Genomic DNA, 57671 nt, shown 5'->3' with positions numbered 1-57671 from the left:
GTGTCGATCACCCTGGATCCCGGTCGGATCGTCTCGGTCATCGGCCCCAATGGCGCGGGCAAGACGACGCTGCTGGCGGCTGCGATGGGCCTGCTGCCTTCACGCGGGGTCTTGCGTTTCGAGGGCGAGGACTTGCGGGGGCTGGACGTCGAGGCCCGCGTGGAGCGCGGCCTGTGCCTGGTGCCCGAGACGCGCGAGTTGTTTGGCGAACTGTCGGTGCTGGACAATCTGCGCCTGGGTGCGTATTCGCGCCGACTGCGGCCGCAGGCGCTGCGCGACCGCCTGGATTCGGTATATGCGCGTTTTCCGCGGCTGGCCGAACGCCGTGCCCAGCGCGCGGATACCTTGTCCGGGGGCGAGCGCCAGATGCTGGCCGTGGGGCGCGCGCTGATGTCTGCCCCGCGCCTGCTGATGCTCGACGAACCGAGTCTGGGACTGGCACCGCTGATCGTGCGCGAGATCCTGGCTATCGTCCGTGCGCTGCGCGAAGACGGCGTCTCGATCCTGCTGATCGAGCAGAATGCCCGTGCCGCGCTGGAAAGTTCCGATTTTGGCTATGTCCTCGAGACGGGGGAGATCGCCCTGTCGGGTGATTCGGCTGCGCTCGCCGAGGATGCGCGAGTGCGAGCGACCTATCTGGGAGGAGGCGCCGATGAGACCCAATGAAGAACTGCCGCCCGAACACCGGACGGTCCCGCAGATGCTGTTGCGGCAGGCGGCGCTGTTCGCCGATCGTCCGGCCTTGAAACTGGGCGAAACGCGCTGGGCGCATGCGGATGCCGCACCCATCGCGGCGCGTCGGGCAGGGGCTTTGCGCGCGGCAGGCGTGAGCCGGGGAGAGCGCGTGGCGATCATGAGCTCGAACCGGGCCGAAGTCCTGGAGACGTTCCTGGGTTGCGGTTGGGCGGGGTCGGTTTCCGTGCCGATCAACACGGCCTCCCGGGGGCCGCAGATCGAATATTTCCTGAGCAACAGCCAGGCGCAACTGCTGGTGATCGAGGCGCAGTATCTGGAGCGGCTGGCCACGGCGGATCTGGACAAGACTTCTTTGCGGCAGATCTGGGTGCTGGACGGCAGTGACGCGGCGAGTGCCGTCGGCTCGATTCCGGCCGTGCCGTGGCCGTCCGAAGGGCCTGCCCTGGAACCCGAGAACGTCGGACCGGGCGACACCCTGGCGATCCTTTACACGTCCGGCACCACGGGGCCGTCCAAGGGTGTGCTGTGCCCGCACGCACACTATTACTGGTGGGGGCTGAACACGCTGCGTGTCCTGGGCGTGCAGCGGGACGACGTGCTGTGCACGACGCTGCCCCTGTTCCACATCAATGCGCTCAATACCTATGCCCAGGCCGCGCTGGCCGGCTGCGAGGTGGTGTTCGAGCAGAAATTCTCGGCCTCGGGCTTCTGGGCCTCGATGAGTGCCTGCGGCGCGACCGTGGTCTATCTGCTGGGCGCCATGGTGCCGATCCTGCTGGCTCAACCTGAAGGGCCGGCCGAGCGGGGGCATCGCGTGCGTATCGGCCTCGGGCCCGGGGTGCCTGCGCTGTCCAACGAAGCGTTCTGGGAGCGCACCGGCGTGCGGCTGCTCGAAGGCTTTGGTTCGACGGAGACGAATTTCGTGATCGGGACGGCGCTGGATTCGCCCCGACGCGGTGTGATGGGCTGGGTGCTGCCGGGTTTCGAGGCGCGCGTGGCCGATGAGAACGACGTGGAAGTGCCCCTCGGCCAGGCCGGCGAACTGCTGCTGCGCGCGCAGGAGCCCTATGCCTTTGCCACGGGCTATTTCAACATGCCCGAGAAGACGGTCGAAGCGTGGCGCAATCTGTGGTTCCATACCGGCGACCGGGTGCTGCAGGAAGCCGATGGTGCGTTCCGCTTCGTGGACCGGATCAAGGACGCGATCCGCCGGCGGGGCGAGAACATCTCGTCCTTCGAGGTCGAGCAGGTGCTGTCCAGTCACCCTGCCGTGGCTTCGGTGGCGGTCTATCCGGTGGGTTCGGAACTGGCCGAGGACGAGGTCATGGCGGCGCTGGTCGTGCGGCCTGGACAGGCCCTGGATCTGCCCGGGCTGATTGCCTGGTGCGAGGACCGCATGCCGCATTTCGCCGTGCCGCGCTATGTCGATGTGCTGGAGGATCTGCCGCGCACCGAGAACGGCAAGATTCAGAAGTACAAGCTGCGCGAACGCGGCGTCACCGCGACGACCTGGGAAAACCTACAGGCGAGCCGCAAGCGCAGGGTCTGAGGGGCCGCCGGGCGGCGTGCGCCCGGATCGGAGCCGGGCCGCTCGCCCGATTCGGGATAGTCCCTATTGATGGGTTGCGTGCCGCTCAATAGTATTACAACTAAATATATGATTTTGAATTTATTTAGAAGAATAGAAAGGGAAGCATAGAAAGAAGACTAGAAACGCCGTCAGCGTCACCCCACGGTCTTTCAACGTTTTTTTTGGGTATTTAGTTCGCAATTCAATTGAAAATCGAAGTAATTGAGTCGCGCGGACCCGTGAAACGGTCCCGCCGTCATCCCACGAAGCAAAACCGATTGATGGAGACAACACGATGACTGACATGACTTCTTTGCCTGTAAGCGTCCGTCCGCAGCAGGCCGCGCTAGAGGAACTTTTGCGAGACGTCCATGCGCGCCGCCGGGAATTCGAGACACTGGGCTACCTTCCCCAGGAGATCATCGACCGCTTCAAAGCCCTGGGCGTCTACCGCTCTCTGGTCGCCAAGCGCTTCGGAGGGGACGAGTGCGCGCCCGCCGAGTTCTGCCGCCTGATCGAACTGCTTTCCGAGGCCGACGGCTCCGCAGGCTGGGTCGCCAGCTTCGGCATCGGCGCCGTCTACCTGTCGGCCTTGCCGGTTGCCACCCTGGAAAAGCTGTATGCGAGCGGCGGCGTGGATCAGGTCTTCGCCGGCGGGATCTTTCCGCCGCAGCCGGCCCAGGCGGTCGAAGGGGGGCACAAGGTGTCCGGTCGCTGGCAGTTCTCCAGCGGCAGCATGGGGGCGGACGTGCTCGGGGTCGGCATCATTCCGGCCGTCAAGGATCAGGCGCCCTTGCCGCGCATGGCCGTCATGCTTCGGAACCAGGCCCGCATCGAATCGAACTGGGACGTCATGGGGCTGAAGGCAACAGGCAGCAACGATCTCGTGGTCGATGGCGCCGTGGTGCCTGATGACTGGACTTTCGTGCGCGGCGGCGCCTCGTCCCTGGACACGCCGCTGTACCGTTATCCGGCCCTGGCGTTCGCTGCGCAGGTGCTGGCTGTGGTGGGGTTGGGCATCGGACGCGGGGCCATCAACGAAGTCCTGCGCATGGCCGGAAACCGCAAGTCCGTGACGGGCGCCCCCAATCTGGGGGATCGCGTCTACGTGCAGCTCGAAGTCGCGAAGATCGAGGCAGAACTGCGCGCTGCGCGCAGCTGGTTCTACGAGGCGATCGACGATGTCTGGCAGGTGCTCATGGCAGGCGGCAAGCCCGAAGACCATCTGATCAGCATGTTGCGCCTGTCGACGACGCACGCTTCGCGGGTCGGGGCCGACGTGGCGCGTCGTGCCCAGATGCTCAGCGGCATGACGGGGGTGTACGAGTCCAGCCCGCTGGCGCAGCAAGTGCGCGACGCCCAGATGGTGACGCAGCACGCCTTCATGGGCGATATTACGTATCAGAACGCGGGCGCCATGCTCTTTGGTCTGTCGCCTTTGCCCGGTTATCTCTGATCCACATCCACTTCAATCCCTCCCCAGGAGAATGTCATGGAAAACAAAAAATCGCTGCGCGTGCTGTTCTGCATCGGCGTCAATCAGAATTTCATGGACGGCAGCGCGCAGGACATGAAAGACGTGTGGGTGGCCTTTCTGGCCATGATGCGTGGCATCCGGGACCTGCCCGGCGTGCGCGTGCTGGGCAATCTGGACGATGACCAGATCATGGTCGGCCCTTCGGTCCAGTTTCCCTGGACCACCTATGTGCTGGCGGACGTGCCGGATTACGATACCGTGACTGCGGCCTGCAATCTGTTCCGCGTCACGCCCGTGGGCGACGGCGCGCACAAGCTTTGGAAGTACATGCGTGTCGAGGCCCGCATCGGCCGGGAACTGGTCATCGATTGATACCGGGCTCCGAGCCCACAGGAGAGACATCATGGATCAGATCGCCCTCGTGACCGGCGCCGCCCAGGGGTTGGGGCTGGCCATCGCGCACGCGTTGCACGCGGCCGGGTACAAGGTGGTCATCACCGACCATCGGCTGGACCTGGCAGAGCAGGCGGCGGCGCACATCGACGCCGGAGGCGAACGGGTGCTGCCCCTGCCGCTCGACGTCACCCGCAAGCCGGACTTCGAGGCGGCGCTGGCCGCCACCCTGGACCGCTGGGGCCAGTTGCACGTCCTGGTCAACAATGCCGCCATGACCAAGGCCACGCCGGTGATGGACATCAGCCCCGAGGAGTTCGATGCGGTGCTGGCCACCAATCTGCGCGGCACGCTGTTCGGCTGTCAGGTCGTGGGGGCACACATGGCTCGGGCGGGCTATGGGCGCCTGATCAATATGGGCTCCCTGGCCGGTCAGAACGGTGGCACGGCCACCGGGGCGCATTATGCATGCTCGAAGGGGGCGATCGTCACTCTCACCAAGATTTTCGCGCGGGAGCTGGGGCCTCGCGGCGTCACCGCCAACGCGATTTCGCCCGGCCCCATGGATCTGCCTTCGGTGCATGCGCTCGTCCCGCCCGAAAAGCTGGAACAGATCGTGCAGGGCATCCCCGTGCGGCGCCTGGGAGATCCGCGCTTCGTGGCCGATCTGGTCGTCCGGCTCGCCGCCCGGGATGCCGGTTTCGTCAACGGTGCCACCTGGGACGTCAACGGCGGCCTTTTCATGCGCTAGCCGCCCTCAGGTCGCCCCCAAGGAGAACGCCGTGGCAGACGTCAACGCCTTTCGCAACGCAATGGCCATGCTGGCTGGCGCGGTCAACATCATCACCACCGACGGCCCCTGCGGCCTGGCTGGCTTCACCGCGACCGCAGTATGCAGCGTGACGGACCAGCCGCCCACGCTGCTGGTGTGCATGAACCGTTCGTCTTTTGCGCACCGGTTCTTCGAGGGTAACGAGGTCTTGTGCGTCAACGTTCTCGGTGCAGGCAACAAGGATGCGCCGGCTCTGTTCGCGAACCGTGAATTCTCGATGAGCGAGCGCTTCGACCGCGTGCAGTGGGGACGGCTTGCCACGGGCAGTCCGCTGCTTGACTGCGCCCTCGTCAGCTTTGATTGCAGCATCACGAACACCAGCACGGTCGGCTCGCACAGCATCTTTCTCTGCGAGGTCCAGGGCGTCCAGCGCGGTGCGGGGCGAGGAGGCCTGGTGTATTTCAACCGCGATTACCACCAGGTGGGTTTCGGCGAATCGCCGGTTCCTCCGACCAAGGACTGAGGCGCTGCGCGCATGTTTATTCCGAATGATGGATTGACAGGCAATTGCTTTATAAGTAAATTAAATAGAAATAAACAATAATCCTAGAGTTTCGGCCGAACCGGCAGAGGTGCCGGCGTCTGGAATTCTTTCTACGACAGCAGGAGAGACGAGATGAAGATCGTTTGCATCGGTGGTGGGCCCGCGGGCCTGTATCTGGCCTTGCTCATGAAGAAATTGAACGCGGGGCACGACGTCACCGTCGTCGAGCGCAATCGCCCGTATGACACGTTTGGCTGGGGGGTCGTGTTCTCCGACGCGACCATGGACAATATGCGCCAGTGGGACCGTGAGACGGCCGACGAGATCCAGGAAGCCTTCAACCACTGGGACGACATCGATCTGCTCTTTAAGGGTCGCACCATTCGCTCGGGCGGCCACGGTTTCGTGGGCATTGGCCGCAAAAAGCTGCTGAACATCCTGCAGGCGCGCTGTGAGCAACTGGGGGTCAAGCTGGTCTTCGAGACCGAGGTGGACTCCGACGAGGACTATCCGGACGCAGACCTGATCATCGCCAGCGACGGCATCTTCTCCAAGATGCGCGACAAGTACGCCGAGGTCTTTCAGCCGGACATCGTCGTCCGCCCGAACCGCTACATCTGGCTGGGCACGAACAAGCTCTACGACGCCTTCACCTTCGACTTCCGCAAGACCGAGCACGGCTGGTTCCAGGCGCACATTTACAAGTTCGACGAAAACACCACCACCTTCATCGTCGAATGCCCCGAGCACGTCTGGAAAGCCCACGGTCTGGACAAGGCCGATCAGCCGCAGTCGATCGCTTTCTGCGAGCAGTTGTTCAACGAGGGCAATCTGGAAGGCGCCAAACTGATGACCAACGCGCGTCACCAGCGCGGCGCGGCGTGGCTGAACTTCCAGCGCGTGGTGTGCGAGCATTGGTGGTTGAAGAACAAGCACGGCAGCCACGTCGTGCTGATGGGCGACGCGGTGCACACGGCGCACTTCGCGATCGGCTCGGGCACCAAGCTGGCGATCGAGGACGCGATCGAACTCACGCGCCAGTTCCAGCTTCTGGGCGACGATGCCGCGCACATCCCCGAAGTGCTGACGGCCTACCAGGAAGCCCGACGCATCGAGACCCTGCGCCTGCAGAACGCGGCCTGGAACGCAATGGAGTGGTTCGAGGTCTGCGGCGAACGCTATTGCGACCAGTTCGAGCCCGAGCAATTCATGTATTCCATGCTGACGCGCAGCCAGCGCATCAGTCATGAAAACCTGCGGCTGCGCGACAAGGAATGGCTGGAAGGCTACGAACGCTGGTTTGCCGAGCACGCCAACGTGCCCGCAGTCGCCGGTCATGTCCCGCCGCCGATGTTCACGCCCTGGACGGTGCGCGGCCTGACGCTGAAGAACCGCGTCGTGGTCTCGCCGATGGCGCAGTATTCGGCCGAGGACGGCACGGTGGGCGATTACCACCTGGTGCACCTGGGCGCACGCGCCCAGGGCGGCGCGGGCCTGGTGTTCGCCGAGATGACCTGCGTCAGCCCCGAGGGCCGCATCACCCCGGGCTGCCCGGGTCTGTACAAGCCGGAACACACGGCGGCGTTCAAGCGGATCGCCGATTGGATCCACGACAATACCGATGCCAAGTTCGGCATCCAGATCGGTCACGCGGGCGCCAAGGCTTCGACGCGTCTGGCCTGGGAAGGCATTGACCAGCCCCTGACCGAGGGCAACTGGCCTCTGATCTCGGCCTCGCCGCAGCAATATCTGGAGGGTGTCAGCCAGGTCTCGCGGGCCATGACGCCGGCCGAACTGGCGACGGTCAAGGCGCAGTTCGTGGATTCGGCGCGTGCCGCCGACGAGGCCGGCGCAGACTGGCTGGAACTGCACTGCGCCCACGGCTACCTGCTGTCGGCCTTCATCTCGCCGCTGACCAACCAGCGCACGGACGAGTACGGCGGTTCGCTGGCCAACCGGCTGCGCTATCCGCTGGAAGTCTTCGAGGCGGTGCGTGCGGTCTGGCCCCAGGACAAGCCGATGTCGGTGCGTATTTCCGCGCATGACTGGGTCGAGGGCGGCATCACGCCCGCAGACGCCGTGGAGATCGCGCGCGCCTTCAAGCAGGCCGGTGCCGACATGATCGACGTGTCCTCCGGTCAGGTGAGCAAGCGGGAAAAGCCCACCTACGGGCGCATGTTCCAGACGCCGTTTGCGGACCGGATTCGACAGGAAGTCGGCATTGCCACGATCGCGGTGGGCGCGATCAGCGAGGCCGATCACGTCAACAGCATCCTGGCCGCAGGCCGGGCCGATCTGTGCGCGGTGGCGCGTCCGCACCTGGCCAATCCGGCCTGGACGCTGACCGAAGCGGCCAAGATCGGCTATGCCGGCGTGGCGTGGCCGAAGCAATACCGTACGGCCAAGGTCCAGATGGAAAGCAATTTCGCACGGGAGAAGGCGATCCAGGCGGCTGCAGGCTCGGCCTGATCCGGATCGGTAGAGGAGCGTGCAATGAAGATTGCGATACTGGGTGGCGGCAATGGCTGTTACGCCGCAGCGGCCGACCTGGCCGAAGCGGGGCACGAGGTCCGCTTGTGGCGGCGCGATGCGCAGGCGCTGGCGGAAGCGGCGCAGGGTCTGCTGTTGAAAGACCAGGCCGGACTGCGCGAAGTGCGGCTGGCCCAGGTGTCGGCCGATATCGCTCCGGTGGTGCGCGGTGCCGAGCTCATCGTGGCGCCGGTGCCGGCCACGGCGCAGGCGGACATCGCCCGCGCCATGGCGCCGCATTTGTCGGACGGCCAGGTGGTTTTTCTGCCGCCAGGCACGTTCGGCAGCTACGTGATGGCGGGGCTCGTGCGCGAGGCGGGCTGCCGGGCGGACGTGGCCTGGGCTGAAACCGGCACGCTGCCTTATCTGGCCCGCAAGCAGGGGCCCCGGGAGGTCCGCATCACCATGCGCGCCGTGCGCCTGCCGACCGGGGTCTATCCGCAACGTCGGGAGGCGCATGCGATCGAGGTGATCCGCCGGGCTTATCCTGCGGTGCATGCCTGTGGCGATGCGCTGTCCGGCGCCCTGATGAATGCCGGCCCCGTGATCCATCCGCCGCTGATGGTCATGAACGCGGCGCCGTTGCAGCACTTCGAGCGCTGGGACATTCACAACGAAGGCACGCAGCGGGCCGTGCGCGCTGTCACGGATCGGCTGGATCAGGAGCGGATCGCGGTGCGGGAAGCCCTGGACTATGCGGGTCCGCACTACCCCTTGTCCGATCACTATCTCAATGACCGCTGGATGTACGGGGATTCGCACCGGCAACTGGTCGAATCGGGTGATTGGCGCGAGCACATCGATTTGTACAGCCACCGCTACATCACCGAGGATACGGAGACGGGCTTGTGCTTCCTGGCCTCGGCGGCGCGCTACGCGGGGGTGGATGCGCCCGTCGCGCACGGTTTGCTGGCGCTGGTGGGCGCCTTCCTGGGGCGCGACTTGCGCAGCGGGCCTCGCAGCCTGGAAGGTCTGGGCATGGCCACGCTTTCGCGCGAGGCACTGAAGCAGAGGTTGCAGGATGGCTGACCCGTCGATGCAAGCGCCGCGCGGCCTTTCCCAGGATGTCGCGGGCGGCCCGCCCGCTGCGCGCTTCGAACGTGATTACCGGATCCGGTTCTCGCATTGCGATCCGGCCGGCATCGTGTTCTTTCCCCAATACCTCGTGCTGTTCAATCAACTGGTCGAGGACTGGTTCACCGAAGGGCTGGGTATTTCCTATGCGGACATGCTGGGGCCGCGCCGCATCGGCCTGCCCATCGTGCGTCTGGAATGCGATTTTCGCGCCATCGCCCGGATGGGGGAGACCCTGACGTTCAGCGTGGCCGTCGAACGGATCGGTGGCAAGTCGCTGACGCTGGCGCTGGAGGCCCGTGGAGACGGGGTTCTGCGGGTCGCTTCGCGTCAGGTTCTGGTGTTTACGGATCTGGACGCGCACCGCGCCATCGCCTTGCCCGAGGACGTGCGTGCCGCACTGGCGGCGTCCACCCCGGCGGTCTGAGGCAGCGCCCAGGGGCCATTTTTCCCACTTTCCCGCTTTAGGCTGTAGTTTCGTTTCGTTGTTTCGATAAGGAGAATTCTCATGCAAATCCTGCTTCCTCCCGGCTGGCCGCGTCCCAAGGGTTATTCCAATGGCGTGGCCGTGCGCGGCCGCATGGTGTTCGTGGCGGGCATGATCGGCTGGGACGCTCACAGCGTGTTCCATACGGACGACATGGCCGGACAGGTGCGCCAGGCGCTGCAGAATATCGTCGAAGTGCTGCACGAGGCCGGCGCCAAGCCCGAACACATCGTCCGCATGACCTGGTACGTGACCGACAAGAATGAATACGTCGCGGCCTATCCGGAGATCGGCAAGGCGTTTCGCGAGCTCATCGGCAGCTTCAACGCCGCCATGACCGCCGTCGAAGTCGCCGCACTGATCGAGGACCGCGCCAAGGTCGAGATCGAAGTCACCGCCGTCATTCCCGACTGAGGCCGAGTATGTCCGATCCGATGATTCCGGATGAAATGGATGACGCGCGGCGCGCCGGGCTGGCCCACGCGGCGTTCGCCGAGGGCGAAGTGGCCCGGGTGCCGGAGGCTGAGGCGGCCGTGCCTCGCGCCATCCGGGCCATCGGCGTGGTCGGCGGCGGCACCATGGGTGCGGGCATCGCCGTGGCGGCCCTGCGAGCCGGCTATCAGGTCACCCAGGTGGAGCGCGACGCCGCCGGGGTCCAGCGGGGTCGCGCCAACGTCGAAGCGATCCTGGACGGGCTGGTGGCGCGCAAGCGCCTGCCGGCCGAAGACCGCGACGCCGCGCTGGCGCGCTTCGACGGCTCGGCGGACTATGCCGCGCTGCGGGACGTCGATCTGGTGATCGAAGCCGCCTTCGAGGACATGGCGGTCAAGCAGGCGGTGTTTGCTGAACTGGACCGTGTTTGCCGGCCGGGCGCCATTCTGGCCACCAATACGTCCTACCTGGACGTGGACGTCATCGCGGCCGGCACCTCGCGGCCCGCCGACGTCATCGGCCTGCATTTCTTTTCGCCCGCCCACGTGATGAAACTGCTGGAGATCGTCGTGCCCGCGAAGGTCGCCGCCGACGTGGTCGCCAGCGCCTTTGACCTGGCCAAGCGGCTGGGCAAGATTCCGGTGCGCGCCGGGATCTGCGACGGCTTTATCGGCAACCGGATGTTGGCTGCTTACCGCCAGGCGGCCAACGTCATGATGGAGGACGGCGCCTCGCCCTACGCCATCGACGCCGCCGTGCGCGGCCTGGGCTTTCCCATGGGGCCGTTCCAGGTCTATGACCTGGCCGGCGGCGACATCAATTGGGCCATGCGCAAGCGCCAGGCGGCGACGCGTGATCCGCGTGCGCGCTACGTGCAGATCGCCGACCGCCTGTGCGAACGAGGCTGGTTCGGGCAGAAGACCGGGCGCGGCTGGTACCTCTATGAACCGGGTGCGCGCGTCGGGACCGAAGATCCCGAGGTCCTGGCCATCGTCGAGGCCGAGCGTGCCCGTGCGGGCGCGACGCCGCGCGCCTTCGACGAACAGGAAATCGTGCGCCGCTACATGGCTGCGATGGTGAATGAGGGCGCCAACGTCGTGCATGAAGGCATCGCGCTGCGCCCGCTGGACGTCGATGCCGTGCTGTTGCATGGCTACGGTTTTCCGCGGCATCTGGGCGGGCCGATGCACTACGGCGATACCGTGGGGCTGGCGGCGATCCTGGCCGACATCCGGTCGTACGCCCAGGACGACCCGCTGTTCTGGCAGCCCTCGCCCTTGTTGCTGCAACTGGTCGAGCAGAACCGCGATTTTGCCAGTCTGAACCGGATCTGAAGGAAGTCTCCATGCGTGAAGCCGTCATCGTTGCCACCGCGCGTACGCCGCTCACCAAGTCGCATCGGGGTGAATTCAATCTGACGCCGGGGCCGGCGCTGGCCGCCTTCGCCGTGCGGGCGGCCGTGGATCGCGCCGGGATCGATCCGGGACGGATCGAGGATGTGATCCTGGGTACCGGTTATCCCGAAGGCGCCACGGGCCGCAACCTGGGCCGCCAAGCCGCCATCCGGGCCGGATTGCCCGTCTCGGTGGCGGGGCAGACCGTGAGCCGGTTCTGCGCCTCGGGCCTGCAGGCGATTGCCGCAGCGGCGGGGGCCATCGCCGGCGGCACCCAGGCGGTCGTCGCCGGCGGTGCCGAAAGCATCTCGCTGCTGCGCCGGCCCGCGCAGGGCGCGCCGGACCCGACACTGGACCCCTGGATCGAAGCGCATTACCCGGCGTTGTACATGAGCATGCTGGAAACCGCCGACATCGTGGCGGCGCGTTACGGCATCGGCCGCGAGGACCAGGACCGCTTTTCCGTCGAAAGCCAGCGCCGTGCCCACGAGGCTCAGCAGGCGGGCCGGTATGCCGAGGAAATCGTGCCGTGTGCGACGACCATGGCCGTCGTCGACAAGGCGACCGGGGTGGTCAGCCACCGTGAGGTCACGGTGGCGGCCGATACCTGCAACCGGCCCGGCACGACCTACGAGGCTCTGGCGGCGCTGGCTCCGGTCCGAGGGCCGGATCAATTCGTCACGGCCGGCAATGCGTCTCAGCTTTCGGACGGAGCTTCGGCCTGCGTGCTGATGGAGGCCCGGGAAGCCGAGCGTCTGGGCCTGTCGCCTCTGGGGGCCTTCCGGGGCTTCGCCATTGCGGGCTGCGAGGCGGATGAAATGGGGATCGGCCCGGTCTTCGCCGTGCCGCGTCTGCTGGAGCGGCACGGGCTGAAGATCGAGGACATCGACCTGTGGGAACTCAACGAGGCCTTCGCGTCCCAGTCGCTCTATTGTCAGCGGCGTCTGGGCATTCCCTCGGAACGGCTGAACGTCAATGGCGGGGCCATTGCCCTCGGTCATCCCTTCGGCATGACGGGCGCCCGGCTGGCGGGTCACGTGCTGCTGGAAGGCCGGCGCCGCAAGGCACGGTACGCCGTCGTGACGATGTGCATTGCCGGGGGCATGGGGGCGGCTGCGCTGTTCGAGGTTTTCTAGGGGCCTGGCCTGGTGTCCGGCGAGTTACACTGCATGCCAACCTGTCCTGGACGATCGAGCCGCCATGCCCATTCATGAAATCCGCCATCCCCTGATCCGTCACAAGCTGGGCCTGATGCGGCGGGCGGACCTCAGCACCAAGAATTTCCGCGAAATGGCTCAGGAGATTGGTGCGCTGCTGACCTACGAGGCCACGAAGGACCTGCCGCTGGAGCCCGCGCGCATCAACGGCTGGGCGGGCGAGATCGACGTCGAGAAGCTGGCCGGGAAAAAAGTCACCGTGGTGCCCATCCTGCGCGCCGGTATCGGCATGCTGGACGGCGTGCTGACGCTGATTCCGGGCGCCAAGGTCAGCGCGGTGGGCATCGCGCGCAACGAGGAAACTCTGCAGGCCCAGCCCTACCTGGAAAAGCTCGTCGGCCAGTTGGACCAGCGTCTGGCGCTGATCGTCGATCCCATGCTTGCCACGGGCGGGTCCATGGTGGCCACCATCAACATGCTCAAGCAGGCCGGCGCCCGCACCGTGCGTGCCCTGGTGCTGGTGGCTGCGCCCGAAGGCATCGCGGCCGTCGAGCGCGCCCATCCCGACGTGCACATCTACACCGCCTCCATCGACGATCACTTGAACGAGCACGGCTATATCATCCCCGGTCTGGGCGATGCCGGGGACCGCATCTTCGGTACGCGCCAGAAGACGGATTGATGGGGTTGCGGTCTTGATCTGCCGCATGCGTCTCATGTTTTGATACATCGGGTTTTCCCGGATCATGTAGGATGAAGGTTCCTTATTCCGTTTGACAGGAGTTGTCCATGGCCACTCGCAAGCAAATCGCCACTCAATCCGCGGGAGACGCGTTGATTGAAGACCTGAAGTCCAGTCTGGATCAGGCCGAAAAACTCTTGCGCGAGGCGGCCGATGCCACGGGGGACAAGGCCGCCGACCTGCGCGCCCGGGCGCTGACGGCGCTGGATAAGGGGCGCGAGGCCCTGTCCGAAACCCAGGCCAGCCTGATGGAGCAGGGGCGCAAGGTCGCTCATGACACCGACGAATACGTCCAGGCCAATCCCTGGAAGGCTGTCGGGATCGCCGGCGTGGCCGGTCTGCTGCTGGGCGCGCTGCTGTCCCGCCGCTGATTCTGATCCTCATGGGACCGATCAGCCGCGCGTTCTCCGACCTGGCCGCCCAGTTGGCCGCCTTGGCCGGCACGCGCCTGGAACTTTTCGGGCTGGAGGCCCGGGACGCCGGCGACCGCCTGTTGTTACGCCTGGCGGCGCTGCTGGCGGCGGCCGTTTTTCTGCTGCTGGCGCTGCTGGTGGCCACGCTGGCCCTGGCGCTGTATTTCTGGCCGACCGAATCCCGTTTTCTGGCCCTGGGCCTGCTGGCGCTGTTGTATGCAGTGCTGGGCGGGGGGCTGGCCGGCTGGCTGATCCATCGCTTGAAACACGATCCGGACCCGTTCTCCGTGACGGTCGAGGTGCTGCGCGAGGATGAGGCGGGACTCAGGGCCGTCCTTGCGGACGGCCCTGTGCCAGACGAATCGGAGCGGCATGCAGGCCGCGACGTGGACGCAGGCCGCACGGGGGATTTATGAGCACACGTCTCGGAGATCGCCCAGGCCGCCCCAAGCGAGAATCCGCTGCGGATCGCCGCATGCGCATCGAGCTGCTGCGCATGCGTGCCGGTTACGAACGCCTGGCCGTCCGGCGCGGTGCCTGCCGGCTGGCCGGCGAATTGCGGCCGGAGGCCCTGGCGGCCCAGGTGCGCGACCGCCTGGGATCGTTCGGCCTGGGCTGGCTGGGCGGCGGACTGCAGGCCCTGCGCCGCTATCCCGTGCTGCTGTCCCTGCTGACCTCGGTGGTGACCAACCGCCAGCGGCGCGGCATCGCCCTGAAGACGGCCCTGATCGCCGGCCTGGTGTGGCTGGGCAAGCGCCGGAGCCGCGATCCGGATGCCTGAGCTACAGACCTAGGCTGTCCCACATTTCGTCCACGCGCTGCTTGACCTCGGGCGCCATCTGGATCGGGCGGCCCCATTCCCGGTCCGTCTCGCCCGGCCATTTATTGGTTGCATCCAGCCCCATCTTGCCGCCCAGGCCGGAGACGGGCGAGGCGAAGTCCAGGTAGTCGATCGGCGTGTTGTCCACCAGCAGGGTGTCGCGCACCGGATCCATGCGCGTGGTCATGGCCCAGATGACCTCGGACCATTGCCGGGGATCGATGTCCTCGTCCACGACCACGATGAACTTGGTGTACATGAACTGGCGCAGCACGCTCCACAGGCCGAACAGGATGCGCTTGGCGTGGCCTGGATACTGCTTGCGGATCGAGACCACGGCCAGACGGTAGCTGCAGCCTTCGGGCGGCAGGTGGAAGTCCACGATTTCAGGGAACTGGCGCTTGAGCAGCGGCACGAAGACCTCGTTCAGGGCCACGCCCAGGACGGCGGGTTCGTCGGGCGGTTTGCCGGTATACGTGCTGTGATAGATGGGATTGCGTCGATGGGTGATGCGCTCGACCGTGAAGACCGGGAACCAGTCCTGTTCGTTGTAGTAGCCGGTGTGATCGCCGTACGGGCCTTCCAGGGCCATCTCGTAGCCGGTGTCCGGCGGCGGGGCGACCCCTTCGGGCACGTCGGGGCGCCGCGCGCGCGGGTCCGAGGCCGGCAGGATGTGGCCTTCGAGGATGATTTCGGCGTGGGCCGGCACCGACAGGCCGCTGCCCAGCGCGGGCGCCAGTTCGGTGCGGGAACCGCGCAACAGGCCGGCGAACTGATATTCAGACAGGCTGTCGGGAATGGGGGTGACGGCCGCCAGCGTGGTGGCGGGGTCGGCGCCCAGCGCGACTGCGATCGGGAAGGGCTCGCCGGGGTGGGCCAGAGCGTGGTCGCGGAAATCCAGCGCGCCGCCGCGATGCGACAGCCAGCGCATGATGAGCTTGTTGCGGCCGATCAGTTGCTGGCGGTAGATGCCCAGATTCTGGCGGCGCGCGCGCGGGCCGCGCGTGATCACCAGACCCCAGGTCAGCAGCGGGGCCACGTCTCCCGGCCAGCAGCTTTGCAGAGGCAGGGCGTTCAGGTCCACGTCCTGGGCCTCGATGACGACTTCCTGGCAGGGCGGGGCGCGCAACTGCCGGGGGTTCATGTCCCACAGGGCCGCCTTCAGCATGGAGACCTTGGACAGGGCATCGCGCATGCCCTGGGGCGGCGTGGGCTCGCGCAGCGAGGCCAGCAGCTCGCCGGTCTCGCGCAGGGCGGAGACGTCTTCGGCGCCCATGCCCCAGGCGACGCGCTGGGGCGTGCCGAACAGATTGGTCAGCACCGGGGTGCCGCAGGCCTGGCCGGCGTGCGTCGGGTGTTCGAACAGCAGGGCAGGACCAGCGGCCCGCAGGACCCGGTCGCTGATTTCGGTCATTTCCAGGGCGGTGGAAACGGGGTGCGCGATGCGTTTGAGCTGGCCCTGGCGTTCGAGTTGGGAGATGAAGTCCCGGAGGTCGCGGTATTTCACGGCAGTGTCGTTGATCGGTTACAGTGGCGTCGTGCCCAAGATTACCATTCCCCCCGCCCGGGCGGTTTCCGGAGGTGCTCATGCGCTCCGTGCCTGAACAGCTGTGGCACGGCGTGCATGCCGTGCTGCGGCCCGTCGGAGAATTCGTTCACGTCAGCGCCATTTACCTGGGGCTGGCCGTGCTCACCACGCTGGGCCTGAGCCTGGTGCTGCCATCCATGCGCCAGCAGTCGCAGCAGTTGCACGAGGTCGTGCTGGCGATGTTCCAGGCCGATGGTGCCGGCGATACCGCCTACGACGAGGGCGAGGTGTCGGATTGGGCGCTGCCGCCGACGGCCCGGGCGCCGGACGCGGCCGCTGTGCCGGCCCCTAACACTGACACTGCTGCTGGCACCGAGGCGAAGCCGGCGGATCAATCCGGACAGCCTGGTCAGACGGCCCAGGCCAACCCGGCGGCTGTGGCCGAGACCGGGCGCATGACCTTCGCCGGCGCCCTGGCGGCCAGCCTGCGCGATCAGCCGATCCAGGGCGTGACCCAATCTCAGTTGCATGCGCTGCGCAGCTATCTGGCGCGCAAATATCGCATTGCCAATAGCGTGGCGGGCGCCCTGATCCGAACCGCTTTCGAGGTGGGGCGCGAGCAGAAGCTGGACCCGCAGTTGCTGCTGGCCGTGATCGCCATCGAGTCGCGCTACAACCCTTTCGTCGAGAGCGCCGTGGGCGCCCAGGGCCTGATGCAGGTCATGACCAGAGTGCACCGGGAAAAGCTGCGGCCCAGTGGCGGGTCGGCGGCGGCGTTCGATCCGGTGGTCAACATCCGCGTCGGGGCGCAGATCCTGGCCGATTGCGTCCGCCGGCGGGGCGGCATCGAGGGCGGCCTGGCCTGCTATGTCGGCGCGACCGGGCCCAGTGATGGCGGCTATGGCGCCCGGGTGCTGGCGGAACGCCGCCGCATCGCCCTGGCCTCGGGGCTTCCGCCCAAGGACTGAGTGCCGGGCGGGCTTGGGCCGAGGGGCTAGCGGTTCCCCAGGAACGTCGCCATCCGGTCGATGGCCTCATGCAGGCGGTCCAGGCCGGTGGCGTAGGAAAATCGCACGGTATGCCGGGCATGGGCCTGGCCGAAGTCCAGCCCCGGCACGGCGGCGACCCCGGCTTCGTGCAGCAGGCGCCGGCAGAATTCCGTGCTGTCCATGTCCAGTTCGCGGATGTCGGAAAAAATGTAGAAAGCACCGTCCGGGGCGGCAGGCACGCGCAGGCCCAGGCGTTCGAAGGCGGGCAGCAGAAAGTCGCGCCGTTCCTTGAAGGACAGGCGCCGGTGCTCGTAGATCTGCATGACCTCGGGTTCGAAGCAACTGAGCGCCGCATGCTGGGCCAGCGCCGGAGCGCAGATCGCCAGGCTGGCGCCCAGACGCTCCAGGGCGGGCATCATGGATTCGGGCGCGATCAGCCAGCCCAGCCGCCAGCCCGTCATGTGGAAGTATTTCGAGAAGCTGTTGATGACCAGCAGGTCATCGTCCAGCGTCAGGCCGCTGTGCGGCGGCTCGTCGTAATACAGGCCCAGGTAGATCTCGTCCAGGATGACGAAGCCGTCCCGCGCACGGACGGCGGCGATCAGGTCGCGCAGGGCCTCGCGCGGCATCGAGGTGCCGGTGGGGTTGCTGGGCGAGGCGATCAGCACGCCGCGCGTGGTCGGCCCCCAGTGGGTGTCGATGTCCTCCGGGCTCAATTGATACCGGTGTTCCGCCGTGGTCGGCACCAGGCGCGTGATCCCGCCGGCGGCCGTGATGAAATTGCGGTTGGCGGGGTAGGACGGGTCGGGCATCAGGACTTCATCGCCCGGATCGATCAGGGCCATTGCCGCCAGCATCAAGGCGCCTGAGGCGCCCGATGTGATCAGGACGCGGGCCGGGTCCACGGATGCGCCGAAATGCGTGCCGTAGTAGTGGGCAATGGCTTCTCGCAGCGCCGGGATGCCGGCGGGCGCGGTGTAGCCGCTCAGGCCGGCGTCGGCCGCCCGATTCAGGGTTTCCAGGACGCGCGCGGGGGCGGTGAAGTCGGGTTCGCCGATGCCCAGGCTGATGATGTCGCGCCCCTGGGCCGCGAGGGCCTGTGCCTGTTTCAGGACTTCTACGGCGTAGAATGGCGCCGTGCGTTCGGTTCTGTCGGCCAGTCGGACCATCGTGCAACCCTGCAGTGCTGTTCGGAATGAAAGCCCGATTGTAGACCTTCGCCCCCGGAGTCCCGCCATGCAGTCTTCCTCGCGCCGTGCCTTCCTGGTCGGCCGCCGTACGGAACGATCCCCCTGGGAAACCTTTCTGGCGCGCCTGCGCCGTGTTGCGCAGGGCACGGTATACGACTTTGCCTCGGAAGCCGGCAGCGCCCGGCTGGTCCCGGGGCACATGCAGGACGTTTATCACGCCCGATCCCTGTGCGTGGAGCACGGCGTCACGCTGGCCCTGGACGGCATGCCCTTGGCCGACCGGCTGGACGACAGCCCCGTGCTGTGGGTCGAGCCGGGGGCCGCGATGGCGCGCTGCGAGCGCCTGGGGCCGGATGATCCGCGGTGGTTCGTGCAGCCTGGCTGCCTGATCGGCGAGCTGGAGCAGGCCGGCCTGCCGCAGTTTCGCGACCAGCCGCCGCATCTGACGGTGGCGGCCTGGCTGGCCGACCGGCGTGGCTGCGACTGGGATTGTGGCGGCACGGCCGCCAGCGGCCTGGTGCATGCGATGGTGTTGCTGGCCGATGGCACCCAGGCCAATCTGGGCGCCTTCGGGGTGGACAACCGCAAACCGCTGGACAATCTGCGCGTCCAGGGCATGATCCCCCGGTTGTTCGAACTCGCCTCGGCGCCCGCCGCTGACGAACTGCGGGTCGATGGCCTGTGGAATGGCCGCTACCGGCTGGACGCGCTGCAGCCGGCGGCCGGCGGCACCATCAATCTGGCGCATCTGCTGCTGGGCCACGGCGGTGAACTGGGCTGGGTCGAATGGCTGGTCTTCGACGAACGCGCCGGGTCTCCGGCTGAACGCCCCTACGAACTGCGCTATGGACACCGTCCGGGCACCGATGCGGCGGCGGGGGACATGGACCAGGCCGTGCGCGCCCTGTTCGACCCCGACGGCGTCTTCCCGGAACAGGGCCAGCGATTCTAGGGCCTGCTCACACGCATTTCCGGCCCGTGCCGTTCGCGCGGCCGGGGCGTGCGCCGGCCCATATGATCCACATGCGCCCCGCGCCATGCCGCGGGGCGGCGCAAGCGGCTAGAATGGTCGGCAGCACACCTGCCCATTACCATCACGTATCAAGGCTGCTTCTATCATGGACGAATCCTTGCGCGCCGCAGCGCTCGAATATCACGAGCACGGCCGTCCCGGGAAAATCTCGGTCACCCCCACCAAACAGCTTTCGAACCAGCGGGATCTCGCGCTGGCGTATTCGCCCGGGGTCGCCGCCGCGTGCGAGGAAATCGTCGCCGACAGCCATAACGCTTTCCGCTATACCGGTCGCGGCAATCTGGTCGGCGTCATCACCAACGGCACGGCCGTGCTGGGCCTGGGCAACATCGGCCCCCTGGCGTCCAAGCCGGTGATGGAAGGCAAGGCCGTGCTGTTCAAGAAATTCTCCGGCCTGGACGTCTTCGACATCGAGATCAACGAGCAGGATCCGGACAAGCTGGTGGACATCATCGCGGGCCTGGAGCCCACCTTCGGCGGCATCAACCTCGAGGACATCAAGGCGCCGGAATGCTTCTACGTCGAACAGAAGCTGCGCGAGCGCATGAAGATCCCCGTCTTCCACGATGACCAGCACGGTACCGCCATCTGCGTGACCGCCGCCTTCATCAACGGCCTGGAGGTCGTCGGCAAGGACGTCTCCAAGGTCAAGGTCGTGGTGTCCGGCGCCGGCGCAGCGGCCCTGGGCTGCCTGGACCTGATGATGGACATGGGTCTGCCGCTGGAGCACATCTGGGTGTCCGACATCGAGGGCGTGGTCTACGAAGGCCGCACGGTCCTGATGGACGAAAAGAAGTCCCGCTTCGCGCAGAAGACCGACGCGCGTACGCTGGACGATATCATCGGCGATGCCGACGTGTTCCTGGGCCTGTCGGCCGGCGGGGTGCTCAAGCCCCACATGGTCGAAAAAATGGCCGCACGCCCGCTGGTGCTGGCACTGGCCAACCCCAATCCTGAAATCCTGCCGGCCGACGCGCTGGCGGTGCGGCCCGACGCCGTGATCGCCACCGGGCGGTCCGACTTCCCCAACCAGGTCAACAACGTGCTGTGCTTCCCGTACATCTTCCGCGGGGCGCTGGACGTGGGGGCGACCACCATCACGCGCGGCATGGAAAAAGCCGCCGTCATGGCGATCTGCAAGCTGGCCCGGGAAGAACAGAACGACATCGTGGCGGCCGCCTACGGCCTGTACGACGTGTCCTTCGGACCCAGCTACTTCATCCCCAAGCCTTTCGATCCGCGCCTGATCGCGCGCATCTCTCCCGCCGTGGCGCAGGCCGCCATGGAAGACGGCGTGGCCACCCGGCCTCTGGCGGACCTGGAAAGCTACGCCGGTCAGCTGGAGCAGTTCGTCTACCATTCCGGCGCCTTCATGAAGCCGCTGTTCTCGGCCGCGCGCGCCATGATCCGCGAGGGCGGCAAATCGCGCATCGTGTTTGCCGAGGGCGAGGACGAACGCGTGCTGCGCGCGGTGCAGATCGTGGTGGACGAACGCCTGGCCAAGCCCATCCTGATCGGCCGTCCCGCCGTGCTGGCCGATCGCATCGAAAAATACGGCCTGCGGATTCGCCTGGGGGTCGATGTCGAAGTCACCAACCCCGAGCACGACGAACGCTTCCACCAGTACTGGAACACGTACTGGGAACTGATGTGCCGCCGGGGCATCACCAAGGAAATGGCGCGGGTCGAGATGCGTCGCCGCCTGACCCTGATCGGTGCAATGATGGTGCGCCTGGGCGATGCCGACGGCATGATCTGCGGCACGGTGGGGTCCTATGGAAATCACCTGCGCTTCATCGACGAGGTCCTGGGCCAGCAGCCCGGCGCCCGCACCTATGCGGCCATGAACATCCTGCTCCTGGAAGAGCGCACCCTGGCGCTGGCGGACACGCACGTCAACGACAATCCCGATGCGGCCCAGATCGCCGAGATCACCCTGATGGCAGCGGAGGAAATGCGCCGCCTCAACATCGAACCCAAGGTCGCGCTGCTGTCGCGCTCCAATTTCGGCACCGGCAGTTCGTCCTCCGGCGAAAAGATGCGCCAGGCCCTGGCGCTGGTGCGCGAACGCGACCCCGGTCTCGAGATCGACGGCGAAATGCACGGCGACTGCGCCCTGGACCCGGCGCTGCGCGAACGCATCCTGCCGTCCACCACGCTGCATGGCGAGGCCAATCTGCTGGTCTGCCCCAGCGTGGATGCCGGCAACATCGCCTACAACCTGCTCAAGACGGCGGCGGGCGGCAATGTGGCGGTCGGCCCGTTCCTGCTGGGCGCCAGTGCGCCGGTGCACATTCTGACCTCCAGTTCCACCGTGCGCCGGATCGTCAATATGACCGCGCTGACCGTGGTCGATGCCAACAAGCCGCGTCACGCCTGAGGAATCGCTGGACGAGCCCGCCTCTGCGGTGACGTCCGGCGCTCCCGATGCGGGGGCGGGCGGCCGGCTCCGGGTCGGCCTGGTCATGACCGGGGGCGGCGCCCGCGCCGCCTACCAGGCCGGCGTGCTCTCGGGCGTGCTGGAACTGCTGGACCCGGATCGCAGACCGGGTTTTCGTAATCCCTTCGACATCATTTGCGGCACCTCGGCGGGGGCCATCAACGCCGCTGCCCTGGCCTGCCGCGCCCACCAGCCGCATCGTGCCGTCGATCACCTGTGCGACCTGTGGCAGGCGCTGCGTACGCATGACATTTATTATGCGGACGCGGCGCGGCTGATGCGGACCGGCCTGCAATGGCTGGGCATGCTGGGTCTGGGCTGGATCAGGCCGCAACTGTCCCGCTACGCGCCGCATTCCCTGCTGGACAATCAGCCCCTGGCCGGTCTGTTGAGCCGCACCCTGAACTTTTCCCGCCTGCAGACCAATCTGGATCGCGGCCACCTGAGCGCCCTGGCGATCACGGCGACGGCCTACACCACGGGTGAGCACCTGACCTTTTATCAGGCCCGGCAGAGCATCCAGCCCTGGTCGCGCACCTTGCGGCGTGCCGTGACGTGTTCGATCGGTGTGGACCATCTGATGGCCTCCAGCGCCATTCCCTTCGTCTTTCCCGCACGCGCCATCCTGATGGGCGGGCGCACGCTCTGGTGCGGCGACGGCTCGATGCGCCAACTGGCCCCGATCAGTCCGGCCATCCATCTGGGGGCCGAGCGCATCTTCGTCATCGGCACCAATTACAGCGACGAAACCAGCCCCGACATCCGTGATCTGGACCCGCCGTACCCCAATCTGGCCCAGATTGCGGGGCACACGCTGTCGAACATTTTTCTCGATGGCGTGTCCATGGACATGGAGCGCATGGAGCGGATCAATGCCCTGCTTGCACGAATCCCTGCAAATCGTTTAAAAAGCGAGTCACTGCGACCCATCCACACCCTGATGATCGCGCCCAGCCGGTCCCTGGACGAGCTGGCGTTGGATCATCTGGATGAATTGCCGGGCGCTGTGCGCACCCTGTTTCGTGTACTGGGCGTTTCGCCGCGCAGAATCGAGGCAGGGGGTGGCGCACTGGCGTCCTACTTATTGTTTGAATCCGGCTACACCCGAAGCCTGATTGCGCTGGGCAGGGCAGACAGTTTGAATCAGGCTGAAAAAGTCATCGCGTTTTTCAAGGAGTGGTCCGCATGAGTCCGGCCCAGATCAAAAAAATGCTGACGCAGGGCATCGTCGATGCCCAGGCGGTGAGCGAACAGGAAGCCCTGGAAGCTGCGACCGAGGCCGGTCTGGCCGCCTTCGTCGTCGATTGCGACCGGGCGCGCAACCGTTCCGCGGTGCTTCGGGCCGTGGTCAAGGCCATTGACTACCCGGAATACTTCGGCGGCAACCTGGACGCGCTGTACGACGGCCTGTGCGACACGCTGACCGACCAGAAGGAGGGCCTGTTCCTGTGGTTCCGGCACCTGCATTCCGGCGACCCGGCGCTGGTCGAGGACGCCCAGGCCATCCAGGCCGTGTGCAACGACGTGGTGGAATTCGGCCAGAACAACGAACGCCGCTTTGCCTACGCCATCCAGCATGCCGGCGCGCATCCCGAGCCCGAGCCGGGCGTCGATCCCACGCCGTATTCCGGCCGCGAGGAATCCTGATTTCTCCACAAGGGTAGAAAAAACGGCGCCTCGGCGCCGTTTTTTCTACCAATCCAGCAGTGCCGTGGCCGCCGCCGCCAGCGCCAGGCCGGCTGTTTCGGTGCGCAGCACCCGGGGGCCGAAGCGCACGCCCGTCAGGCCCCGGCGTTGCGCCAGGGCCAGTTCCTCCGGCGACCAGCCGCCCTCGGGGCCGACCATCAGCGTCAGCCCGTCGCGCACGTCCGCCAGGGCCGTGCGGAAATCCAGCAAGCCTTCGGGATGGCAGAACAGCGCCGGGCCGTCCACCGCCTCCAGGCAGGCCGCCAGCGGCGCGGGCGGGTGGACGAGCATCAGCCGGTTGCGGCCGCATTGCTCGCTGGCCGCCCGGGCGATGGCGCGCCAATGCGCCAGGCGCTTGTCCAGGCGGGGGCCGGACAGGCGCAGGACGCTGCGCTCGGCTGCGACGGGGCGCAGCTCGGCCACGCCCAGTTCGACCGCCTTTTCCACGATCCAGTCCATCTTGTCGCCCGAGGCCAGCCCCTGGATCAGGACCAGGCGACCGCGCAGTTCGCTGTCGGCGGCCTCGTGCGCGCCCAGGGCGGCCAGGGCATGCCGGCCTTCGACGTGCAGGACGGCAGGATACTGGCCGCCCCGGCCGTCGAACAGGACGATGGGGGCGCCGTCCGTGAGCCGCAGCACACGCAGCGCGTGATGTGCCAGAGCGGTCGGCAGTTCGATGCGTCCGCCGGCGTCCAGCGGGGTTTCGCAGAAGAAACGGGGTGGGGACATGGCATGACCATTGGGCGGGTGCGGGGGACTATAAACCGGATCGGGCGGGGTGGTAAAATCCATAGCTTTGTGATTCTGTATGCGGTGAGGCCATGGCTTCGGTCGAGCGGCGCTTGCCCCCCAAGACCCTATGAGCGCTTTGCCCGCCCCCGATCCTTCCATGGCCGATGCCATTCGCGTCCTGGCCATGGATGCCGTCCAACAAGCCAATTCCGGGCACCCCGGGGCACCCATGGGCATGGCCGACATCGCCCACGTGCTGTGGACGCGGCATCTGCGTCATAACCCGGCCGACCCCGCCTGGCTGGACCGCGACCGCTTCGTGCTGTCCAACGGCCACGGCTCGATGCTGATCTATGCGCTGCTGCATCTGTCCGGCTACGACCTGCCGATCGAAGAACTGCGCCAGTTCCGCCAACTGCATTCGCGCACTCCGGGCCACCCCGAGGTCGGCATCACGCCGGGCGTCGAGACCACCACCGGCCCGCTGGGCCAGGGGCTGGCCAACGCGGTCGGCATGGCGCTCGCCCAGTCGCTGCTGGCGGGCGAGTTCAATCGCCCCGGGCACGAACTGATCGGCCACGACACCTACGCCTTCGTCGGTGACGGCTGCCTGATGGAAGGCATCTCGCACGAGGCCTGCTCGCTGGCCGGCACGCTGGGCCTGTCGCGCCTGATCGTGTTCTACGACGACAACGGCATCTCCATCGACGGCGAAGTCCAGTCCTGGTTCGCCGACGACACGCCGGCGCGCTTCGAAGCCTATGGCTGGAACGTGCTGCGTGGTGTCGACGGCCATGACATGAACGCGATCGACGCCGCCATCGTCCAGGCTCGCGCGCACGCCGCCGCCGGCCAGGGCCCGACCCTGATCTGCTGCCGCACCGTCATCGGTCGCGGCGCCCCGACCAAGGCCGGTTCCGAAAAGGTGCATGGCGCGCCCCTGGGGGCCGAGGAAATCGCCGCTGCGCGCAAGGCCATGGGCTGGAACCATCCGCCCTTCGAGATCCCGCGCGAGGTCTACCACTACTGGGACGGCCGTACGCGCGGCGCGGACCTGCAGTCCGAATGGCAATCGCGCTTCGACCGCTACGCCGAGGCCTATCCCGAACTGGCGGCCGCGCTGTGTCGCCGCATGGCGGGCGAGCTGCCGGCCGATTTTGCCGAGCGCGCCCGGGCCTACGTCCTGTCCACCCAGGACAAGGCCGAGTCCATCGCCTCGCGCAAGGCCTCCCAGCAGGCCATCGCCGCCTTCGCGGAAATCCTGCCGGAACTGCTGGGCGGCTCGGCCGACCTGACCGGTTCCAATTTCACCGACTGGAAGGGCGTCGAGCCCGTGCGTCGCGCCGACGGGGGGCCCCGGTCCGGGCGCCACATCAATTACGGCGTGCGTGAATTCGGCATGGCCGCCATCATGAACGGCATAGCCCTGCACGGCGGCTATCTGCCCTTTGGCGGGACCTTCCTGACCTTCTCCGACTATTCCCGCAATGCCCTGCGCATGGCGGCGCTGATGAAGCAGCGCGTGGTGCACGTCTTTACCCACGATTCCATCGGCCTGGGCGAAGACGGTCCCACCCACCAGTCGATCGAGCACGCGGGCAGCCTGCGCCTGATCCCCAATCTGCACGTCTGGCGGCCCTGCGACACGACCGAAACGGCGGTTGCCTGGCAATGCGCCCTGGCGCGCCCCGCCAGCCTGGGCATGGCCGTGCACGACGGCGGGCCTTCGGCGCTGCTGCTGTCGCGCCAGAATCTGCCGTTCGTCGCCCGCGACGCCGCCACCACCGACGCGATCGCCCGGGGCGGCTACGTGTTGCGCGACATGGTGGGCGCGCGCGCCGTGCTGATCGCCACAGGTTCTGAAATCGAACTGGCCCTGCAGGCCCAGGATCGTCTGGCCGCGCGTGGCGTGGCGACCCGCGTGGTGTCCATGCCCTGCACCCAGATCTTCGATGCCCAGGACGCCGAATGGCGTGCTTCGGTGCTGCCTGCGGGCCTGCCGCGCGTGGCGGTCGAGGCCGGCGGCACGACGACCTGGTACAAATACGTGGGCACGACGGGCGCCGTCGTGGGCATTGATACTTACGGTGAGTCCGCACCCGCGGGCGAGCTGTTCAAACATTTCGGGCTGACGGCTGATCACGTGGCCGCCGCCGTCGAACAGGTTTTGTAATCAAGGAGATTCTGCATGACCATTCGCGTCGCCATCAACGGCTACGGCCGCATCGGCCGTAACATCCTGCGTGCCCACTACGAAGACGGCAAGAAGCACGACATCCAGATCGTTGCCATCAATGACCTGGGCGACCCCAAGACCAACGCCCACCTGACCCAGTACGACACGGCGCATGGCCGTTTCCCCGGCAAGGTCGAGGTCGACGGCGATTACATGGTCGTCAACGGCGACCGCATCCGCGTGCTGGCGGATCGTGATCCGGCCAAGCTGCCCTGGGGCGAGCTGGGTGTGGACGTGGTGCTGGAATGCACGGGTTTCTTCACCTCCAAGGAAAAAGCCTCGGCCCACCTGAAGGGCGGCGCCAAGAAAGTCATCATCTCCGCCCCGGGCGGCAAGGACGTGGACGCCACCATCGTCTACGGCGTCAATCACCAGGTCCTGAAGGCCACCGACACGGTGATCTCCAACGCCTCGTGCACCACCAACTGCCTGGCGCCGCTGGTCCACCCGCTGCACCAGCAACTGGGCATCGTCAACGGCCTGATGACCACGGTGCACGCCTACACCAACGACCAGGTGCTGACCGACGTCTATCACTCCGACCTGCGCCGCGCGCGTTCGGCCACGCACAGCATGATCCCCACCAAGACCGGTGCGGCTTCCGCCGTCGGCCTGGTGCTGCCCGAACTGAACGGCAAGCTCGACGGCTACGCGATCCGCGTGCCGACGATCAACGTGTCCATCGTCGACCTGTCCTTCGTGGCGGCGCGCGAGACCACGGTCGAAGAAGTCAACGGCATCCTCAAGGCCGCCGCCGAAGGCCCGCTGAAGGGCATTCTGAACTACACCACCGAACCCCTGGTGTCGGTCGACTTCAACCACGATCCGGCTTCCAGCACCGTGGACGCGGGCCTGACCAAGGTGTCCGGCAATCTGGTCAAGGTCGGCTCCTGGTACGACAACGAGTGGGGCTTCTCCAACCGCATGCTCGACACCACCGTGGCCCTGATGGCCGCCAAATAAGCATTCGGCGCACGATGACGCGGGGCGGGGCAACCCGCCCTCGTCGTATCCGGCGCATCCACGCTGGCGGACGTCCCCGCCTGTGTGCCGTCCCCGAATCGATTCCCGAGGAAATCCGTCCATGACGATACAGACTTTGACCGGCCTGGCGCAGTCCGGCGCCCTGAAGGGCAAGCGCGTTTTCATCCGCTCCGACCTGAACGTGCCCCTGGACCAGGGGCGCATCACCGAAGACACCCGCATCCGGGCCTCGGTGCCGGCGATCCAGTTGGCGCTGGACGCGGGCGCGGCCGTGATGGTGACCTCGCACCTGGGGCGTCCCAAGGAAGGCACGGTCGGTCCCGACGACACCCTGCAGCCCGTCGGCGAACGCCTGGCTGAATTGCTGGGCCGGCCGGTACGGCTGGCCGCTGACTGGGTCAACGGCGTTGCCGTGGCGCCCGGCGAGGTCGTGCTGCTGGAAAACTGCCGCTGCAATCCCGGCGAAAAGAAGAACGATCCCGAACTGGCGCGCCGCATGGCCACGCTGTGCGACGTCTACGTCAATGACGCTTTTGGCACGGCGCACCGTGCCGAGGCCACCACCGAAGGCATCGCCCGCCATGCGCCGGTGGCCTGCGCCGGCCCGCTGCTGGAAGCCGAACTGGATGCCCTGGGCCGGGCCCTGCAGTCCCCCCGCCGTCCGATGGCGGCCATCGTCGGCGGCTCGAAAGTCTCCACCAAGCTGTCCATCCTGCAGTCCCTGGCCGACAAGGTCGATCAACTGATCGTGGGCGGCGGCATCGCCAACACCTTCATGCTGGCCGCCGGCCTGCCCATCGGCAAGTCGCTGGCCGAGCCCGAGCAGGTCGATCAGGCCAAGGCCGTGATGGATGCGATGCGGGCGCGCGGCGTCGAAGTCCCCATCCCCGTGGACGTGGTGGTGGCGACGACCTTCGCCGCCGATGCGCCGGCCACCGTGAAGGACGCCGCCGACGTGGGGCCTGATGATCTGATCCTGGACATCGGCCCGCGCACCGCTGCCGCGCTGGCGGATCAATTGCGCCGCGCCGGCACCATCGTCTGGAACGGCCCGGTGGGTGTGTTTGAATTCGAAGCCTTCGCCGGCGGTACCCGGGCGATCGCCCAGGCCATCGCGGAATCCGACGGCTTTTCCATCGCCGGCGGTGGCGACACGCTGGCGGCAATCGCCAAATTCGGCATCACCGACCGGGTCGGCTATATCTCGACCGGCGGCGGCGCCTTCCTGGAGTTTCTGGAAGGCAAGACGCTGCCCGCCGTCGCCGCGCTGCAGGCGCGTGGGGCCTGATTGACCTTTTTTGACGCTTTGTCCGCGAAACGGACGCATCCCGTTGTTATCATGGGGTTTTGCTTTACTCAGTGTTTACCCTATGAAAAAGATGCTTGCCGTTTCCGTCCTGGCTCTGGCGCTCGGCGCCTGCGCCCAGGCGCCGAATGAACCCGCCGCCGCGGGACACGCCCCTGTGACGTCCAACCGTGCGACGCTCGCCCTGGACGTGGCCACTCTGTCCGCGTATGGCTGGCACCTGAGCGAGGCCGTGGACGGCCAGGGCAAGCCCGTTGCGGCCTTGCGCGCGGGGCTGGGGCAGCAGCCGTTGCGCCTGTCGTTCTCCGGCACGTCCCTGAATGTGTCGGGAGGCTGCAACGCCCAGTTCGGCGGCTATACCCTGGAAGCGGGCGCTCTGACGGTCCAGGGCCTGGCGGGCACGATGAAAGCCTGCTCTCCGGAACGGATGCGGCTGGATACCGAGATCGCCGCGCGTCTGAAGGGCCGCCTGGCTGCCGAGGTCCAGGGCGGTGCGGAGGCGCCCCGGCTGCGCCTGGCCACGGCCGGCGGGGACGTACTGGTTTTTACCGGCATGCCCACGCCCGAGACGCGCTACGGCGGCCCGGGCAAGATCGTGTTCCTTGAGATCGCACCCGAGCGCGCGGCCTGCAGCCATCCCCTGATCCCCGATCACCGGTGCCTGCGCGTGCGTGAGCGCCGCTATGACGCTTCAGGCGTGATCCAGCAGCCCGCTGCCGACTGGCAGTTGCTGTATCAGCCGATCGAGGGCTACGCGCATCGGGACGGCGAACACGCCATTGTGCGGGTCAAGCAGTACACGGACCCGCATCCTCCGGCCGATGGTTCGTCCCGGGTCTACATCCTGGATCTGGTGGTTCAGCGGGGTCGCTGATCCGCCGGGCTCACGCCACGCCGATCGCGCGGTCGGCGGTTTCCAATGTATTTAAAAAATGGATGATGTTGATTCTGATATTTAATTGGTAAATATCGTGGTCGCCCGGTATGGTGGGGTATCCGCTTGCGGATATCTCATCCACGGCCTCCGCACGGTGGCCGCAACGCACGACCCGTGGAGTTCCCATGTCCAGGACTTACTATGCGCCGCACGGCGGTCATCCCCCGCAGACCGATCTGCTGACCGACCGCGCAATGTTCACCGAAGCCTACGCCGTCATCCCGAAAGGCGTGATCCGTGACATCGTCACCAGCCACCTGCCGTTCTGGGACAACACTCGGTTGTGGGTGCTGGCGCGTCCCTTGACCGGCTTTGCCGAAACCTTCGCCCAGTACATTGTCGAAGTCGGCGCGGGCGGTGGCAGCGAGCGTCCCGAGCAGGACCCCGAGGCCGAAGGCGTGCTGTTCGTCGTCGAAGGCGAGATCGAACTGACCCTGGCCGGCGCGAAGCACGTCCTGAAGCCGGGCGGCTACGCCTTCATCCCGCCCGCCTCGGACTGGGCCCTGCGCAACCGCAGCGGCGAAGCCGCCCGTTTCCACTGGATCCGCAAGCGCTACCAGGTGGTGGACGGCGTGCCTCATCCGGAAGCCTTCGTCACCAACGAGCAGGATATCGAGCCCATCGCCATGCCGGGCACCGAGGGTCGCTGGGTCACCACGCGTTTCGTGGACATGGCCGACATGCGCCATGACATGCACGTCAACATCGTCACCTTCCAACCCGGCGGCATCATTCCGTTCGCCGAGACGCATGTGATGGAGCACGGTCTGTACGTGCTGGAAGGCCAGGCGGTCTACCGGCTGAACCAGGACTGGGTCGAAGTCCAGGCGGGTGACTTCATGTGGCTGCGCGCGTTCTGCCCGCAGGCTTGCTATGCCGGCGGTCCGGCGCCTTTCCGCTATCTGCTGTACAAGGACGTCAACCGCCATGCGCCCCTGACCCTGGGTGATCTGGGCCGGCGCTGATCGGGCTCAGGACAGTCCGCGGTGGACTGTCCTGTGTCCCTCCTTGTCCACCTCGTGCCTTGCAAGGCACTCGGATTCGTCTGGCTCAGGACAGTCCGCAGTGGACTGTCCTGTGTCCCTCCTCATCCAGCATGCCGGCCAGGGCCTGCGCCAGCGCCTGGACGGTGGCGTCCGCCGTGGGGCGGTGCACGAGGCTGATCTCGTAGTCATCGACGGTCGGCAGGCCCTCGCGGGGACCGAGGAGGGCGTGGTCCGGTGTCACGGTCCGCAAGGGCAGCAGGCTGATGCCCAGGCCGGCGGCCACCGCGTGCTGGATGCCGTTCAGGCTGGAGCAGGTGTAGGCGATGCGCCAGTTCCGGCCCATGGCTTCAAGGGCGCGGATGATGTCCTCACGGTACAGGCCCCGAGGGGGGAAGGTCACCAGGGGCACCGGATCGGTCTGGAAGCAGGGGTGACGCGCGCTGTCGATCCAGGCCAGGGTCTCCGGCCGGCTGGCGACGGCCGAGCGGTTGTGGCCGCGCTGCTTGGTCAGGACCAGGTCCAGTTCGCCCCGGTCGTAGCTGGCGATCAGTCCGGAACACAGGCCGCTGGTGATTTCCAGCTTGAGCTGGGGATGGCGCCGGCTGAAGTCCGCCATGAGCTGCGTGGTGCGGCTGGCGACGAAGTCCTCGGGCACGCCCAGCCGCACGGTGACGCCGACGGTGGCGCCGGCCATCACGTCCAGGATCTGGTCGTTCAGCGCCAGCAGGTGGCGGGCGTGGCCGAGCAGCGCCTGGCCGGCGTCGGTCGGCAGGATTTCGCGGCCGCTGCGGTCCAGCAGGCGGTGGCCGACCAGGTCCTCCAGCCGGCGGATTTTCTGGCTGACGGTGGACTGAGTGGAGTGCAGGCGGGCTGCTGCTGCGGTGAAGCCGCCGCAGTCCACCACGGCGACCATCGCCTTCAGCAGATCCGGATCGAGCAGCGGCCGGTTCAGTCCCTTGGGTTTCGTGCTGGATTCCATGTCGCCATCCGTGTCATGGAGCGATTATCCCGCATTCATCGCCTCAACAAGCGCAGGCCGTTGCCCACCACCAGCAGGCTGGCGCCCACGTCGGCGAACACCGCCATCCACAGGGTGCCCAGGCCGACGACCGTCAGGATCAGGAACACGGCCTTGATGCCCAGGGCGATGACGATGTTCTGCACCAGAATCCGATGGGTGTCGCGCGACAGCCGGATGAACCAGGGGATCTTGCGCAGATCGTCGTCCATCAGGGCGACATCGGCAGTCTCGATCGCGGCGTCCGTGCCCATCGCGCCCATGGCGAAGCCGACGTCGGCGCGCGCCAGGGCGGGCGCGTCGTTGATGCCGTCGCCCACCATGCCCACGGCCGTGCCCGGCACGGCCAGGCCGCCGACGATCCGCAGCTTGTCCTCGGGCAGCAGGTTGCCTTCGGCGCGGTCGATGCCGACCTGGGCCGCGATGGCGGCGACGGTGTGGGGATTGTCGCCCGACAGCATGGCGGTGCGTACGCCCAGCGCGTGCAGTTCCTGGATTGCGGCGGCGCTGTCGGGCTTGACCGTGTCGGCGACGGCGTAGAGCGCCAGGGCGCGGTGCTCATCGGCCAGTAGAACGACGGTCTTGCCCTGACGTTCCAGCGTTTCCAGGCGTGCTTCCAGCTCGGGCGAGCACAAGCCGCGTTCGTGGATCAGCCGGTGGTTGCCCAGGACGTGCGGGCGGCCGTCCACGAGGCCGCGGGTGCCGCGTCCGGCCAGGGCCTCGAAGTCCTCGACGGGCAGGGCGGGGCCGGCGTCCAGCCCCTGCGCCACGGCCCGGGAGACCGGGTGGTCGGAGCGGGTCGCCAGGGCGGCGGTCAGGGCGTGGCTGCGCGCGGGGTCGGCCATGTCCAGCGCCACCACGTCGGTCAGCGCAGGCCGGCCGTGCGTGACGGTGCCGGTCTTGTCCAGCGCGATCCAGCGCAGCAGGCGGCCCTGTTCCAGGTGGACGCCGCCCTTGACCAGGACGCCGTGGCGGGCTGCGGCTGCCAGGCCGCTGACGATGGACACCGGCGTCGAGATCACCAGGGCGCAGGGGCAGGCGATCACCAGCAGGACCAGCGCCTTGTAGATCCATTCGTACCAGCCGCCCAGGCCCAGCAGGGGCGGCAGGATGGCAATGGCCACGGCCAGCAGCACCACCAGCGGGGTGTAGACGCGGGCGAAGCGGTCCACGAAACGCTGCGTGGGCGCACGCGCCGATTGTGCCGATTCGATGGCCCGGATGATGCGCGCCAGGGTCGATTCACCGGCGGCCGCCAAAACGCGGTAGTGCAGTTCGCCGGTGCCGTTGATGGTGCCGGCGTAGACCGGGTCGCCGACCGCCTTGTCCACGGGCAGGCTTTCACCGGTGATGGGGGACTGGTCCACGGCCGAACGTCCCGATTCGATCTGCCCGTCCAGGGCAATGCGCTCGCCCGGGCGGGTCCGCACCAGATCCCCCGGAGACACGTTCCGCGCGGGGATGTCGCGCCAGCCGCCATCGGCCTGACGGACGGACGCCTGATCCGGGGCGAGTTGCATCAGGCCCTGCACGGCGCGGCGCGCGCGATCCAGCGAGCGCGCCTCGATGCGTTCGGCCAGGGTGAACAGCACCATCACCATGGCGGCCTCGGCCCATTGGCCCAGGATCAGGGCGCCCGTGACGGCGATGCTCATCAGCGCGTTGATGTTCAATTGGCCGTGGCGCAGCGCAGTCCAGCCCTTGCGGTAGGTGCCCAGGCCGCAGCTCGCGATGGCCAGCAGCGCCAGAACTGCCGGGACGGCCCAGGGGGCCTCAAACCAGTGAGCGGCCTCGGCCGCCAGGGCGGCAACGCCCGAGGCCGCCAGCGGCCACCAGGACTGGGGCGTCTCGGTCACCGGGTCGGATGATGCACCGGCCTCGCCGGCCTGTTCGGGCGTGAAGCCCAGCGCGCGAATCGCCTGCAGGATGGTGTCCAGCGCATCGGGGGCGTGGACGACGGTCAGCACGCGGCGCATCAGGTTGAAGTCCAGCGAGCGCACGGCGGGCAGGGCGCCCAGGGACTGGCGGATCAGCGCTTCTTCAGTGGGGCAGTCCATCTGCAGGATGCGCAGTTCGGTGCGCAGGTCGTCGCCCTGCGCGGCGGCGGGCGCCAGGGGGATGGCGTCCGCATGCTGCCCGCCGTGCGTGTGGGCGTGGCTGATGCCGTGACCGTGACAGCAGCCTGCGTCCGGCGCCTGGGCGCGCACATGACCGTGATCGTGGTCATGATTGGGGGCGTGCTCATGATCGTGAGAGCGTCCATGCCCAGGGTCGGCGGCGTGCCCGCAGGCGTCGATAGGGTGGTCGTGCGACATGACAGATTCCTGTGCTGCGATCTATGATGGCAGTACACACCTTGTAGTCACTACAAGGTCAAGCATTCGGAGCATTCCAGGAGTATCTACATGAAAATCGGCGAACTGGCCGGCGCCGCCCGGTGTTCCACCGAGACCATCCGTTTCTACGAGAAGGCGGGTCTGCTGCCTGCGCCCGCCCGCAGCGGGGGCAACTACCGGCAGTACGGTCCGGCGCATCTGGAACGCCTGCGCTTCATCCGCAACTGCCGGGGGCTGGACATGGCTCACGACGAGATTCGCGCGCTGCTGGGCATGATCGACCATCCCGCCCGCGACTGCGGCACGATCAATCATCTGCTGGACGAACACATCGAGCACGTGGACGTGCGCCTGCGCGAACTGCAGGACCTGCAGCGGCAACTGGTCGGATTGCGGGAACAATGCCGTGCCGAGCAGCCGGTCGATGCCTGCGGCATCGTGCAGGGGCTGGCGCGCATGGACACGGCGGACGGGCCTGCGCGCAATACGCATATCGGCTGACGGGCCGAATGCCGACCCGTCTCAGACCGGGTCGAAGTGCGTCATGACGTCCAGCACCGGCAGGTCGGCCATGACGCGTTTGCGGGCCTCGACGGCGATGGCGTGGCCGGCCTCGATCGTCAGTTGGCCGTCCATTTCGATGTCGACCTCGACCCAGATCATGTCGCCCATCTTGCGGGTGCGCAGGTCGTGGATGCCGCGCACGCCGGACGTGCCCAGGATGCGTTCGCGGATGGCGCGTTCCGTGTCGTCGTCAGCCGCACGGTCCACCAGATCGTTGAAGGACTGCCAGGAGAATTTCCAGCCCATGCGGGCGATCATCAGCCCCACCACCAGGGCGGCCAGGGGATCGGCCAGGGGCAGGCCCGCCAGATTGGCGCCCACCCCTAGCGCCACCACCAGGGACGAGGCCGCGTCCGAACGGGCGTGCCAGGCGTTGGCCACCAGCAGGGTGGAACGCACGCGGTGCGCGACCCGCAGCAGGTAGCGGAACAGTCCTTCCTTGGCCAGCAGCGCCAGCAGCGCCGTGTAGAGCGCGGCGGCATGGACGGTGGGAATCAGATCCGGATTCTGCAGGCGCTGAAAACTGCCCCACAGCATGCCCAGGCCGACCAGGATCAGGATCACGCCGATCGCCAGGGTGGCGGCCGTTTCGAAGCGCAGGTGCCCGTAGGGGTGCGCGGCGTCAGGCGCCTTGGCGCCGTGCTTGTTGGCCACCAGCACGATGCCGTCGGAGACCAGATCGGACAGGGAGTGGATCGCGTCGGCGACCAGGGCCTGCGAATGGGCGAACAGGCCGACGACCAACTGGACGGCCGTCAACGCCAGATTGACCCAGACGCTGACCCAGGTGCTGCGCCGGGCGGCTGTCTGGCGCTCCGGCGTCTCGATGCGGGGATTGGAAACAGGCTGCATGCCTGGGAGTATACGGGCGGTGCTGGAAAAGGTGTGCAGTACACTGGGATCTCAATCAGCCCTATGGGGTCGCGGTCCGCATGCGGCTTTCTCTTCATCCGGCCCTGGCGCGCGCCGCGCGCCTGATGCACCGGTTTCCCTGGCACTGGCTGGTCGCCGCGCTGGTCGCGTTCGATGGCTATCTGTTCCTGCAGCCGTTCTGGAGCGCCATCGGTCCGCAGGGGGTCCTCCAGGCCTTGCAGGTGCGCGATGGTGCCGGCGTGACCGCTTTCCTCGATTCGGGCGGCATCGCCCAGATGGCGCGGCTGATGCTGGGTATCGGGGTACAGGTGATGGCGGTCGGTCTCCTGTACCGGGCGCGGATCGCCTGGGCCATGAGCCTGCTCCTGCTGGCCCTGGTGGGCAGCTATTCCTTGTGGCATGGCCAGGGCCACGCCGGCCTGGCGGTCTATACCGTCGTGCTGGTGGCGGCGCTGGTCGCTTATTGGCGGTATTTCGATCGGGCCAGCCTGGCGGCGGGCAGCCTGTTCACGGTGTTGAGTGTCGCCAGCCTGCTGATCTACGCCGTGTTCGGCGTCCTGTATCTGGGCGACGAGTTTGCGCCGCCGGTGCATGACCCGGTGACCGCACTGTATTTTTCCATCGTCTCCATGTCGACGGTCGGCTATGGGGACATCAGCCCGCAGACCGATGCGGCGCGGCTGTTCACGATTTCGATCATCATTCTGGGGATCACGGTCTTCGCCACGTCCATCAGCGCCGTGGTCGGGCCTTTGATCGGGGGCAACATCCGGCGGCTGGTGCGCGGAAGGGTTTCACACAGCATGCGTAAAAATCACATCATTCTGGCCGGGGTCAGCCCTTTGGCCCAAAGCCTGTACGCCGCCTTGCGCCAACGCGGCCACGAGGTGACGGTGATCGTGCCGTCCATGGACGGCCATCCGTATCCTGAGGATGCCGATCTTCTGGAGGGCGACGCCTCGGAGACTGCCGTCCTGCTGCAGGCAGGCGCTGCCCGGGCCCGCTACATCCTGGCGCTGCGTCAGGATGACTCGGAAAACGCCTTCATCGTCATGGCGGGCCGCGAAGCAGGGGGCACCGACACCCGGCTGGTCGCCCTGGCGAATTCGCCGCAGCACCTGAGCAAGATCCGCCGCGTCAATCCCGACATCGTGATTTCCCTGCAGGCGCTTGGCAGCGAGATCCTGGCGCGCACGCTGAGCGGCGAAGCCATCGACGAGGCCCTGATCACCCGCCTGCTGTTTGGCGAGAAGACGCCCGATCCGGCCTGAGCGGATCGGGGTTGGCCGGGGCCGACAGGCCTTAGTGGATGCGCATGCCCGGCTGGGCGCCCGGCCAGGGTTCCAGGACGTAGATCCCGGCATCCACGCCTTCGTCCGCGTGGCTGGCGGCCAGCACCATGCCCTCGGACACCCCGAAGCGCATCTTGCGCGGCGCCAGATTGGCCACCAGCACGGTCAGCTTGCCGGTCAGGTCGTCCGGCTTGTAGGCCGACTTGATGCCGGAGAACACCTGCCGCAGACGGCCTTCGCCCACGTCCAGGGACAGGCGCAGCAGCTTGTCGGAGCCGTCGACTTCCGTGCATTCGACGATGCGCGCGATGCGCAGGTCGATGCGGCCGAAATCCTTGATGTCGATCGTCTCGGCGATGGGTTCGCCGCCCGGGATCGTGGCCGGGGCCTGGGGCGGTTCGAACAGATCGTCGAGCAGCGCCGGATCGACGCGCTGCATCAGGTGCTTGAACGCGGCGATGCGCGTGGGCAGCTCGCCCGCGTCGGTCCAGGCATAGGTCCGGTCGCGGCCGAACAGTTCGCGGGCGACGCGCTCGGTCAGCGCCGGCAGCACCGGCGTCAGCATCACCGACAGCGCCTGGAAGCCGGCCAGGGCGCGTGAGCAGATGTCCTGCAGCGCGGACTGTTGCGCCGGTTCGGCCTGGGCGAAGCCCTTGGCCAGCACCCAGGGCTGGGCCGCGTCGAAAGCCTGGTTGATCTTGTCGGCCTGGGCCATGATGCGGCGGATGGCGCGACCGTATTCGCGCGCCTCGAAATCGGCCCGCACCTGTTCGGCGCAGTCGCGCAGTTCGGCCTGCAGCGCATCGGTGTCGCCGGCATAGGCCAGGGCACCATCGAAGTGGCGGGTGATGAAGGTCGCCGCCCGGCTGGCGATGTTCACGTACTTGCCGATCAGGTCGCTGTTGACGCGCGCGACGAAATCATCCGGGTTGAAGTCCAGATCCTCGACGTGGGCGTTGAGCTTGGCGGCGATGTAGTAGCGCAGCCATTCGGCGTCCATGCCGATGTCCAGGTAGCGCAGCGGAGAAATCCCCGTGCCCCGGCTCTTGGACATCTTTTCGCCGCTGACGGTGATGAAGCCGTGCACGTGCAGCATGTCGGGGATCTTGCGGCCGGAGAACTTCAGCATCGCGGGCCAGAACAGGGCGTGGAAATAGACGATGTCCTTGCCGATGAAGTGCACCTGCTCGGTGTCGCCGTCCGGTGCCAGCAGGGCGTCGAAATCCAGGCCGCTCTTGCGGCAGTAGGCCTTCAGCGAGGCCAGGTAGCCGACCGGCGCGTCCAGCCAGACGTAGAAATATTTGCCCGGCGCGTCGGGGATGGGAATGCCGAAATAGGGCTCGTCGCGGGAAATGTCCCAGTCGGCCAGATTGGCCTCGGCGCCTTGTTCCGTGCCCAGCCATTCGCGTGTCTTGGCGAGAACTTCGGACTGCAGCCGGGCAGTGCCGTCGGCGCGCGTCCCCGTGGTCCATTCCTGCAGGAAGGCCACGCAGCGCGGGTCCGACAGGCGGAAGAAGAAGTGTTCGGAACTGCGCAGCACCGGCCGCGCCTTGGTCAGGGTGGAATAGGGCTCGATCAGCTCGGTCGGGCTGTAGACCGCGCCGCAGACCTCGCAGGAATCGCCGTACTGGTCCTTGGCGTGGCAGCGCGGGCACTCGCCCTTGATGTAGCGGTCCGGCAGGAACATGCCCTTGACCGGATCGTAGAACTGCTCGATCTCGCGGCTGTCGATGAAGCCGGCGGCCTTCAATGCACGGTAGATGTCCTGGGACAGCTCGATGTTTTCCGGCGTGTCGGTGCTGTGCCAGTGGTCGAAACGGATGTGAAAGCCATCCAGATATTTCGGCCGTTCAGCCGCGTAGCGGCCCACCAGCGCCTGGGGCGTGATGCCTTCGGCCTGGGCCTTGAGCATGATCGGCGCACCGTGCGCGTCGTCCGCCCCCACGAAGTGCACGGTGTGACCCGCCATCCGCATGGCGCGCACCCAGGTATCCGCCTGGATGTATTCCATGATGTGGCCAATGTGGAAGGAACCGTTGGCGTAGGGCAGGGCAGTGGTGACGAAGATCGTGCGCGACATGGGGTGGGGAGCAGGGAAAAAGGCAAAGGATTGATTCTATCAGGCGGGGGTGGGGGTGGGCGGTTGCGACGTGCCGGGGCTTGATGACGTGCTGGGGTCTGATCCTATTGATTTTTATTCGTCAATAAACGAATATCACTTCATATCGGGTTGAACGCTACTGCGTCGACATCAGCCGGGTTTTAGTTTTCCGGCAGGGCAGGCAAGGGATAAATGATGCTGCGAAGCAGAGCACATGACGAAGCGATGGCCGAGTTGTATCGCGATGATCCGACGCTGGCCTTGGACGTGATCAACGGCATTCTGGAGGATGGTGATCAGGCGGAATTGCTGACCGTGCTGCGTCAGCTTACGCAGGCGTTTGGCGGTGTGCAGGAGGTGGCAGAGCAGGCGCATTTGAATCCGACGCAACTTTATCGGACGTTGTCTCCGGAAGGGAATCCTGCGTTGAGTAGTTTGACGGCGATTTTGAAGGCGATGGGGTTGCGGTTGGCTGTGAGGTCGGTGGGGGTTGCTGAGTCTGTGCGTGGGGGATGACTTGAATCGGCCAGAAGCGGTCGTTGATCGTCATGAGCGTCAGTTTGCGGCCCGGAGCGGCCATCACAAGTGCATCAAGCGATGGCCGTTGTAGGCTGCTTGAGGACATCCCTCGGCATCGCACGTGCGCCTTTGGCGCGCCCCAAAGCCGCCGTTGATGACGCCCAAACCCCAAGGGCCGGGATGGATTGTTCGCCTAGCTGCACTCAGAGCGGCCATCGGCAAGCCCAAGGATCTTCTTGTTGGACGGGAAATCCTGCCCCGCACTCGAGCGCTTGTCGAAAACCAGAGAAGTTGACCTTCGCAATAGTCGCGACCTTGGCTTAACTCAAAATAAGCATTGGTATCGGCTATCATGTTACAAAATGCAAATGCAAATGCACGTGTATGTCTTATGTAGAGACGGAGTAAAGATTCCCAGCGCCTACGCCGGCGTGTTGTACGAGCAATTCGATGACAGAGGGGCTTATGGCGGATCAGGCTCGCGCTAGAACTGAAGGCTGCGGGCCGTGGTGTGGACTTGAACAAAGCAATTTAGGCCAAGCGAAGGGCATAAGAAAAGACGTCCGTCGCTGTGCTGTTGCTGCGACGAGTGTTCCACAGCGCGCGCCAGCAGCCCTGCACTCACACGAAAAAAGGAGGAGGTCAAGTGAAGGTAGTCAGACTGAAGGTCAATAACTTTCGCAGCATCAAGACGGCGGAACTGGACTTCGACGGGCACAGCCTCATAGTCGGTCCGAACAACGTCGGCAAGAGCACTGTCTGCGAAGCGTTAGACCTCGTTCTTGGACCCGATCGAATTTCCAGGTTTCCTCCGGTCGAGGAATTCGACTTCCACAACGCTGAGTACTTAGTCCCGCCTGCCGACGAAGGAGGCGAGATGACCATCGTGCCCATCCGCATTGAGGTAGTGCTGATAGACATCAATGCGGATGTCGAAAACCGCTGTGGTCAGCACCTCGAGTTCTGGAATACCGCCGAGAGGAGGCTTCTCGAACCGGGAGAAGTTGACCAAGCGAACCCTCCCTTGGTCGTGACCTGTCTTCGTCTGGAGACTCAGGCGAAGTACAACCCTGAGGAGGACGAGTTCGAAGCCCAAACGTATTACTCACGCAGTCCAGGGGCTGAGCCAGGAGAATTGGACCGGGTCAGCAAAGATGTGAAGCGCATGTTTGGCTTCCTCTACCTGAGGGCGGTTCGTACTGGTTCGCGCGCTTTAAGCCTGGAGCGTGGGTCGCTGCTCGATGTCATCCTGCGGCTCCGTGGGCTGCGCGCCGGCCTGTGGGAGAAAGCCATAGGCCGATTGCGTGATCTCGACATAGAGAAAGACGCAACGCACCTCGATCCAGTTCTGCAATCGATCGAAGCACGGCTCGGGAAGTACATCTCCTCTGAGGTGCTAGGGAGAACGACCAAGCTGCACGTCTCCCAATTGACGCGCGAGCATTTGAGGAAAACAATGGCGTTCTTCTTGGCAATGTCCAATGATCAGACGCCAGTCCCGTTCCAGCAGGTAGGAACTGGGACACTCAACGTGCTCGTGTTGGCACTTCTATCCTTTATTGCCGAGCTCAAACCGGACTGCGTCATCTTCGCAATGGAAGAGCCGGAGATCGCAGTGCCGCCTCACACGCAGAGACGAATTGCCGACTACCTATTGGGCAGTACAACTCAAGCCTTTGTGACCTCGCATTCGCCTTTCGTCATCGAACGGTTCGAACCCGAGCAAACACTGCTGCTCTCTCGGGGCCCTGAGTCGAGCATCACTGCGAGGAAGGTGTCAGATGCTGGGGGAAGCCTCAAAGGTAACGACTTCAAGCGCTACGCTAGACGCGGTTTGACCGAATGTATGTTGGGCCGCGGCGCAATCGTCGTTGAAGGCCTCACAGAATTCCATGCGCTTCCGGCCGCAGCCCGGATCATGGAGGCAGACGATCCTAATCTGCAAGCGTTGGACATTGCCGGCGTTGCATTCTTCGACGCGGAGAGCGAAGGCAATATGCCTAAGTTTGGCAACTTCTTCGGAGCACTTGGCCTCAAAACTTTTTCGTTCTACGACTTCCTGGTACGACCACCGGCCAAGAAGCAGTTGCTGACCGACGCATTTGACGTCGATTGGGAGCACCCGTATGCTGGTTTTGAGGACTTGGTCGTCGCCGAGGTCTCGATTGAACGCATGTGGGCGTTTTTGGATGATCTGCGAACGACCGGCGACAACGGAAACTTTGAGATTCCAGACGTGAAGCCGTCGGATGCTGAGGTGAGGACGCTTCTGACTAAGGCGCTTCGCGGCGCAAAGGGAGCGGGCTGGGCGGCCCGTCTCTTCGAGAGTTGCAGTATCGCTGAACTACCTGCGTCAGTCACAGACTTCTTGAAAAAGGTCTATGAGGCTTTCCCCAAGCCTGCAGATGTGAGACCCGAAGACGAAGCCGCGCCCAACGTGGCTGCTGCAGATCCCCCGCTAGGCGCTGAGGGGGCATAGCGAGATGACGGCGATGCAAGTCTGTGAGCTCCGACAGCGGCTTCTCGATTGCGAAGGGCACGCCTTAGTACTTGGCGGGCCAGGAAGCGGTAAGACGACTATCGCGCTGAAGAAGGCCGTAGTTCGGATCACTCAAGGAATGTCTCCGGGGCAGTCGGTGCTCTTCCTAAGCTTTTCGAGAGCGGCTGTCGCGCGAGTTGGCGAGGCAACTCGCATGGAAGTTCCGAGGCCTCAGCGTGGAATGCTGAGCATGCAAACTTTCCACTCCTTTTTTTGGACGCTCCTTTCGGCCCATTCATACCTTCTTGGCACGCCTAAGTCGCTACGCATTTTACTTCCGGCCGATGAACAGGCTATTTATGGTGCGATCAAGAAGAAAGATCGTCATGTTGACAATCCTGCTTGGTGTGACTGGTTAGCCGAGCGGGAGCGCTTATTTCGCGAGGAGGGCCGTATCGGGTTCGAGCTCTTCGCTGCGAATGCAGCAGAACTGTTGCAGAGAAGCGGACATGTGCGGCGCCTCATCACACAACGTCACCCACTGATCATCGTGGATGAAGCCCAAGACACGGACGCGAACGCTTGGCGCTGCATTGAAATGCTTTCCGAGTTCTCACAGGTCGTATGCTTGGCGGATCTCGAGCAGCAGATATTTGACCACCTGCCCGGCGTAGGTCCTGAACGAATCGCGGCGATCAAGACGTCGCTCAAGCCTCACGAAATCGACTTAGGCGGTCAAAACCACCGCAGCAGCGGAACCGAGATCGCAGTGTTCGGTCAAGACATCTTGCTCGGAAACGTGAGAGGAGGCCCATATGTGGGGATTTCCTCCGTTGCCTACAACCCGAAGTTGCGAACCCAAAGTGCTGTGCTGCGAATGGCAATCGGGATGCTTCAACGAGAGATAAGGAAGGCAACGGGTAAGTATGGCCGCAACTTGGCTATCCTGACCCACTCAGGCGCGTCTGCAGCCAAGATTTCTGTCGCGCTGAACGCAGGGCCGAAGCCCGTCAGGCACCAACTGGCTTTCGATGAAGCCGAGGCGCTTCTATCCGCCCGATTCGCCGCGTTTCTTCTCGAGCCCAAGAGCGCGGGCGAACGCATTTCTGATCTCGCTACTGCGCTGGATCTGCTCGCCGCCTCAAAACAGGCCTCGGGCTTGGCAGCTGCGAAGCAGTGGAGGCTTTGGGCGCTGAAATGCAGGGAAGGCAAGATTCCCAAAGCCCAGTTCGTTAAGGCTGTGCTGAGTGTGATGGACCAACTCGCCGGTGAGATCTTTACGGGCGACCCGGCCAAAGACTGGAACCGAATCAAACGTGCGTTGAGAGCCACTGGGGATGGCGACCTTGTTGATGTAGCCAAGAATCTGGACTATCTGGTTGCCTTCAACCGGGGCAAGCGGATCGGCGGGGGGCTGGGCGCCACCTGGGTCCGTGATGGGCAGTACACGGCAGCTCGCACCGTTCTTGATCTAGCGCTCGCTCAAGATCAAATACTTGGCGGGGTGGACGACCCACCAGGGATTAAGGTGATGACCATTCACAAGTCGAAGGGAAAACAGTTCGATGGAGTGATCGTCGTTCGCGAAGGACGTCATGATGGTATCCAGATGGTCTCGTCTTTCGTCTGGTGGGGTGACTCTGTGCCCTATCACCGGAGCCGCAAGATTCTGCGCGTAGCAATTACGAGAGCGAAGGCGCATACTCTGATGCTTGGTCCGATTTTTCCGGCATGTCCTATCCTTGGCGTGCACACCCTATAGCAGAGACAACTTGCACGGCGCTCCCGCGCCTGTTCTTGAGTGCAGTGCCTATTGCGCATCCGCCGCATCATCACCATTCGGTGACTGAAAACAACGCTCGTCGGAGAAAAATTTTCGATCGGCCTCCCTTACGTCTCTTGGGTGCGAGGAACTGCTATTGGTCCCGATTCTGCCTGTGACATGGGCGCCGGCCCCCCCCACTGCAGCCACCTGTGCACGAACGTCGATCGGCAGCAACCGCTGCATTTGCAGCCTATCAAACTGTCTAGACCTACGGCCGTGATGGGTCGGGAACGATCATCGACCCGACCCGACCGCCCCTCCTTACTGCTCCCCTTCCCCCGTCACTCCCATTACTTCAGTTCTGGAAATTCCACCACGGTGTCATTCGCACGATTGAACACGTTCGTAAACGTGATGACGGCGATGGCCAATGCGATATCCACGACGGCCTCGTCCGGATAACCCGCCGCGCGCAAGGCCATGAATTGCTCGGCGTCGAGGGTGCCTCGGCCTTCTTGAAGGTGCCGGACAAATTGGATCAGCGCATCGCGCTTTGCATCGCCGGTCGGCTGCAGCGCCCTGATGGCGCGCACGGTGTCCACGGGCAGGCCGGATGCCTTGCCCGCCAAGCTGTGTGCAGCGACGCAGTAGTCACAACCGGCAATCGCGCTCACCACCAACTTGATGGTTTCGCGGTCCTGCGCGGACAGGACGCCTTGCGCCAGCACCGCGTCGGCGGACAGCATCGCCTTAAGTGCGGGCGTATTCAAGGCGCCAATGGCCGCATAGGCGTTGGGGACCATGCCCACCGCTTTGCGGATAGCGGCGAAAACGTCGGCGGTTTCGCCGGAGGCGCTAGCGGCGGCGGGCGTGTTGATACGGGAAGTCATTTTCTTGGTTCCTTTCAAAGTGGTGTTGCTGAAAACCGGCAGCCGTGAACCCGCCGATACAGAGAAATTCAAGTTCTACGCGCAATGGCGGCGTTCAGGCCCAAGGCGATCAGTTCCGCCATGGCCGCCACGACGCCAATTGCCCAAATGGCGCCAGCGCCCAACACGGTGGCACCCAGGGCGCTGCCGATTGAAAATCCGAAATACATCGTCGAGGTGTTAAGCGCTAGCGCAACGGGCGCTTGCGAGGGGACGCCCGCGCCGATAAGCCGTGCCATCTGCGCGGGAAAGAATGACCACACCGTGAAGCCCCACACAGCCACGGCGCTCATGACCAGACCCAACGAAACTCCCGGTGGCAGCACCGTTGCAACGGCCAAAGCCAGGAACGACAACGCCAACAGCACGAGTGACCCGCGCACCACCGTGCCAGCCCCGAAGCGATCGTTGAGAACCCCACCGGTCATGACCCCCGCCGCTGCACAAAGCCCCCAGAGCGAGACAGATGCTGTGATCTCCAATGGACCGAAGGCCAACACGGCGCTCAGATACTCGGCGATATACGGGTAGGCAGCAAAGGCACCGATTGACCAGAACAGGCTGACCGCCAGCAAGCGCAACACGGAACGCTGCGCCACCACCGAGACACGTTCGCGCAAACTGGCCACCGCGATGCCCTGCCCCGCGTCACGGTCGATGCCAGTGAAAATGCCTGCAATGGCCACCAGGCTCATCGCGCCGACCAGCAGAAAGGTTGCCCGCCAGCCGAAGGCGTGGCCGATCAGTCCGCCAAGCGGCAGGCCCAGTGCGATGGCCAATGTCTGCCCCCCGCTGACAATGGCAAGCGCACGCCCACGCATCGTGGGTGGGACGATGACGCCGGCCAGGCCATTGGCGGCGGGCACATATAGCCCCGCCGCAATGGCCATCAGCACGCGCGCGGCGATCAGCACCGTGAACGACGAAGACAGCGCGGCCACAACGTTGCCAATGGCGAACAGGGCCATCGCGATCAGCAGCACCTGCTTGCGGGCCATGCGGCCGGTCACCACAGTGGTCACCGGCGACGACAATGCCAGCACCAGCGTGAACACGATCACCAACAGCGCGATGGTGGGCACGGGCAGCGCAAAGTCCTTTGCCATGACCGGCAGCAAGGGCGCGATCATGAAGCCTTCTGTGCCAATGGCGAACGTTCCCAAGGCCAGGAATCCCGCGGGCAGCAACACCGTGCGCGAATCGTCGGCAAGCGTTCCGGTCATGACTCAACTCTCCAAAAAATGCAGTCTGTGCGGGCGCGAGCCCGCCTGTCAGGCGTCTTAGACGGGGATGGGGTTGGCGGCGATTTCAGTGTTGAAACCGTCAATCAGCGCATGTTCACCAATGCCGGGGTTGTCTCGCAGGGCACGAATCGCCTCAACAAACACTTCCGGTGCGTCGGTCGCCAGCCCCTTCATCGTTTCGGCGATAAAGGCGTCCAGCGGCATGGCGCGAGGGTCACCGCTCTTTTTGATCAGGTCGGTGTCGACCCACGGAGGCGCGATTTCCTGGACGGACACGCTCGTGCCTTTGAGCATGAAGCGTTGCGACAAGGCATACGAGTGCAGCGCCGCCTTCGAAGCGGAATAGACGGCATTGGTGGCGATAGGCACGTAGGCCAGAACCGAGGTGTTGTGAATGATGGTCGCGCGCGGCTGCGCCTTCAGATGTTCGATCAGCGCAGAGGTCAGCCGGATCGGGCCAAGCAGGTTCGTGTCGAGAATCTGACGCGACACGGCATCATCGATCCGGCCCGAGGGATCGTCGAACGGCATGATCCCCGCATTGTTGACCAGTACATTCAGCGTCGGGTAGTCGCGGATCAGTTGCGCGGCAACGCGGTCGATGTCGGCCGCATCCGAGATGTCCAGGGCGATGCCCTCGATCCCCGGATGGGTGGCGGCCACTTCATCCAGCAGGGCCTGACGGCGCCCGGCGATGATGACCTTGTTACCCAGGGAATGAAACTGTTCGGCAAGCGCGCGGCCAATGCCCGAGGTGCCGCCCGTGATAAAGATTGTGTTGCCCGTCATCTGCATGATTTGTCCTTGTGTGGCGCCTGGATGGCGCCTTCGATGGACGTACTATGCGCGGGTCGGGTGAAGTCTCAAATGCCATAGATCCGGCAAAAACAGACACCGGTTATAAGCAGGCCGCCCAAGGTCACTTAGGCGGCGTCGCGGTCTTGCATCGACATCAGGCTCCGCTTCACGCTGGCCGGGGGCTGGCCAAGGTTGCGCAGGAAGGCGCGCCGCATTCGGTCACGGTCAGCAAAACCCGTGTCACGCGCCACGATTTCCAAAGGGTGACGACCGTCTTCCAACATGACGCGCGCAGCCTCCAAGCGCAGCATTTCCACGGCTTTGGCCGGAGACCGCCCGGTTTCTTCGCGAAATACCCGGCTGAACTGACGCGGTGACAGGCTGGCAGCCTCGGCAAGCTCTTCGACAGACAAGGGATTGCGCAGGTTTTCACGGGCGTAGGCCAGCGCGCGCTTTACCCGGTCAGAGCGAGGCTCCAGCGCAAGCATCGCCGAAAATTGCGATTGCCCGCCGTGGCGACGATGGTAGACGACAAGCCTACGAGCCAGTGCCCGGGAAAGCGCAGCCCCATGGTCGTCCTCGATCAGCGCAAGCGTCAGGTCGATGGCCGATGACATTCCCGCCGACGTCCAGATGTTGCCGTCACGGATGAAAATTCGGTCCTCTTCGACCCTGACCTTCGGAAAGCGCGCCCGAAGCGCCGGCGCATGCGCCCAGTGCGTGGTGGCGGTACGGCCGTCAAGCAGACCGGCGTGTGCTAGTACAAAAGCGCCTGTGCATACCCCAGCCACCCGGCGGGCTTGTTCCCCCGCACGGGCGAGATACGCACGCAGCCCGGGCGAAATATCCTGGGGCGCCAATTGGCCGGCAACCATCAGGGTATCGGGTATGACACCTAGCGGCGTTGTTTCGATACCTGCGTTCATGGACGACCTGACCGTGCCGCCTTTTTCAGAGAGCACCGTCAGCCGATAGCCCTTATCGCCCAGCTCAGTATTGGCGAGCTCAAAGGCAGAGAGCGCCGCCAAACCCATCAGCTGGAAGCCATCTTCCAGGATTAAACCAACGTGCCGCATCATGCTTCCTTTTCAGGCAATGAAAGATCAGCTTAATCCGGCACGGGGAACGGCATCCACGTTGTTGAAAAATATCGGCCCACTTTGTTGCGCCATTTGGACGTCGAAAGCCATCCTTCGTTATTCCTGTTTCCGGCAATCGCGCAGCAGCGCATAAAGCCCCGCCGCACCAAAAGCCGCCATACCCAGGCCCACGCTGACGAATAGCCCGGTCTGCGTGGTGGCGATCAGCCCCCCACCCAACGCCACCACCGTGCGCGCCAAGGCCCCCGCCAACGGTACCGCCATCTTTCCGGTGCCTTGCGCGGCGCAGTACTGGGTGAATCCAAGCCCGAAGAAGCCAAAAAAGGGGCCAACATGGCGCAGGTAAACGCTTCCCGTCGCCACACTTTCGGGGTCCGTCAAAAACGCGCCCAGCCATAATTCGGGCCATATCGCAACCACCAACCCAATAGTCTCGGCAACGCCGAACCCCAGACAGGCTGCGATCAACGCGGCGCGGCGTGCGCGATCGATCCTGCCTGCCGCAGCGTTGGTGCCAATCAGGATCGCGGCAGGCCCGCCGATGCCGAAACTGAGCGGCACCAACAAGAATTCCAATCGCGCAGCCGCCCCGTATCCGGCCACGGCCGCCAGACCGTACGCCCCAACGTAGCCGGTAACGATGGCGATGGTGAGATTGGTACTTGTCGCGATAACGGCCGACACGCCGCCGACCTTGAGAATTTCGGCAAATAGCCGACGTTGCAGCCGCACCGGTCTGGCGGCCGGCTGCAGCACTCCTTGGCCACGCCAAAGATATATTGCGAAAACCAGGCTACCAACGACGTAATACAAAACCATTGCCAACGCGCCGCCTGTCACACCCAGCCCCTGAAAGCCTGCCGCGCCAAAGATCAGCAGCCACGATACCGGTATCAGGATGACGCCGCCGCCGCACACCACCCGCATCGGCAAGCGCACATTGCCACTGCCCCGAATGAGCGCCAGCAGTGCATTGAACAGCCATATCAGCGGTGCGCCGCCAAAGACGACGGCGGCATAGTGGTCGGCGTGCGCAAGCGCTTCGCCGCTAGCTCCCATGGCACTGAACGCCGCGGAGCCAAAAGCCAAGACGAGCCCTGCCGTGACAAGCCCAAACGCCACCGCAATGGCGACAGCATGCCAAACCAGCGCGTTGGCTTGCACGCGGTCGTTGCGCCCCAGCGCCCGCGCAACCGCGCCAAGCATTCCCCCACCGACCGCGCCGGTCGCAAGCGCCGTCGTCAATGCCAGCAGTGGAAACACAACCGACACGCCAGCGAGCACGTCTTCACCGAGCTGGGAGAGAAACCACACCTCCATCAGTCCAACAAACGTTTGGCTGAGCATCACCAGCAGTGTCGGGCCGGCAAGCGACAACATCACAGGCAAAATCGGGGCGGTCAGCAGGCGCTCGGTCTGGACGTCACGGCTGCGGGAATCGGTCTGCGCGGTCATGACGGCACTCGAAGACGGTTCTGGGCGGGCGCAGAATAGGCCAATGTCGTGTTGGCGGGAATGTCGAATACACGGCAATTCGCGCCATGCTGATAGCCAGATGCGAAAAACAGGGGTCAGGCTGGACTCACCCGGATTTCCCCGGTTGCTCAAACCAGCCCACATCTGACTCATGCGCCCACGCGCTGAAGCGTCTTCAGTTTCAAGCCATGTGCAGTAGCAGCTTGCCCACGGTGAAACGGCTTGCCATCTCTACGGGGGCCCTTGCGGCTTCGGCAAGTGGATACTCGCCTCCGATAAGCACTCTGAGCTTGCATTCGGCTATCCAATCGAACTTCCGCTGCCGGCCGAGGTTGTGTGAAAACTCACCGTGCTGAGGGTCATGTCGGAAGTTGGCCTCTCAGATCAACTCAGGATCGACGATCGGAGTTGAGGGAAGGGTTTGAACACCCTCGAAAACAAGTCCATCACGAGTTTTCACACAGTCTCGGCCAGAAGCGGGCGTTGGAGGTCGCGTGATAATCTCGCCCGTTTCTTAATCAGTGACTGTCAAGCATGTCTCAAGTTCATTTGATCGAGGGCCCGGTAGGGGCTGGAAAATCCACCTTCGGCGCGGCTCTGGCTGCAAGCAGCAACGGCGTGCACATCCCGCTCGACGAGTGGTTTGCGACGCTGTTCAGCCCAGACCGCCCAGGCGGCGATTTTGTGCCTTGGTATGTTGAGCGAAAAGAACGGTTGCTGGGTCTGATATGGAACCACAGCCGCAGAGTACTGGCGTCGGGTCGAGACGTTGTGCTCGAACTTGGTCTGATCCAGCAGCAACCAAGAATCCAGTTCTGTCGAATGATCACGAACGAAGGATTTCCCCCTCACCTCCATGTCCTCGACGCACCCTTGGAAATCCGTCGTGCGCGAGTTCGACGCAGAAATGAAGAGCGAGGTCCCACGTTTTCCATGGTCGTACCGGATCATGTCTTCGAGATGGCGAGCAAGCTTTGGGAGTCGCCCGACGAACTCGAATGCGAAGAGTTCGAGATTAGCTTCGACACGGAGGGGGCGAACGCGTCGTTTGACGTCTGAGCAAGCCAGCCAGCACGCGTCTTGAAAGACTGCTATCGGGCCAGGGAAAGGTCGGCTCAGGGTCGCATAGCGACCCTCCGTAGGAGCACACTGAATCTCCCTTTACGCGAAAGGAGATTGTCATGGAATCCGCGAATGTGACCGTTGGCCGTCCTGCGCCATGGAACAAGGGCAAACTCACCGGGCAGAAGCCACCTCTAAAGCTAGGAGAAATTTGGGCAATCCGAACGAGACTGAAGATGGCGTCCAACGTCCGGGAACTCGCAATGTTCAATCTCGCAATCGATAGCAAGCTTAGAGCGTGCGATCTCACGCGATTGCAGGTGCAGGACATACGTCACGGAAGCCATGTGGCCGCGAGAGCCACCGTCATGCAACAAAAGACCCAGCGTCCGGTTCAATTCGAGATAACGGAGCAAACCCGTGAGAGCCTTGAAGCATGGATCGAGGCGCGAGGACTAAAGGCGGCGGATTTTCTGTTTCCGAGCCGCTTGCATACGTCACCGCATCTGTCGACGCGGCAGTACGCCCGTATTGTGCATCGCTGGGTCGCATCGATTGGCCTCGACGATACCGCATATGGCACCCACACTATGCGCCGTACAAAAGCCTCGCTGATCTACCGCCGGACGAAGAATCTTCGGGCTGTACAGCTGCTGCTCGGGCATACGAAGCTGGAAAGCACAGTTCGCTATCTCGGCATCGAGGTCGACGATGCTCTTGAGATGGCAGAGCAAACCGAGGTTTGACGCATCCCGGCCGGCGAGCGGTCGCTTGCCGGCCAGATGCGGACGCCCGCAAGCGGTTTTCCAAGGCGGCCCTTCGCGCAGCTCAGACTGAAATGCCTCATCGACGCCTAGGGTTCTGCAATCTTCGAGCCCGTGAAGCATCACTTCCAATCTGCGTGTGGAAACCAGATCACGACTGAGCAGCGACAGGAACTCGAAATGGCGCTCCCAGCCGATTGAACGCGTTCATCGCGGCGATCGTGATCGTGAGGTCAACCAGATCCTTGGGCGCGAATTGTGCCGAGGCGGCGGCATACGCCTCATCAGACGCGTGCGTCTCGCTGACACGGGTCACCTCCTCAGCCCAGGCCAGCGCGGCGCGCTCCTGCTCAGAGAACAAATGGTGCACCTCGTCCCATACCGGTACCAAACTGATCTTGTCGATCGACATGGCTTTTCTTAGATCGCGACTGTGCATATCGATGCAGTGTGCGCAGCCATTGATTTGCGAAACGCGGAGGAACACGAGGTGCACGAGTTCCTCCGGAAGGTTCGTCCTTCTCGTGACGTAGTGGTGGATACCGAAAAGTGCCTTTGCGCCTTCAGGTGCGATCTCTTGCCAGTTCAAACGGGTCATCACAGTCCTCTGCTGTTGTTTATGATTGTCGAATCGCGGCCAGCGTGCCCCGAAGGCCGCCTATCGACTTCGACCGCGATCCATGTCATAAGCAGACGTTACTCCACCGGCTGTTGGAGAAACAGGCCCAAAAACTGCCGAAACGACTGACCCAAGATGACTGACTTAAGTACGTTCGATGCGCTGTCGATTCAAGTGGACCGAGCCGCCGTCGCGCCGATCGGCGACCAGATCCATGCGAGCCTGCGACAGGCGATCCTCGGCGGCCGGCTTGCGCCAGGACAGCGTTTGCCTTCCGGTCGGGACCTCGCCGCGCAGCTTGGTGTCGCGCGCGGCACCATCCGCGTGGCATATGATCGGCTAATCGCCGAGAACCTGGTATTCGGTGCCGGACCCGCAGGAACGCGCGTATGCGCTCGGCCGCCTACCATCGAAGCGGTCGACGACTTGCCAATCGACGGACCTTTGGCGGCTTTCAACCGTCCATTTTCGAGCGCCCCACGGCCGTTCCAAATGGGCGTACCCGCTCACGACGCGTTTCCAGCCAAGCTGTGGGCCCGCATGCGAGCGCGTGCCCTACGCGACGACTCGAGCAATGACACGGCCTACGCTGACCCGCGAGGCGAATCCGTGCTGCGGGCCCAGATCGCGAGCCACCTTGCCATCAGCCGACAAATGCAATGCCATCCCGATCAAATCATCGTCACCGGTGGATACCGGCAGGGCCTGCTGCTTGCCCTCACGGCGCTACGCGCTCAAGGGCGCAAGGCGTGGATCGAAGAGCCAGGTTATCCGCTGGGAAGGCGCGGGCTCGAGCTGATCGGCGCCACGCTTGAACCTGTGGCTGTTGACGCCGAGGGGCTGCGCGTGGACGATGGCATCGCCCGGGCCCCAGACGCCATGCTGGCACTGGTCACCCCAGGCCAACACGCACCGCTAGGCGTGACCCTATCGCGCGCACGAAGACACGCCTTGCTCGACTGGGCGGCGTCAAGTGGCGCCTGGATCATCGAAGATGACTATCTTGGGGAACTTCAGCTCGACGGTAGGGCTGCACCGGCCCTTGCCTCAGGCGCAGGCGCCGAGCGCGTGATCCACATCGGGTCGTTCAGCAAAACGCTCAGTCCGGCGCTCGGCCTTGGTTTCGTCGTCGCCCCACGTTCGCTGGCGGAACGTCTGGTCGAGGTTGCCGCCGTGTTGGCCCCGGCTCCGAACCGGATCACCCAGTTGGCTGTTATGGAGTTTCTATCCAATGGGCACTTCCTGCGGCACCTGCGGCAGATGAAGGCTCTCTATGCCGAGCGCCGCAACCTCGCGCTAACGCATGTAAACAGGCTTCTGCCGGGCACGCTGGCGGCTGGCCTGGGCGTGATCGCACCGCTGCCACAGATTGCCGACGACATCGCCGTGGTGCGTATCGCCCGCGCACATGGCCTCGCGCCCTCGGCGCTCTCCGCTTGGCATCTTAGCCGCGGGCACGCGCAACATGGCTTGCTACTCAGCGTGACCAACCTACACCCCGACAACATAGAAACCGCATGCGTGACGCTTGCAAGAATCGTTGCATCTAATTGAATCGTAGACCGCATATGCCCGTGGATCTTGCACGCGGCGTCGGAGCGTCCGGTTCTCGTGGAAACTGACGTCCGCGGTCGGCGGCGAAGTTCCGCCGACGGCCATGAGCAGACAGCCGCAGTGCGCCTACGGTCGGCAGCCTCATGCTGGTCCGAGTCATTCAAGACGCGACAGTTTAAGATTAGTGACGATGGGAATACGAAGCTAGAAACTGAAGTACTAGCTAAGCGCATCTCGTGCCACAGCGTGAGTCGAGCATGGATCGCTCTGTTCAACTGCGCCACCGCATGGATTAGAGTAATTTGCACCCTTTTAGTCATTCACCCACATCACCACTCAACCTCCGACGGGCTATTTCTTATGAGTTACATCCCCCCCCCAGTTCAAGCATCCATGAGGCAGACTGCTAGGGACTTTCAGGAAATCGTTTGGCCGATCGCCCGTAATGCGGATTTGATTGGTGGCGGCGACCTTATTTCCGTTGAGGCCAATGAGCAGAGAAACAGTCGCGATGAGCTGGATTACATCGCGGGCATAGACGCTTGGCACATCGCACAGTCCAACAGACAAATGCGTGGCCTTGCCAGCCGAGTTCAGCGCTGCACCCAGTCCTTCGACAACTTCACGATTAGGTACAGCTTGGCATCAGGTCAGAGAACAGAGTACGAAAAGCGGTTGGAAGCGATTCATTCATCACTTAATGGCGGACCAAACTGGCTGTATCCCGATCTCACTGTTCAGGCATACATTCACAGCTCCACAGACGAATTACTTTCATGGGCTGTGATCCAGACCAAGAATTTGTTTCTTGAAATTGAGCGTCTGCACGTCTCCGGCGAGATAGAATATCCCGAGTACGAGAGTGACTATGGTTTTCGTCAAGCACCTGACGGAAACACATTTTTCTTCATTTGTTGGGACTATCTCGAACGAGCCGGGGTATGGTAGTCCGCGATCACTGACAACACAGGTGAAATAGTCAGTGGAAGTCCATATGCAAGCCACTAAGAGCGGTAGGTTTGCGGTCGAAACGAGGTGCGAAGCCGCAGGCAGTACGCCTAGCACTGCGAAATGTAACAGCCACGTATAGCTCTTGGATGTGATCGAAGGACAGCTAACGCTGTCCGAGGCTGTCAGCGGCAGGATGATTCATAAATGTCAGCTTTGGGTCGAAAGCAGGCAGTCGCGAGACGGCATCCAATCCAAAGCGAAAATTCTCCAGTGTCATTCCATTAGACTGTTATGCGACAAATCGAATCAACCGTTAACGCCCGCCCATCAACCTAAAAAGCAGATACTTAGATGAGCATATCATGCTCTATTTTTTCAAAAAAATCGTCAATTGGTCTTTTTGTAGTGGGCTTTCAATTAACTCTAGAGTAATTAATCTGAGTTGTGAAGAGCGAATCTTACACATTGAAAAAACTCAGGAGAGGGTGATTGATATTTAATTACCTCAGCCAACTCATTTCTACTCTTTCCCGATTCCCTAAAAATAAGTGACGCCGTTCCTAGTGGCCAGTCAAAAGCGAGTTGACTCAAATAGAATTCAAATGAATCATTTGGAACTTTTATATTATATATTTCCACTTCACAAGGGCGCCTAGATACCCATCGATTAGTTGCGGCTAGAAATAATTGGACGATATCAACTAATGTCTCAACATCAGCTTCTATAGGAAGTAGATAGTCATGTTCAACCGCGTTGCGCTGCGCGTTAAGGCGATCTAATACTCGAGGAGCGACAAATCCGCACTCCCGGGCATAATTTATCAGCGCTGGAAATGCTTTCAATTTTTTTAGATCTCGCGCACCAAATCCCAGGCAAAGGTCCTCGAGGCGTAAATGCAAGGCCTTCTTGGCGTTAGACAAAGCATTAATCAAATTTCTAGGGGCTTTCCCATCAGCCAAATCATCGATAGCGAATGAAAGATAGTCTTCAGCGGACAGAGGCTCCGTGCGAACTTTCATCCAGTTCCATGTGTACTGATCTGCTGCATCAGCAGACAGTATCGACGGATCAAACTTAATCACTTAGTGCTCCCAATGCTTAGCAGCTTTCGACCCATTGCGGTCATTGAGCGCCTAAAGCGGAGGTTCGGAAGTTGCGTGCCAAGCAATTGGTTCCCTCTCTGAACAAGCACTCGAAAGCAAGAAGTCGTAATCGAGTGCAGTCGATTCTGACGCAATAGATGCCTCTAGACTACAGCGAGCATTTCACCCAGGATCGTTTGGCGCTTAAGTCGATCGCTGGTCACATCTCCCAAACCTTGACAGATAGCAACGGCTCTGCTGAACACATCCGTTGCCGGCTGGCCATGCTGCCCCATTACATTGATGATCTTTTCGGCTGCACGCTCCACATCTCTCGCGTTCAAATTTTGAACATTAGCCCCTACCAGAATCGCGCGGACCAACAGCAATATGTGCCACTTGAAGCGTTTTATATTTTGTGGAATGGTGCTATTCGACACCAGTAAATTAAACCTGTACATAGTCACACACGCAGCGTAGAACACCACCTCTTTGGAAGAGTCTGAAAATATTGTCTCGGTTAGTTCCTCATACATCTGCTTTGGATAACGTGCGGCCAGATCCGGTCGATTGCAAAACATGGCAGCTACGCATCTCGCAGCGTTGTGAAGGGAGAAAGTTCTGATGGCGGGAATGTTCTGACCAACGTACTGGCGATCGCGCCGTTCCAGATACAAACGACTTTCAGCTCCATCATAGGTGTTGAAGTATTGTTCGACGCGCTTGATGATTGGACGCAACGATAGGAATTGCTTGTCCTCGACCTGGGTCTGACTGTTTGTCGCACGCACTAACTCGGAGAAAACATCTTCAAGCTGTGTCTTCACGACCTTAATATTCACCATGACATCACCGAGCATCCTGCGGTTCTCAAAGAGAACGTTCGATGTCTGACACCCATTCACAATTTGGTAGTTCGTCAGATGTAGAGTGGTTCCTTGAAGCTTAACGTCAGGGCTAACAATTGTTATTCCATTGTTCAGCACCGGAAAACGGCTTGCCACCTCAGAAGCCAGTGTCGCTGCGATTGACTGATTTACAGGATTTTCATGACCCAAGAACGATCGGACGTTTTCCTCGAATACCTGCGTTCGCAGGTTTCCGTCCTCAGTTAGCAAGAGGTTATTCACGAGCTCTTGAGCACGTACTACCGCGAGATAGGCCTCATCGATTCCAGCGATGTTAGGCAGCGCAGCGATGCTGAATGCAGGCAAGCTTGCTTCAATACCTGAATACGTACCGATCCACAGGCGGGTAAGCTCGTCGCGATCAATGAACCGAACATCTATATCATGAAACAGGCCGAGTTCTACAAGTTGCGCCACGAAGTCGGCGAGAGCTGTCTCGAGCGCTGGGGGATTTTTGTACTGACCGGTGGTGACGAATCGAGCCGTCAGGGATGGCTTGCCGTTTCGCACCTTCGGCACCTCTTGAAGGACAACATCGAACATCTTTCGAGCCTCCGACAACACTTCATCAGTCGAGGTATATGGCGTTTGAGTGGAAAACCTGAGAACGCCCTCCTTGAACTTGAGGAACTCACCGAGATCAAAACTCTCGGAGCGCTTGGCCTGGATGAACAATATGTCTACGTCGTGATTCCGACGCTGTGCCGCGAAGATCGCTTGCGCATCCTCGGCGGAAGCGGTCAACGTTTCATCGATCACGACAGCCACGCCATCAATACCATCGTCACCTGGCCCCGTGCAGACGTCATCCAGATCAAAGGCCGAACTGAAGCGGTTTGAGATGACGCAGTGTGTTGCGAATTTCTCGAATTGCACCGATTCGTCGTCCGCCTCGAGCCCAAAACTTCTCACAAAGCTTTCCAAGTGCGCTTTGACAATTCGATGCATGTAAGTCTCCAGAAGAAAAGCCGATTTTAGTGCTGAAGCTGTGACCGGTGGGGATGATCGCTGGCAATTGGAGTAGCACTTCTCACCGCGCCTTCATCCTGCATCACGCTGGGGCCGGCAACTAATAAGGAATGCACCCAGAAAGTGATTGGAGCAAATGACTGCTCTTGGCCGAAAGCATCCACCCACACGCGGCTAGATCTGCCCCCCAATCCACCCACCAATTTGACATAACACAAAAATACTGATATTTTATACAGCAATAGTGGCGGCACACTGTGTGCTGCCACGTTGCTTTTGGAGGAAACCATGACCACACCTAAACGTGTCGCCTGGAAGGATATCGTCGCACCGCCGCTTAACTGGAAGACCCCCAAGATATCCGATCAAGACTCCGAATCCGGCGAGAATCAACAAGACCAGAAAGAGCAGGGCTCCGACAAGTAGGCCTCCTGTCGACTTGGCTGCGGGCGCGTTTTTGCCGCATTGCCCCTGAATGCGACGGCCCCTTCAGAAGCACTCTGAAGGGGCCGTTTCGATCACGACAGTGATCGTTCGTCTCAACCTCTAAACGTCTAAACTCGGCGTCTAAAGGCAATGACGAGAGAGACACCCGCGGATCACGGAATCTCCCGCATCTCGATATCCGTTACGTCCCTTTCCCGTGCCGGTTGAGCAGTCCGGGACCAGGCGCCGGGCGGCATGGTCGGCCTACGGCGCTCCGCCCAATACGCTTTCACA

51 protein-coding genes and 2 pseudogenes (2 of these 53 running past the window's edge) are annotated in these 57671 nt (G+C 63.9%); 36 read left to right on the top strand and 17 right to left on the bottom strand.

Annotation, left to right across the window (positions count from 1 at the left end):
• The 16 genes and pseudogenes from WA983_RS13545 to WA983_RS13470 form a co-directional block, all read left to right on the top strand.
• Nucleotides 1–666, top strand: partial view of an ABC transporter ATP-binding protein gene (locus WA983_RS13545; protein ID WP_424248502.1) — the 3' portion only. The gene continues 72 nt to the left of window position 1, outside the view; the window shows 666 of its 738 coding nt (coding positions 73–738); its start codon lies beyond the left edge, outside the window; the stop codon is at nt 664–666.
• A complete protein-coding gene (locus WA983_RS13540) occupies nt 653–2245 on the top strand; it encodes an ATP-dependent acyl-CoA ligase (RefSeq protein WP_424248500.1) in 1593 nt (530 codons plus the stop codon). Before WA983_RS13545 ends, WA983_RS13540 begins: the two co-directional genes overlap by 14 nt.
• Nucleotides 2246–2570: 325 nt before the next feature.
• Nucleotides 2571–3722, top strand: coding sequence for an acyl-CoA dehydrogenase family protein (locus tag WA983_RS13535; RefSeq protein ID WP_424248498.1), 1152 nt, complete (start codon nt 2571–2573; stop codon nt 3720–3722).
• 36 nt (nt 3723–3758) lie between these two features.
• The gene (locus tag WA983_RS13530; protein WP_424248496.1) at nt 3759–4115 is read left to right on the top strand and encodes an IacB protein; all 357 of its coding nucleotides are present in this window, start codon (nt 3759–3761) and stop codon (nt 4113–4115) included.
• Nucleotides 4116–4143: 28 nt separating this feature from the next.
• The gene (locus tag WA983_RS13525) at nt 4144–4887 is read left to right on the top strand and encodes an SDR family NAD(P)-dependent oxidoreductase (RefSeq protein WP_424248516.1); all 744 of its coding nucleotides are present in this window, start codon (nt 4144–4146) and stop codon (nt 4885–4887) included.
• Between the two features lie 31 nt (nt 4888–4918).
• Complete coding sequence (locus WA983_RS13520) at nt 4919–5431, top strand: flavin reductase (protein WP_424248494.1); 513 nt, start codon at nt 4919–4921, stop codon at nt 5429–5431.
• Nucleotides 5432–5584: 153 nt separating this feature from the next.
• On the top strand, nt 5585–7921 hold the full coding sequence (locus tag WA983_RS13515) for a bifunctional salicylyl-CoA 5-hydroxylase/oxidoreductase (protein WP_424248492.1): 2337 nt from the start codon (nt 5585–5587) through the stop codon (nt 7919–7921).
• Between the two features lie 24 nt (nt 7922–7945).
• Nucleotides 7946–9010: an NAD/NADP octopine/nopaline dehydrogenase family protein gene (locus WA983_RS13510; protein WP_424248490.1), complete on the top strand. Its 1065-nt coding sequence runs from the start codon at nt 7946–7948 to the stop codon at nt 9008–9010.
• Nucleotides 9011–9017: 7 nt separating this feature from the next.
• Entirely contained in the window at nt 9018–9482 is a 465-nt protein-coding gene (locus WA983_RS13505; protein WP_424248514.1) for an acyl-CoA thioesterase, read from the top strand.
• Between the two features lie 81 nt (nt 9483–9563).
• A complete protein-coding gene (locus tag WA983_RS13500) occupies nt 9564–9956 on the top strand; it encodes a RidA family protein (protein ID WP_424248488.1) in 393 nt (130 codons plus the stop codon).
• A gap of 35 nt (nt 9957–9991) precedes the next feature.
• Nucleotides 9992–11308: pseudogene (locus tag WA983_RS13495) on the top strand (3-hydroxyacyl-CoA dehydrogenase NAD-binding domain-containing protein); the annotation flags it as partial.
• Between the two features lie 11 nt (nt 11309–11319).
• Nucleotides 11320–12504 (top strand): acetyl-CoA C-acyltransferase, encoded by a 1185-nt coding sequence (locus WA983_RS13490; RefSeq protein WP_424248486.1) that lies wholly within the window; start codon nt 11320–11322, stop codon nt 12502–12504.
• Between the two features lie 64 nt (nt 12505–12568).
• On the top strand, nt 12569–13207 hold the full coding sequence (upp, locus tag WA983_RS13485) for a uracil phosphoribosyltransferase (RefSeq protein ID WP_424248484.1): 639 nt from the start codon (nt 12569–12571) through the stop codon (nt 13205–13207).
• A gap of 107 nt (nt 13208–13314) precedes the next feature.
• A complete protein-coding gene (locus WA983_RS13480) occupies nt 13315–13638 on the top strand; it encodes a DUF883 family protein (protein ID WP_424248482.1) in 324 nt (107 codons plus the stop codon).
• Between the two features lie 11 nt (nt 13639–13649).
• A complete protein-coding gene (locus tag WA983_RS13475) occupies nt 13650–14096 on the top strand; it encodes a phage holin family protein (protein ID WP_424248480.1) in 447 nt (148 codons plus the stop codon).
• 59 nt (nt 14097–14155) lie between these two features.
• Complete coding sequence (locus WA983_RS13470; protein ID WP_424248478.1) at nt 14156–14461, top strand: hypothetical protein; 306 nt, start codon at nt 14156–14158, stop codon at nt 14459–14461.
• Between the two features lies 1 nt (nt 14462).
• On the opposite strand, the gene ubiD is transcribed toward WA983_RS13470, so the two are convergent.
• Entirely contained in the window at nt 14463–16007 is a 1545-nt protein-coding gene (ubiD, locus tag WA983_RS13465; RefSeq protein ID WP_424248477.1) for a 4-hydroxy-3-polyprenylbenzoate decarboxylase, read from the bottom strand.
• An 80-nt stretch (nt 16008–16087) separates the two neighbouring features.
• Between ubiD and WA983_RS13460 the strand changes: the two genes are divergently transcribed.
• Nucleotides 16088–16996, top strand: a complete 909-nt coding sequence (locus WA983_RS13460) for a transglycosylase SLT domain-containing protein (RefSeq protein ID WP_424248476.1) — start codon at nt 16088–16090, stop codon at nt 16994–16996.
• Between the two features lie 26 nt (nt 16997–17022).
• On the opposite strand, the gene WA983_RS13455 is transcribed toward WA983_RS13460, so the two are convergent.
• Nucleotides 17023–18186, bottom strand: a complete 1164-nt coding sequence (locus tag WA983_RS13455; RefSeq protein WP_424248475.1) for a pyridoxal phosphate-dependent aminotransferase — start codon at nt 18184–18186, stop codon at nt 17023–17025.
• A gap of 67 nt (nt 18187–18253) precedes the next feature.
• On the opposite strand from WA983_RS13455, the gene WA983_RS13450 reads away from it, so the two are divergent.
• From WA983_RS13450 to WA983_RS13435, 4 genes are all read left to right on the top strand, one after another.
• Nucleotides 18254–19159, top strand: a complete 906-nt coding sequence (locus WA983_RS13450) for a hypothetical protein (protein ID WP_424248473.1) — start codon at nt 18254–18256, stop codon at nt 19157–19159.
• 166 nt (nt 19160–19325) lie between these two features.
• Entirely contained in the window at nt 19326–21620 is a 2295-nt protein-coding gene (locus WA983_RS13445; protein WP_424248471.1) for an NADP-dependent malic enzyme, read from the top strand.
• Nucleotides 21595–22869: a patatin-like phospholipase family protein gene (locus tag WA983_RS13440; RefSeq protein WP_424312183.1), complete on the top strand. Its 1275-nt coding sequence runs from the start codon at nt 21595–21597 to the stop codon at nt 22867–22869. Before WA983_RS13445 ends, WA983_RS13440 begins: the two co-directional genes overlap by 26 nt.
• Nucleotides 22866–23327, top strand: coding sequence for a barstar family protein (locus tag WA983_RS13435; protein WP_424248074.1), 462 nt, complete (start codon nt 22866–22868; stop codon nt 23325–23327). The genes WA983_RS13440 and WA983_RS13435 overlap by 4 nt, the downstream gene beginning before the upstream one ends.
• Nucleotides 23328–23372: 45 nt before the next feature.
• Here WA983_RS13435 and WA983_RS13430 read toward each other — a convergent pair whose 3' ends face one another.
• A complete protein-coding gene (locus WA983_RS13430; RefSeq protein WP_424312182.1) occupies nt 23373–24095 on the bottom strand; it encodes a 16S rRNA (uracil(1498)-N(3))-methyltransferase in 723 nt (240 codons plus the stop codon).
• A gap of 130 nt (nt 24096–24225) precedes the next feature.
• Here WA983_RS13430 and tkt point away from each other — a divergent pair, with 130 nt between their 5' ends.
• The 5 genes from tkt to WA983_RS13405 all read left to right on the top strand — a co-directional run bounded on the left by tkt (nt 24226) and on the right by WA983_RS13405 (nt 30526).
• On the top strand, nt 24226–26271 hold the full coding sequence (gene tkt / locus WA983_RS13425; RefSeq protein ID WP_424252226.1) for a transketolase: 2046 nt from the start codon (nt 24226–24228) through the stop codon (nt 26269–26271).
• 15 nt (nt 26272–26286) lie between these two features.
• Nucleotides 26287–27297: a type I glyceraldehyde-3-phosphate dehydrogenase gene (gene gap, locus WA983_RS13420; protein ID WP_424312181.1), complete on the top strand. Its 1011-nt coding sequence runs from the start codon at nt 26287–26289 to the stop codon at nt 27295–27297.
• 121 nt (nt 27298–27418) lie between these two features.
• The gene (locus WA983_RS13415) at nt 27419–28606 is read left to right on the top strand and encodes a phosphoglycerate kinase (protein WP_424312180.1); all 1188 of its coding nucleotides are present in this window, start codon (nt 27419–27421) and stop codon (nt 28604–28606) included.
• A 91-nt stretch (nt 28607–28697) separates the two neighbouring features.
• Nucleotides 28698–29498, top strand: coding sequence for a DUF4377 domain-containing protein (locus tag WA983_RS13410; RefSeq protein WP_424312179.1), 801 nt, complete (start codon nt 28698–28700; stop codon nt 29496–29498).
• Between the two features lie 188 nt (nt 29499–29686).
• A complete protein-coding gene (locus WA983_RS13405) occupies nt 29687–30526 on the top strand; it encodes a bifunctional allantoicase/(S)-ureidoglycine aminohydrolase (RefSeq protein ID WP_424252433.1) in 840 nt (279 codons plus the stop codon).
• Nucleotides 30527–30611: 85 nt separating this feature from the next.
• On the opposite strand, the gene WA983_RS13400 is transcribed toward WA983_RS13405, so the two are convergent.
• Nucleotides 30612–31499: a LysR substrate-binding domain-containing protein gene (locus tag WA983_RS13400; protein ID WP_424252447.1), complete on the bottom strand. Its 888-nt coding sequence runs from the start codon at nt 31497–31499 to the stop codon at nt 30612–30614.
• Between the two features lie 62 nt (nt 31500–31561).
• Nucleotides 31562–33880 carry a heavy metal translocating P-type ATPase gene (locus tag WA983_RS13395; RefSeq protein WP_424312178.1) on the bottom strand — a complete coding sequence of 773 codons (2319 nt, stop codon included), beginning with the start codon at nt 33878–33880 and terminating at the stop codon, nt 31562–31564.
• A 90-nt stretch (nt 33881–33970) separates the two neighbouring features.
• Between WA983_RS13395 and cadR the strand changes: the two genes are divergently transcribed.
• Nucleotides 33971–34402 (top strand): Cd(II)/Pb(II)-responsive transcriptional regulator, encoded by a 432-nt coding sequence (gene cadR / locus WA983_RS13390; protein WP_424252437.1) that lies wholly within the window; start codon nt 33971–33973, stop codon nt 34400–34402.
• A 21-nt stretch (nt 34403–34423) separates the two neighbouring features.
• On the opposite strand, the gene WA983_RS13385 is transcribed toward cadR, so the two are convergent.
• Complete coding sequence (locus WA983_RS13385; RefSeq protein WP_424252439.1) at nt 34424–35317, bottom strand: cation diffusion facilitator family transporter; 894 nt, start codon at nt 35315–35317, stop codon at nt 34424–34426.
• Nucleotides 35318–35397: 80 nt separating this feature from the next.
• Here WA983_RS13385 and kch point away from each other — a divergent pair, with 80 nt between their 5' ends.
• Nucleotides 35398–36609: a voltage-gated potassium channel protein gene (gene kch / locus WA983_RS13380; protein ID WP_424252441.1), complete on the top strand. Its 1212-nt coding sequence runs from the start codon at nt 35398–35400 to the stop codon at nt 36607–36609.
• 31 nt (nt 36610–36640) lie between these two features.
• On the opposite strand, the gene metG is transcribed toward kch, so the two are convergent.
• On the bottom strand, nt 36641–38710 hold the full coding sequence (gene metG, locus WA983_RS13375) for a methionine--tRNA ligase (RefSeq protein ID WP_424312177.1): 2070 nt from the start codon (nt 38708–38710) through the stop codon (nt 36641–36643).
• A 219-nt stretch (nt 38711–38929) separates the two neighbouring features.
• Here metG and WA983_RS13370 point away from each other — a divergent pair, with 219 nt between their 5' ends.
• From WA983_RS13370 to WA983_RS13360, 3 genes are all read left to right on the top strand, one after another.
• Nucleotides 38930–39247, top strand: a complete 318-nt coding sequence (locus tag WA983_RS13370) for a DNA-binding protein (protein ID WP_424252449.1) — start codon at nt 38930–38932, stop codon at nt 39245–39247.
• A 649-nt stretch (nt 39248–39896) separates the two neighbouring features.
• Nucleotides 39897–41729 carry an ATP-dependent nuclease gene (locus WA983_RS13365; protein WP_424252445.1) on the top strand — a complete coding sequence of 611 codons (1833 nt, stop codon included), beginning with the start codon at nt 39897–39899 and terminating at the stop codon, nt 41727–41729.
• A gap of 4 nt (nt 41730–41733) precedes the next feature.
• Nucleotides 41734–43491: a UvrD-helicase domain-containing protein gene (locus tag WA983_RS13360; protein ID WP_424312176.1), complete on the top strand. Its 1758-nt coding sequence runs from the start codon at nt 41734–41736 to the stop codon at nt 43489–43491.
• Between the two features lie 353 nt (nt 43492–43844).
• On the opposite strand, the gene WA983_RS13355 is transcribed toward WA983_RS13360, so the two are convergent.
• The 6 genes and pseudogenes from WA983_RS13355 to WA983_RS13330 all read right to left on the bottom strand — a co-directional run.
• Nucleotides 43845–44384, bottom strand: a complete 540-nt coding sequence (locus WA983_RS13355) for a carboxymuconolactone decarboxylase family protein (protein ID WP_175189244.1) — start codon at nt 44382–44384, stop codon at nt 43845–43847.
• A 68-nt stretch (nt 44385–44452) separates the two neighbouring features.
• On the bottom strand, nt 44453–45646 hold the full coding sequence (locus tag WA983_RS13350) for an MFS transporter (RefSeq protein ID WP_272559283.1): 1194 nt from the start codon (nt 45644–45646) through the stop codon (nt 44453–44455).
• A 57-nt stretch (nt 45647–45703) separates the two neighbouring features.
• Nucleotides 45704–46462: an SDR family oxidoreductase gene (locus tag WA983_RS13345; protein WP_149063627.1), complete on the bottom strand. Its 759-nt coding sequence runs from the start codon at nt 46460–46462 to the stop codon at nt 45704–45706.
• Nucleotides 46463–46590: 128 nt separating this feature from the next.
• Complete coding sequence (locus WA983_RS13340; protein ID WP_054501239.1) at nt 46591–47541, bottom strand: GlxA family transcriptional regulator; 951 nt, start codon at nt 47539–47541, stop codon at nt 46591–46593.
• A gap of 120 nt (nt 47542–47661) precedes the next feature.
• Nucleotides 47662–49020 (bottom strand): MATE family efflux transporter, encoded by a 1359-nt coding sequence (locus WA983_RS13335; RefSeq protein ID WP_054501115.1) that lies wholly within the window; start codon nt 49018–49020, stop codon nt 47662–47664.
• Between the two features lie 202 nt (nt 49021–49222).
• Nucleotides 49223–49351 (bottom strand): annotated as a pseudogene (locus tag WA983_RS13330) (quinone oxidoreductase); the annotation flags it as partial.
• Between the two features lie 224 nt (nt 49352–49575).
• Between WA983_RS13330 and WA983_RS13325 the strand changes: the two are divergent.
• Nucleotides 49576–50100: an AAA domain-containing protein gene (locus WA983_RS13325; protein ID WP_054501114.1), complete on the top strand. Its 525-nt coding sequence runs from the start codon at nt 49576–49578 to the stop codon at nt 50098–50100.
• A gap of 122 nt (nt 50101–50222) precedes the next feature.
• The gene (locus WA983_RS13320; RefSeq protein ID WP_149063625.1) at nt 50223–50849 is read left to right on the top strand and encodes a tyrosine-type recombinase/integrase; all 627 of its coding nucleotides are present in this window, start codon (nt 50223–50225) and stop codon (nt 50847–50849) included.
• 169 nt (nt 50850–51018) lie between these two features.
• Here WA983_RS13320 and WA983_RS13315 read toward each other — a convergent pair whose 3' ends face one another.
• On the bottom strand, nt 51019–51465 hold the full coding sequence (locus tag WA983_RS13315) for a carboxymuconolactone decarboxylase family protein (RefSeq protein WP_336727372.1): 447 nt from the start codon (nt 51463–51465) through the stop codon (nt 51019–51021).
• Nucleotides 51466–51621: 156 nt separating this feature from the next.
• Here WA983_RS13315 and WA983_RS13310 point away from each other — a divergent pair, with 156 nt between their 5' ends.
• Together WA983_RS13310 and WA983_RS13305 are read left to right on the top strand one after the other, a co-directional pair.
• The gene (locus tag WA983_RS13310) at nt 51622–53040 is read left to right on the top strand and encodes a PLP-dependent aminotransferase family protein (RefSeq protein WP_063960797.1); all 1419 of its coding nucleotides are present in this window, start codon (nt 51622–51624) and stop codon (nt 53038–53040) included.
• 393 nt (nt 53041–53433) lie between these two features.
• Nucleotides 53434–53988 carry a hypothetical protein gene (locus WA983_RS13305; RefSeq protein WP_424249559.1) on the top strand — a complete coding sequence of 185 codons (555 nt, stop codon included), beginning with the start codon at nt 53434–53436 and terminating at the stop codon, nt 53986–53988.
• Nucleotides 53989–54423: 435 nt separating this feature from the next.
• Here the strand turns inward: WA983_RS13305 and WA983_RS13300 are convergent, their stop codons facing one another.
• Nucleotides 54424–55074, bottom strand: a complete 651-nt coding sequence (locus tag WA983_RS13300) for a hypothetical protein (RefSeq protein WP_424312175.1) — start codon at nt 55072–55074, stop codon at nt 54424–54426.
• Nucleotides 55075–55238: 164 nt separating this feature from the next.
• On the bottom strand, nt 55239–56930 hold the full coding sequence (locus tag WA983_RS13295) for an AIPR family protein (RefSeq protein ID WP_424312174.1): 1692 nt from the start codon (nt 56928–56930) through the stop codon (nt 55239–55241).
• 309 nt (nt 56931–57239) lie between these two features.
• Here WA983_RS13295 and WA983_RS13290 point away from each other — a divergent pair, with 309 nt between their 5' ends.
• On the top strand, nt 57240–57377 hold the full coding sequence (locus tag WA983_RS13290; RefSeq protein ID WP_424312173.1) for a hypothetical protein: 138 nt from the start codon (nt 57240–57242) through the stop codon (nt 57375–57377).
• Between the two features lie 173 nt (nt 57378–57550).
• On the opposite strand, the gene WA983_RS13285 is transcribed toward WA983_RS13290, so the two are convergent.
• Nucleotides 57551–57671, bottom strand: partial view of a hypothetical protein gene (locus tag WA983_RS13285; protein ID WP_424312172.1) — the final stretch only. The gene runs 149 nt beyond the window's last position; the window shows 121 of its 270 coding nt (coding positions 150–270); its start codon lies off the right edge, out of view; the stop codon is at nt 57551–57553.

Origin of the sequence: Castellaniella sp., assembly GCF_049650445.1 — a bacterium.
Classification (GTDB): Bacteria; Pseudomonadota; Gammaproteobacteria; order Burkholderiales; family Burkholderiaceae_B; genus Castellaniella.
The sequence above is the reverse complement of the archived record's forward strand: the minus strand, read 5'-3'. Positions and strand labels throughout refer to the sequence as shown.

Coding starts and splice junctions, on each gene's coding strand:
- WA983_RS13540 (WP_424248500.1), top strand. CDS start 653: ATGAGACCCAATGAAGAACTGCCGCCCGAACACCGGACGGTCCCGCAG.
- WA983_RS13535 (WP_424248498.1), top strand. CDS start 2,571: ATGACTTCTTTGCCTGTAAGCGTCCGTCCGCAGCAGGCCGCGCTAGAG.
- WA983_RS13530 (WP_424248496.1), top strand. CDS start 3,759: ATGGAAAACAAAAAATCGCTGCGCGTGCTGTTCTGCATCGGCGTCAAT.
- WA983_RS13515 (WP_424248492.1), top strand. CDS start 5,585: ATGAAGATCGTTTGCATCGGTGGTGGGCCCGCGGGCCTGTATCTGGCC.
- WA983_RS13510 (WP_424248490.1), top strand. CDS start 7,946: ATGAAGATTGCGATACTGGGTGGCGGCAATGGCTGTTACGCCGCAGCG.
- WA983_RS13505 (WP_424248514.1), top strand. CDS start 9,018: ATGCAAGCGCCGCGCGGCCTTTCCCAGGATGTCGCGGGCGGCCCGCCC.
- WA983_RS13500 (WP_424248488.1), top strand. CDS start 9,564: ATGCAAATCCTGCTTCCTCCCGGCTGGCCGCGTCCCAAGGGTTATTCC.
- WA983_RS13490 (WP_424248486.1), top strand. CDS start 11,320: ATGCGTGAAGCCGTCATCGTTGCCACCGCGCGTACGCCGCTCACCAAG.
- upp (WP_424248484.1), top strand. CDS start 12,569: ATGCCCATTCATGAAATCCGCCATCCCCTGATCCGTCACAAGCTGGGC.
- WA983_RS13480 (WP_424248482.1), top strand. CDS start 13,315: ATGGCCACTCGCAAGCAAATCGCCACTCAATCCGCGGGAGACGCGTTG.
- WA983_RS13475 (WP_424248480.1), top strand. CDS start 13,650: ATGGGACCGATCAGCCGCGCGTTCTCCGACCTGGCCGCCCAGTTGGCC.
- WA983_RS13470 (WP_424248478.1), top strand. CDS start 14,156: ATGCGCATCGAGCTGCTGCGCATGCGTGCCGGTTACGAACGCCTGGCC.
- WA983_RS13460 (WP_424248476.1), top strand. CDS start 16,088: ATGCGCTCCGTGCCTGAACAGCTGTGGCACGGCGTGCATGCCGTGCTG.
- WA983_RS13455 (WP_424248475.1), bottom strand. CDS start 18,186: ATGGTCCGACTGGCCGACAGAACCGAACGCACGGCGCCATTCTACGCC.
- WA983_RS13450 (WP_424248473.1), top strand. CDS start 18,254: ATGCAGTCTTCCTCGCGCCGTGCCTTCCTGGTCGGCCGCCGTACGGAA.
- WA983_RS13445 (WP_424248471.1), top strand. CDS start 19,326: ATGGACGAATCCTTGCGCGCCGCAGCGCTCGAATATCACGAGCACGGC.
- WA983_RS13440 (WP_424312183.1), top strand. CDS start 21,595: ATGCCAACAAGCCGCGTCACGCCTGAGGAATCGCTGGACGAGCCCGCC.
- WA983_RS13435 (WP_424248074.1), top strand. CDS start 22,866: ATGAGTCCGGCCCAGATCAAAAAAATGCTGACGCAGGGCATCGTCGAT.
- WA983_RS13430 (WP_424312182.1), bottom strand. CDS start 24,095: ATGTCCCCACCCCGTTTCTTCTGCGAAACCCCGCTGGACGCCGGCGGA.
- tkt (WP_424252226.1), top strand. CDS start 24,226: ATGAGCGCTTTGCCCGCCCCCGATCCTTCCATGGCCGATGCCATTCGC.
- gap (WP_424312181.1), top strand. CDS start 26,287: ATGACCATTCGCGTCGCCATCAACGGCTACGGCCGCATCGGCCGTAAC.
- WA983_RS13415 (WP_424312180.1), top strand. CDS start 27,419: ATGACGATACAGACTTTGACCGGCCTGGCGCAGTCCGGCGCCCTGAAG.
- WA983_RS13410 (WP_424312179.1), top strand. CDS start 28,698: ATGCTTGCCGTTTCCGTCCTGGCTCTGGCGCTCGGCGCCTGCGCCCAG.
- WA983_RS13405 (WP_424252433.1), top strand. CDS start 29,687: ATGTCCAGGACTTACTATGCGCCGCACGGCGGTCATCCCCCGCAGACC.
- WA983_RS13395 (WP_424312178.1), bottom strand. CDS start 33,880: ATGTCGCACGACCACCCTATCGACGCCTGCGGGCACGCCGCCGACCCT.
- cadR (WP_424252437.1), top strand. CDS start 33,971: ATGAAAATCGGCGAACTGGCCGGCGCCGCCCGGTGTTCCACCGAGACC.
- WA983_RS13385 (WP_424252439.1), bottom strand. CDS start 35,317: ATGCAGCCTGTTTCCAATCCCCGCATCGAGACGCCGGAGCGCCAGACA.
- kch (WP_424252441.1), top strand. CDS start 35,398: ATGCGGCTTTCTCTTCATCCGGCCCTGGCGCGCGCCGCGCGCCTGATG.
- metG (WP_424312177.1), bottom strand. CDS start 38,710: ATGTCGCGCACGATCTTCGTCACCACTGCCCTGCCCTACGCCAACGGT.
- WA983_RS13360 (WP_424312176.1), top strand. CDS start 41,734: ATGACGGCGATGCAAGTCTGTGAGCTCCGACAGCGGCTTCTCGATTGC.
- WA983_RS13355 (WP_175189244.1), bottom strand. CDS start 44,384: ATGACTTCCCGTATCAACACGCCCGCCGCCGCTAGCGCCTCCGGCGAA.
- WA983_RS13350 (WP_272559283.1), bottom strand. CDS start 45,646: ATGACCGGAACGCTTGCCGACGATTCGCGCACGGTGTTGCTGCCCGCG.
- WA983_RS13345 (WP_149063627.1), bottom strand. CDS start 46,462: ATGCAGATGACGGGCAACACAATCTTTATCACGGGCGGCACCTCGGGC.
- WA983_RS13340 (WP_054501239.1), bottom strand. CDS start 47,541: ATGCGGCACGTTGGTTTAATCCTGGAAGATGGCTTCCAGCTGATGGGT.
- WA983_RS13335 (WP_054501115.1), bottom strand. CDS start 49,020: ATGACCGCGCAGACCGATTCCCGCAGCCGTGACGTCCAGACCGAGCGC.
- WA983_RS13325 (WP_054501114.1), top strand. CDS start 49,576: ATGTCTCAAGTTCATTTGATCGAGGGCCCGGTAGGGGCTGGAAAATCC.
- WA983_RS13320 (WP_149063625.1), top strand. CDS start 50,223: ATGGAATCCGCGAATGTGACCGTTGGCCGTCCTGCGCCATGGAACAAG.
- WA983_RS13315 (WP_336727372.1), bottom strand. CDS start 51,465: ATGACCCGTTTGAACTGGCAAGAGATCGCACCTGAAGGCGCAAAGGCA.
- WA983_RS13310 (WP_063960797.1), top strand. CDS start 51,622: ATGACTGACTTAAGTACGTTCGATGCGCTGTCGATTCAAGTGGACCGA.
- WA983_RS13305 (WP_424249559.1), top strand. CDS start 53,434: ATGAGGCAGACTGCTAGGGACTTTCAGGAAATCGTTTGGCCGATCGCC.
- WA983_RS13295 (WP_424312174.1), bottom strand. CDS start 56,930: ATGCATCGAATTGTCAAAGCGCACTTGGAAAGCTTTGTGAGAAGTTTT.
- WA983_RS13290 (WP_424312173.1), top strand. CDS start 57,240: ATGACCACACCTAAACGTGTCGCCTGGAAGGATATCGTCGCACCGCCG.